Annotated in this window: 45 protein-coding genes and 1 pseudogene (2 of these 46 cut by a window edge); 17 read left to right on the top strand and 29 right to left on the bottom strand. The window is 75.3% G+C overall.

Translation table 11 applies throughout. The features are described from left to right. A protein-coding gene (locus KBZ10_RS18615; RefSeq protein WP_210988778.1) for a DNA-binding transcriptional regulator crosses the window boundary here: on the bottom strand, window positions 1-782 show its beginning. Its footprint begins 1339 nt before the window's first position; the window shows 782 of its 2121 coding nt (coding positions 1-782); its start codon is at window positions 780-782; its stop codon lies off the left edge, out of view. A gap of 632 nt (window positions 783-1414) precedes the next feature. Between KBZ10_RS18615 and KBZ10_RS18610 the strand changes: the two genes are divergently transcribed. After that, complete coding sequence (locus tag KBZ10_RS18610; RefSeq protein ID WP_210988777.1) at window positions 1415-2029, top strand: TetR/AcrR family transcriptional regulator; 615 nt, start codon at window positions 1415-1417, stop codon at window positions 2027-2029. Here KBZ10_RS18610 and KBZ10_RS30340 read toward each other — a convergent pair. Then, entirely contained in the window at window positions 1996-4665 is a 2670-nt protein-coding gene (locus tag KBZ10_RS30340; protein ID WP_210988776.1) for a GH1 family beta-glucosidase, read from the bottom strand. The two genes, KBZ10_RS18610 and KBZ10_RS30340, sit on opposite strands and share 34 nt — an antisense overlap. Window positions 4666-5116: 451 nt before the next feature. Here KBZ10_RS30340 and KBZ10_RS18600 point away from each other — a divergent pair, with 451 nt between their 5' ends. Then, window positions 5117-5737, top strand: coding sequence for an L-threonylcarbamoyladenylate synthase (locus KBZ10_RS18600; protein ID WP_210988775.1), 621 nt, complete (start codon window positions 5117-5119; stop codon window positions 5735-5737). Between the two features lie 162 nt (window positions 5738-5899). Beyond that, complete coding sequence (locus KBZ10_RS18595) at window positions 5900-7246, top strand: jacalin-like lectin (RefSeq protein ID WP_210988774.1); 1347 nt, start codon at window positions 5900-5902, stop codon at window positions 7244-7246. Between the two features lie 484 nt (window positions 7247-7730). Here KBZ10_RS18595 and KBZ10_RS30335 read toward each other — a convergent pair whose 3' ends face one another. The 7 genes and pseudogenes from KBZ10_RS30335 to KBZ10_RS18565 all read right to left on the bottom strand — a co-directional run bounded on the left by KBZ10_RS30335 (window position 7731) and on the right by KBZ10_RS18565 (window position 15228). Further along, window positions 7731-8045, bottom strand: a complete 315-nt coding sequence (locus KBZ10_RS30335) for a M23 family metallopeptidase (protein WP_307847503.1) — start codon at window positions 8043-8045, stop codon at window positions 7731-7733. Between the two features lie 336 nt (window positions 8046-8381). Next, window positions 8382-9122, bottom strand: a pseudogene (locus tag KBZ10_RS30330) (transglycosylase family protein); the annotation flags it as partial. Window positions 9123-10524: 1402 nt separating this feature from the next. Next, window positions 10525-10893, bottom strand: coding sequence for a hypothetical protein (locus KBZ10_RS18585; RefSeq protein WP_210988772.1), 369 nt, complete (start codon window positions 10891-10893; stop codon window positions 10525-10527). A gap of 343 nt (window positions 10894-11236) precedes the next feature. Then, the gene (locus KBZ10_RS18580) at window positions 11237-13135 is read right to left on the bottom strand and encodes a GMC family oxidoreductase (RefSeq protein ID WP_307847502.1); all 1899 of its coding nucleotides are present in this window, start codon (window positions 13133-13135) and stop codon (window positions 11237-11239) included. Beyond that, complete coding sequence (locus KBZ10_RS29560) at window positions 13132-13533, bottom strand: hypothetical protein (protein WP_247702579.1); 402 nt, start codon at window positions 13531-13533, stop codon at window positions 13132-13134. The genes KBZ10_RS18580 and KBZ10_RS29560 overlap by 4 nt, the downstream gene beginning before the upstream one ends. Before the next feature lie 687 nt (window positions 13534-14220). Beyond that, a complete protein-coding gene (locus KBZ10_RS18570) occupies window positions 14221-14787 on the bottom strand; it encodes a snapalysin family zinc-dependent metalloprotease (RefSeq protein ID WP_210988771.1) in 567 nt (188 codons plus the stop codon). Window positions 14788-15021: 234 nt separating this feature from the next. Next, window positions 15022-15228, bottom strand: coding sequence for a hypothetical protein (locus tag KBZ10_RS18565; RefSeq protein WP_210988770.1), 207 nt, complete (start codon window positions 15226-15228; stop codon window positions 15022-15024). A 406-nt stretch (window positions 15229-15634) separates the two neighbouring features. Between KBZ10_RS18565 and KBZ10_RS18560 the strand changes: the two genes are divergently transcribed. Next, window positions 15635-17548 (top strand): propionyl-CoA synthetase, encoded by a 1914-nt coding sequence (locus KBZ10_RS18560; RefSeq protein WP_210988769.1) that lies wholly within the window; start codon window positions 15635-15637, stop codon window positions 17546-17548. Between the two features lie 104 nt (window positions 17549-17652). Here KBZ10_RS18560 and KBZ10_RS18555 read toward each other — a convergent pair whose 3' ends face one another. From KBZ10_RS18555 to KBZ10_RS18540, 4 genes are all read right to left on the bottom strand, one after another. Beyond that, window positions 17653-17871, bottom strand: a complete 219-nt coding sequence (locus KBZ10_RS18555) for a hypothetical protein (RefSeq protein WP_210988768.1) — start codon at window positions 17869-17871, stop codon at window positions 17653-17655. Between the two features lie 277 nt (window positions 17872-18148). Beyond that, entirely contained in the window at window positions 18149-19438 is a 1290-nt protein-coding gene (locus tag KBZ10_RS18550) for an MFS transporter (protein ID WP_210988767.1), read from the bottom strand. A gap of 77 nt (window positions 19439-19515) precedes the next feature. After that, complete coding sequence (locus KBZ10_RS18545) at window positions 19516-20439, bottom strand: SDR family oxidoreductase (protein ID WP_210988766.1); 924 nt, start codon at window positions 20437-20439, stop codon at window positions 19516-19518. Next, window positions 20436-21812, bottom strand: coding sequence for an NAD(P)/FAD-dependent oxidoreductase (locus tag KBZ10_RS18540; protein ID WP_210988765.1), 1377 nt, complete (start codon window positions 21810-21812; stop codon window positions 20436-20438). Before KBZ10_RS18540 ends, KBZ10_RS18545 begins: the two co-directional genes overlap by 4 nt. Before the next feature lie 225 nt (window positions 21813-22037). Between KBZ10_RS18540 and KBZ10_RS18535 the strand changes: the two genes are divergently transcribed. Continuing rightward, window positions 22038-23186: a helix-turn-helix domain-containing protein gene (locus KBZ10_RS18535; RefSeq protein ID WP_210988764.1), complete on the top strand. Its 1149-nt coding sequence runs from the start codon at window positions 22038-22040 to the stop codon at window positions 23184-23186. Window positions 23187-23620: 434 nt separating this feature from the next. Here KBZ10_RS18535 and KBZ10_RS18530 read toward each other — a convergent pair whose 3' ends face one another. Together KBZ10_RS18530 and KBZ10_RS18525 are read right to left on the bottom strand one after the other, a co-directional pair. Next, window positions 23621-25036: a hypothetical protein gene (locus tag KBZ10_RS18530; RefSeq protein WP_210988763.1), complete on the bottom strand. Its 1416-nt coding sequence runs from the start codon at window positions 25034-25036 to the stop codon at window positions 23621-23623. Between the two features lie 99 nt (window positions 25037-25135). Beyond that, complete coding sequence (locus KBZ10_RS18525; RefSeq protein ID WP_307847501.1) at window positions 25136-25612, bottom strand: GtrA family protein; 477 nt, start codon at window positions 25610-25612, stop codon at window positions 25136-25138. Window positions 25613-25707: 95 nt separating this feature from the next. Here KBZ10_RS18525 and KBZ10_RS18520 point away from each other — a divergent pair, with 95 nt between their 5' ends. The 3 genes from KBZ10_RS18520 (at window position 25708) to KBZ10_RS18510 (ending at window position 30706) form a co-directional block, all read left to right on the top strand. Beyond that, complete coding sequence (locus KBZ10_RS18520) at window positions 25708-26790, top strand: glycosyltransferase family 2 protein (protein ID WP_210988762.1); 1083 nt, start codon at window positions 25708-25710, stop codon at window positions 26788-26790. 247 nt (window positions 26791-27037) lie between these two features. Next, on the top strand, window positions 27038-28498 hold the full coding sequence (locus KBZ10_RS18515) for an aldehyde dehydrogenase family protein (RefSeq protein ID WP_210988761.1): 1461 nt from the start codon (window positions 27038-27040) through the stop codon (window positions 28496-28498). A gap of 501 nt (window positions 28499-28999) precedes the next feature. Next, complete coding sequence (locus KBZ10_RS18510) at window positions 29000-30706, top strand: adenosine deaminase (RefSeq protein ID WP_210988760.1); 1707 nt, start codon at window positions 29000-29002, stop codon at window positions 30704-30706. Window positions 30707-30750: 44 nt separating this feature from the next. Here the strand turns inward: KBZ10_RS18510 and KBZ10_RS18505 are convergent, their stop codons facing one another. The 4 genes from KBZ10_RS18505 to KBZ10_RS18490 all read right to left on the bottom strand — a co-directional run bounded on the left by KBZ10_RS18505 (window position 30751) and on the right by KBZ10_RS18490 (window position 34289). Beyond that, the gene (locus KBZ10_RS18505; RefSeq protein ID WP_210988759.1) at window positions 30751-32211 is read right to left on the bottom strand and encodes an FAD-binding oxidoreductase; all 1461 of its coding nucleotides are present in this window, start codon (window positions 32209-32211) and stop codon (window positions 30751-30753) included. Window positions 32212-32292: 81 nt separating this feature from the next. Further along, the gene (locus tag KBZ10_RS18500; RefSeq protein ID WP_247702577.1) at window positions 32293-33123 is read right to left on the bottom strand and encodes an SAM-dependent methyltransferase; all 831 of its coding nucleotides are present in this window, start codon (window positions 33121-33123) and stop codon (window positions 32293-32295) included. A 66-nt stretch (window positions 33124-33189) separates the two neighbouring features. Further along, window positions 33190-33420 (bottom strand): DUF397 domain-containing protein, encoded by a 231-nt coding sequence (locus KBZ10_RS18495; protein WP_210988758.1) that lies wholly within the window; start codon window positions 33418-33420, stop codon window positions 33190-33192. Between the two features lie 2 nt (window positions 33421-33422). Next, entirely contained in the window at window positions 33423-34289 is an 867-nt protein-coding gene (locus tag KBZ10_RS18490; protein ID WP_210988757.1) for a helix-turn-helix transcriptional regulator, read from the bottom strand. A gap of 218 nt (window positions 34290-34507) precedes the next feature. Between KBZ10_RS18490 and KBZ10_RS18485 the strand changes: the two genes are divergently transcribed. Beyond that, complete coding sequence (locus tag KBZ10_RS18485; protein ID WP_210988756.1) at window positions 34508-35500, top strand: pyridoxal-phosphate dependent enzyme; 993 nt, start codon at window positions 34508-34510, stop codon at window positions 35498-35500. 9 nt (window positions 35501-35509) lie between these two features. Here the strand turns inward: KBZ10_RS18485 and KBZ10_RS18480 are convergent, their stop codons facing one another. Beyond that, a complete protein-coding gene (locus KBZ10_RS18480) occupies window positions 35510-37765 on the bottom strand; it encodes an endonuclease (RefSeq protein WP_210988755.1) in 2256 nt (751 codons plus the stop codon). A gap of 406 nt (window positions 37766-38171) precedes the next feature. Here KBZ10_RS18480 and KBZ10_RS18475 point away from each other — a divergent pair, with 406 nt between their 5' ends. From KBZ10_RS18475 to KBZ10_RS18465, 3 genes are all read left to right on the top strand, one after another. Next, window positions 38172-39521, top strand: a complete 1350-nt coding sequence (locus KBZ10_RS18475; RefSeq protein ID WP_210988754.1) for a S8 family serine peptidase — start codon at window positions 38172-38174, stop codon at window positions 39519-39521. Then, the gene (locus KBZ10_RS18470) at window positions 39518-39757 is read left to right on the top strand and encodes a hypothetical protein (protein WP_210988753.1); all 240 of its coding nucleotides are present in this window, start codon (window positions 39518-39520) and stop codon (window positions 39755-39757) included. Before KBZ10_RS18475 ends, KBZ10_RS18470 begins: the two co-directional genes overlap by 4 nt. Before the next feature lie 188 nt (window positions 39758-39945). Further along, window positions 39946-41574 carry an FAD-dependent oxidoreductase gene (locus KBZ10_RS18465; protein ID WP_210988752.1) on the top strand — a complete coding sequence of 543 codons (1629 nt, stop codon included), beginning with the start codon at window positions 39946-39948 and terminating at the stop codon, window positions 41572-41574. A 301-nt stretch (window positions 41575-41875) separates the two neighbouring features. Here the strand turns inward: KBZ10_RS18465 and KBZ10_RS18460 are convergent, their stop codons facing one another. Further along, window positions 41876-42430: an XRE family transcriptional regulator gene (locus KBZ10_RS18460; RefSeq protein ID WP_210988751.1), complete on the bottom strand. Its 555-nt coding sequence runs from the start codon at window positions 42428-42430 to the stop codon at window positions 41876-41878. Window positions 42431-42678: 248 nt separating this feature from the next. Here KBZ10_RS18460 and KBZ10_RS18455 point away from each other — a divergent pair, with 248 nt between their 5' ends. Further along, window positions 42679-43122 carry a VOC family protein gene (locus KBZ10_RS18455; RefSeq protein ID WP_210988750.1) on the top strand — a complete coding sequence of 148 codons (444 nt, stop codon included), beginning with the start codon at window positions 42679-42681 and terminating at the stop codon, window positions 43120-43122. A 34-nt stretch (window positions 43123-43156) separates the two neighbouring features. Here the strand turns inward: KBZ10_RS18455 and KBZ10_RS18450 are convergent, their stop codons facing one another. Continuing rightward, window positions 43157-43570, bottom strand: a complete 414-nt coding sequence (locus KBZ10_RS18450) for a nuclear transport factor 2 family protein (protein ID WP_210988749.1) — start codon at window positions 43568-43570, stop codon at window positions 43157-43159. Between the two features lie 94 nt (window positions 43571-43664). Here KBZ10_RS18450 and KBZ10_RS18445 point away from each other — a divergent pair, with 94 nt between their 5' ends. Beyond that, on the top strand, window positions 43665-44555 hold the full coding sequence (locus KBZ10_RS18445) for a LysR family transcriptional regulator (RefSeq protein ID WP_210988748.1): 891 nt from the start codon (window positions 43665-43667) through the stop codon (window positions 44553-44555). 134 nt (window positions 44556-44689) lie between these two features. On the opposite strand, the gene KBZ10_RS18440 is transcribed toward KBZ10_RS18445, so the two are convergent. Beyond that, window positions 44690-45025 carry a MerR family transcriptional regulator gene (locus KBZ10_RS18440; RefSeq protein ID WP_210988747.1) on the bottom strand — a complete coding sequence of 112 codons (336 nt, stop codon included), beginning with the start codon at window positions 45023-45025 and terminating at the stop codon, window positions 44690-44692. 483 nt (window positions 45026-45508) lie between these two features. Next, window positions 45509-46282 carry an NAD(P)-dependent oxidoreductase gene (locus KBZ10_RS18435; RefSeq protein ID WP_210988746.1) on the bottom strand — a complete coding sequence of 258 codons (774 nt, stop codon included), beginning with the start codon at window positions 46280-46282 and terminating at the stop codon, window positions 45509-45511. Window positions 46283-46372: 90 nt separating this feature from the next. On the opposite strand from KBZ10_RS18435, the gene KBZ10_RS18430 reads away from it, so the two are divergent. Both KBZ10_RS18430 and KBZ10_RS18425 read left to right on the top strand, forming a co-directional pair. Next, window positions 46373-47047 (top strand): TetR/AcrR family transcriptional regulator, encoded by a 675-nt coding sequence (locus KBZ10_RS18430; RefSeq protein ID WP_374223370.1) that lies wholly within the window; start codon window positions 46373-46375, stop codon window positions 47045-47047. A gap of 635 nt (window positions 47048-47682) precedes the next feature. Continuing rightward, complete coding sequence (locus tag KBZ10_RS18425; RefSeq protein ID WP_247702575.1) at window positions 47683-48891, top strand: PP2C family protein-serine/threonine phosphatase; 1209 nt, start codon at window positions 47683-47685, stop codon at window positions 48889-48891. Between the two features lie 14 nt (window positions 48892-48905). Here KBZ10_RS18425 and KBZ10_RS18420 read toward each other — a convergent pair whose 3' ends face one another. From KBZ10_RS18420 to KBZ10_RS18405, 4 genes are all read right to left on the bottom strand, one after another. Beyond that, on the bottom strand, window positions 48906-49415 hold the full coding sequence (locus tag KBZ10_RS18420; protein WP_210988745.1) for a restriction endonuclease: 510 nt from the start codon (window positions 49413-49415) through the stop codon (window positions 48906-48908). Between the two features lie 430 nt (window positions 49416-49845). Further along, complete coding sequence (locus KBZ10_RS18415; RefSeq protein WP_210988744.1) at window positions 49846-50901, bottom strand: ABC transporter ATP-binding protein; 1056 nt, start codon at window positions 50899-50901, stop codon at window positions 49846-49848. Further along, entirely contained in the window at window positions 50898-52379 is a 1482-nt protein-coding gene (locus KBZ10_RS18410; protein WP_247702574.1) for an iron ABC transporter permease, read from the bottom strand. The genes KBZ10_RS18415 and KBZ10_RS18410 overlap by 4 nt, the downstream gene beginning before the upstream one ends. A 120-nt stretch (window positions 52380-52499) precedes the next feature. Then, a complete protein-coding gene (locus KBZ10_RS18405) occupies window positions 52500-53534 on the bottom strand; it encodes an iron ABC transporter substrate-binding protein (protein ID WP_210988742.1) in 1035 nt (344 codons plus the stop codon). 284 nt (window positions 53535-53818) lie between these two features. Between KBZ10_RS18405 and KBZ10_RS18400 the strand changes: the two genes are divergently transcribed. Then, entirely contained in the window at window positions 53819-56530 is a 2712-nt protein-coding gene (locus KBZ10_RS18400) for an AMP-binding protein (RefSeq protein WP_307847500.1), read from the top strand. 111 nt (window positions 56531-56641) lie between these two features. Here the strand turns inward: KBZ10_RS18400 and KBZ10_RS18395 are convergent, their stop codons facing one another. Continuing rightward, a protein-coding gene (locus KBZ10_RS18395) for a site-2 protease family protein (RefSeq protein ID WP_210988740.1) crosses the window boundary here: on the bottom strand, window positions 56642-57171 show its 3' end. The gene runs 613 nt beyond the window's last position; the window shows 530 of its 1143 coding nt (coding positions 614-1143); its start codon lies beyond the right edge, outside the window; its stop codon occupies window positions 56642-56644.

Below are 57171 nucleotides of genomic sequence, written 5' to 3'. Positions count from 1 at the left end.
CGCTGGGTGAGCTTCCATTTGGCCTTCGTCAGCTGCTGGACGACCGGGTGGTCTTCTGGGAGGCGCAGGGAGCGGCGCTGCTCGTGGCCGTCCAGGTGTTCGGGCAGTCCGAGCTTCACGGCGGCGGCGGCGGTGAGGACGATCAGCGGGTCGGAGTCCTTGCCGTGGCGGTGCAGTTTCGGCGTGCCGAGACGGGATGCGTGCAGCGTCCACTCCACCAGGTCCGCCATCGTGGTGGCGGGGCAGTCCAGCACGGTGCCGTCCGTGGCGTAGGCGGATCCGTCGCCGTCCAGGACTGCGAGGGGGCCGTGCTGGTACGGGGCGGTGGTGGTGTTCGGCTCGAGGTGTTTGCGGGCCGGTCGGCGCGGTGCCGTGGCCGGGCGGGCCGTGGCGCGCTCGGGGGCCGGTGTGGCCGGGGCCGGGGGGGTGGTGGGTGTTTCCGGTGGGGCGGGGGCTGTTGGGGGGTCGGCAGGGCGGGTGGTGCCGGGCCGGGCCGGCTCCTGTGCGGCTGCCGGGGCGGGGGTGGTGCCGTGGGGTGGGTATTTCGCCGCCCAGCCTTTCAGCAGCCGCTGGTAGGCCTCCAGGCGTGGTGGTTTGGGTTCGGTGCGGCCGTTCTCCCAGTTCTTGACCGTCTGCGTCGTCGACTTCAGGGCTTGGGCCAGGCGGGCCTGGGTGATGCCGGCGGCTTCCCGCAGCCGGGCCCGCTCTGCTGGAGGCGGCAGTTGCGGTTCCTCCTCCAGCAGGGCGTCGACGGACGCGAACAGCTCTTCCTCGGATGCCATGTGTTTCTCCCTCCGCCCCGGACCCTAGCAGGATTTAACTCCGGAATTAGCTTTGTTTTTATCCTTGTCGGGGGGTGGGTCGTGGGCGTGTGGGGCCGTGGGGCGGCGGGCCCCTTGCGCGGCGCGAGTCCTCCCGAGCATCTGTGGGGCGGGGGTGAGGGCTCCGGCAGGCGGCGTACCAGCCGCGGAGGGGCCGCACGGCCGGAGAAGGTGAGTGCGCCGGCCTGCTCGGCGACCGCGCCTGCCGGCGGGCGCGGGTGCGGGTGCGGGTGCGGGTGCGGGTGCGGGCAGCGGAACCGCCGGAGCCGGTGACTCGGTCACCCGGGGCGCCCGGCGTCTGCCGTGCCGGCGAGGCGGCGGACGCACCGGCCGTGCACGCGGCCCGGCGGCGCGCGGGCGGGGCAGGCGGGACGCTCCGCCGCTGCGCGAGCCCGTACGGCCGCCGGCTCCTGGCCGGGCCGCTGCGTGGCCGGTGGCTTCCGCCGTCGTCCCGGCGGGAGTCACCGGCGGAGGCGCACACCGCCGGGGCCGTGCGTGGCCGCGGCTGCGGTGGCTTCCCGCGGCCATCGGCGCGGAAGAGCGGTCCGGAAGCCGTTTCCCGGGACGCCGTGGGCACTCGGTAGGCTGGGCGGGTGCCGAAGCTGGTGGACCGCGAGCGGCGGCGGGCGGAACTGCTCGCGGCCACCTGGCGGGTGGTCCGCGCCCGCGGCGTGGAGGGCACCACCACCCGGGCCATCGCCGAGGAGGCCGGATGCTCGCTGAGCGTCCTGGCCCATTTCCTCGGCGGCAAGGACGACATCCTCGTCGCGGCCCAGACGGCCGTCTACCAGCGCATCATCACCCGCGCGTTCGGGCTCGGCGGCGACCTGTGCGGCCTCGCCGCGCTGCGCGCCGCCCTGGAGGCCGTGCTTCCCCTGGACGAGGAGCGGACCGCCGACGCGCACGTCAACGTGGCCTTCGCCGGGGCGGCGCTGTCCAGCCCCCGGCTGGCCGCGGCGCGGCGGGACTCCCACCGCGTGATCCGGGAGCTGCTGCGCGTCTGCCTGCGGGAGGCGCGTGAGGGCGGTGAGCTGCGCCCCGGGGTGGGGGAGGAGGACGTGATCGACGACTTCATCATCTTCGTCGAGGGCAGCACGCTGCTGAGCCTCGTCGACGGCTGGGCCGAGGAGGGCCGCGGTGCGCGTCTGTCGCGCCTGGCCACGGCTTTCGTCGGTCAGCTCGGGGCGGTGGGGCCGCCGGCGGTCTGAGGCCGGTCCGGGGCCGGCGCCGGCGGCTGTGCGGCGATCACGTCCCGGTACCAGTACCAGGAGTCCTTGCGCGTCCGCCGCAGGGTCGCGCGGTCGACGTGGACGAGGCCGAACCGCTCGTCGTAGCCGGCGGCCCACTCGAAGTTGTCGAACGCCGACCACACGTAGTAGCCGCGCACGTCGACCCCGGCGGCGACCGCGTCGGCCACGGCCCGCAGGTGCCCGTCCAGATACGCGATCCGGCGGGGGTCGGCCACCCGTCCGCGGGCGCCGGGGGCGGCGTCGTGGAAGGAGGCGCCGTTCTCGGTGACGACGACGGGGGGCAGGCCCGGGTAGCGGTCGCGCAGTTCCCGCAGGACGGCGGTGAGCGCGGACGGCACGATGGCCCAGCCGAAGTCGGTGCGCTGGGCGCCGGCGGCCGGCACGGGCGCGAACGGCAGGCCTGCGGGGATGTCGACCTCCAGCACCCCGCGGTAGTCCCTGCCCTCGCGCGGCGCCTCGATCACGGTGGGCTCGTAGTAGTTGACACCGTAGAAGTCGAGCGGTGCGCTGATCAGCTGCAGGTCCTGCGCGAGCTGCGGTTCCGCGGTGCCGGTGGCGGCCCGGATCAGCTCGCCGGGGTAGTCACCGCGCAGGATCGGGTCGGAGAAGGCCCAGTTCACCAGGTCCGCGAAGCGTGCGGCCGCTTCGGTGTCGGCCGGGCCGCCGCCGGCCGGGGAGACGGGGACGTGCTGGTTCGCCACACCGGTGCGGGCCGCCCCGTGGGCGCGCAGCGCCTGCACGGCGAGGCCGTGGGCGAGGAGCTGGTGGTGGGCGGCGGGCAGGGCGGCCAGGCCGAGTCCCCGGGCGGGCGCGTGGGCGGTCAGCGCGTAGCCGTAGAGGGTGTGGACGTTCATCTCGTTCATCGTGATCCAGTCGTGCACCCGGTCGCCGAGCCGCTCGGCCACGGCGGTCGCGTAGCGGGCGAGCGCGTGGGCGGTGTCGCGGTTCATCCAGCCGCCCGCGTCCTCCAGTTCCTGGGGCAGGTCCCAGTGGTAGAGGGTGGGCACCGGGCGGACACCGGCTTCCAGCAGGCGGTCCACCAGGCGGTCGTAGAAGTCCAGTCCCCGGGGGTTGACGGTGCCGCCGCCGGGCATCACCCGGGGCCAGGACAGGGAGAAGCGGTAGTCGTGGACGCCGGCCTCCGCGATGTGCGCCACGTCCTCCTCGTAGCGGTGGTAGTGGTCGATGGCGGTACGGGCGTCCTCACCGTGGCGGACGGTGCCGGGGCGTGCGGTGAAGGTGTCCCAGATGCCGGGTCCTTTGCCGTCGAGGTCGGCGGCGCCCTCGATCTGGTACGCCGAGGTCGCCATCCCGAAGCGGAAACCCGGCGGGAGCCGGGGCGGTGATGGGGGCACGGGGAGTCCTTCCGGAAGGGGTGGGGGGCGGGTTCCGGGCACGGCCGGCGGCCGGACATCGCGCAGCCGCGGCAGGCAGGCAAGCGCCGGCAGAGCGAGGGCCGCCGTCACGAGGTAGAGCGTCCGGTAGCCGCCGGGCCCGGTCACCAGGGGGGCCGCCAGGACGGGAGCGAGCAACTGCGGCAGGGTGCCGGCGATGTTGGCGATGCCCAGCAGCGTCGCGCGGTTCTCCGCGTCGGGCAGCACCTGCGTGATGACGGCCAGGTCGACCGCGACGAAGAAGCCCCAGCCGGCGCCGGCCAGGACCGCGGCGGCCAGGGCAGCGGGCACCGCCGGCAGCAGCGCCATCAGCACCGCACCGCAGGCCAGGAGTGCCGCGCCGGCGGCGATGAAGGGGCGGCGCCGGCGCAGCCGGTCCGACAGCACACCTCCGGCGGCGGCGCACACCCCCGCGACGGTGACGTTGAGGAGGGTCACGGTCAGCACGAGCGTGCCGGGGTCGCCGGCGCCGACGGCGTCGTCGAGGTAGTAGTACAGGTAGAGCAGCATCAGCGCGTTGACCAGGTTCAGCAGGAAGCGGATCAGCCAGGCCCAGCCGAACTGCCCGCCCGGGCGCAGCAGAACCGCCCGCCGGGGTCCGCGGGCCCGGGCCCGCGGCGGCGGGCCGGACGCGGCCGGTTCGCGGTGGAGGAGGAGCAGGCTCACCGCGAGGGCGGGCACGGCGAGGGCCAGCGCCGCATACCCCAGGGCTCCCTCGCCCAGGGCCACCGCGACGGCGGTGCCGAGGACGACGCCCGCGATCTGCGCGACGCCGAAGAGGGCGCCGACCGTGCCGCGCTGCCCGCCGGGCACCCGGTCGCCGAGCAGTGCGGCCAGCGCGGCCAGGGGGCCGTTCAGGCCCACCTGCACCAGGACCCAGCCGGTCGTCATGCCGGTGGCCGAGGCGGCGTGCGCGAGCACCAGCAGCCCGAGCATGCCGATGCCGGTCCCGGCCACGAGCACCGGCCTGCGCCGGCCCCAGCGGGAGCGCAGCCGGTCGGAGACCGCGCCCCAGAGGGGCGTGGCGGCCAGGGACGCCGCGGCCCCGTATCCGGTGACCAGGGCCAGCAGTGCTTCCTTGCCGTCCGGGCCCGCCAGGCGCCCGGCCTGGGCCGGCAGCAGGATCTGGATCGGGCCGAACCAGCCCGCCGCCACCCCGGCCATCGCCAGCACATAGGCGGCCACCCACCGGGGTCCCACCCGGGGCGGGACGCTCTCCCCGGCCGCGGACACCACGGGCGTCCCCCACGCGGCCTCTCCCGCGGGTCCTTCCCCGGAGGGAGCCCCTCGCCTGAGCATGCCCCCCCCTCACCCGGCCCGCCCCTTGGTCGATCATATGATCCATCAAAAGGCCAGCGTAGGGCCGCAGACCGGGCCCGGCCAGAGAGCGGTACCGGTCTGTTCCGGAAGGGCTGCCGCTTTCCCGCGCGCCGGCGTCGACCGGGCCGCGGTGCACCGGCCGGCGCGGGACGGGACCGCGCACCCGCCCGGGCCCCGGCCGCGCACCGGGACGGAAGCCGGCCTTCGCACTCCCCCCGCGCACCGGCCGGCCCCGCCGCCGCAAGCCCCCCGGGGCAGCCGGCCGGGGCAGCAGCCGGCCGGGGCAGCAGCCGGCCGGAACACACGCGTTCCGGTCACGTAGGGTCGGCGCATGGCGAAGTACTTCGATGTACACCCCGACAACCCCCAGCAGCGCACCCTCACCACGGTGGCCGGCAGCATCCGCTCCGGCGCGCTCATCGCCTACCCGACGGACTCCTGTTTCGCCCTGGGATGCCAGCTGGGCAACCGCGACGGCATCAGCCGGATGCGGTCGATCCGCCACCTCGACGACCGCCACCACTTCACCCTGGTCTGCCGGGACTTCGCGCAGCTGAGCCAGTTCGTCCGCGTCGACAACACCGTCTTCCGCACGATCAAGGCGGCCACACCGGGGAGCTACACCTTCATCCTCCCCGCCACGAAGGAAGTGCCGCGCCTGCTGCTGCACCCGAAGAAGAAAACGGTCGGGGTCCGCATCCCCGACCACGTCGTCACCCAGGCCCTCGTCGCCGAACTCGGAGAACCCCTGCTGTCGACCACTCTCCTCCTGCCCGGCGAGGACGAGCCGCTGACCCAGGGCTGGGAGATCAAGGAACGGCTCGACCACGTGGTGGACGCCGTGGTCGACTCCGGCGACTGCGGCACCGAACCGACCACGGTCATCGACTTCTCCGACGGCGCGGCCCAGATCGTACGCCGCGGAGCCGGCGACCCCGCGCGCTTCGCGTAGCCGCACGGGCGGCCGGCGGCGAGCGGCCGGCGGGAGCGGAAGACCGCCCGTGGTGCCGAGCAGTTGGCCGGTCACCCCCTCTTGTGCCGGGGCGGGACGGGCGTGGAGGGTGATCCCCCGGTCCCCGCCCGGCCCCACCACCCCACGGGAGGGTCTCCCCTCATGCGCCCACTGCTCGGCACCCTCGCCGCCGGTGTGACCGCCCTGGCCTGCCTCGCCGCCCCCGGGCCCGCGCCCGCCGCCGCGACCGGCCCGTCCACGGCCGGCCACACCGCGCCCGCCGGCGGCTCCTTCACCGTCCTCACCTACAACATCGCCGGGCTGCCGCTCGGCCTGGGCGACAGCGACCCGGCGGCCAACACCCCCCTGATCGGGCAGCGGCTGGCCCCCTACGACCTCGTCAACGTCCAGGAGGACTTCAACCACCACGCCGCCCTCTACGCCCACGACACCCATCCCCACCGCAGCTCCACCAGCGGTGGCGCGGGGATCGGCGACGGCCTCAACACCCTTTCCGGGTACCCCTTCCAGGACTTGAAGCGGGTCCGCTGGAAGGACTGCACCGGTACCGACTGCCTCACCCCCAAGGGCTTCTCCCTCGCCCGGGTCCGGCTCGCCGAAGGCGTCCACGTGGACCTCTACAACGTCCACACCAACGCCGACGTGACCGAGGCCGCCCTCGCCGCGCGCCGGGCCAACATCCGGCAGTTGTCGGAATTCATCCGCACGCACTCCGCCGGCAACGCCGTCATCGTCATGGGCGACACCAACACCCGCTACACCCGCACCGGCGACACCATCCGCACCCTGACCCGGGCCAACGGCCTCACCGACACCTGGGTGGAACTCGTGCGCGACGGTGCCGCGCCCGCCCCCGGCAGCCCGGCCCTGGTCTGCGACAAGGCCGCGCCCGCCGACACCTGTGAAGTCGTCGACAAGATCCTCTACCGTTCCGGTCCGCTGGTGAACCTGACGGCCACCCGGTACGGCAACGCGTGGCGGCAGTTCCTCGACGCCGGTGGCGGGCACCTCTCCGACCACTACCCGCACAGCACCGCCTTCGGCTGGTCGCTTCCCCCCGACCGCCGCGCCGGCGACCTCTTCGGCGGCCCGCACGGCACGGCCTTCAACGACGCCGGCGACCTCCCCGCCACGCCGGCGGTCCGCACCCTCACCCTGCGCGGCGGCGCCCGCCTGGACGCCGTCGCCCTGACCTTGGACAACGGCACGGTCCTCGGCCACGGGGGCACCGGCGGCACCGCCGGCTCCCTCACCCTCGCCGAGGGCGAGCACCTCACCTCGGTGACACTGTCCCGCGGCCGCAAGGACGGCCGGACCCGGATCTTCTCCGCCGCCTTCACCACCGACACCGGCCGCACCCTCTCCGCCGGCACCGCCACACCGGACACCGCCACCTTCACCGCCCCCGCCGGCTGGCAGATCAGCGGCTTCACCGGAAGGGCGGGCGAGGAGATCGACAAGCTCGGCATGATCTACACACCACGGTGACCACGGCGCGCGGGCACCGGACACGGACCGGAGCAGCCACCCGCCGCCTGCCCGGACACCCGCGCCCGCGCCCGGCGTCAGCGTCTGCGGCCGCCCCGGCCCAGGCGCTTCCGACGCCCGCCACGTGCAGGGCCGGCAGGCCCAGTCCGAGCAGCATGAGGTTCACGGACGAGACGACGCCGTTCGCCGAGAGATCCGCGGCGTTGACGACCAACGCGATGAAGAACACCACCACCGCTGCGACACCCACCATGGCGCCTCCCCCGGGACGGGGTGAACACCGTGTGCCCCGCGTCACCACCCGGACACCCCCGCACCCGCGCGCGACCACCCCGCGTGCCCGGACAGCAAACGGTCCGGGACCGGACACCGAAGGCCCACCCGGGTCCGCCCCGCCGATGCCGACGGGGCGGAGCGGCCCCGGGAGACGGCCGCAGCGCGCGGAACGGCCGCCTCCCGGGAGATCCCGTGCCCCCTTGTGCCCTCAGCGCGTTCCGCGGGACCGCAGCCGGCCCAGCGGATCGGTGTCCGAGCCGTAGGAGGGACCGGTCCGCACCTCGAAGTGCAGGTGCGCACCGGTGGTGTTGCCGCTGGCACCGGAGAAGGCGATCAGCTCACCCACCCGGACGTGCCGCCCGCGGCGCACGGTGGTGGCGGCAAGGTGCGCGTACTGGGTGTGGAGGCCGCCCGCGTGCCGGATGACGACCTCGCGGCCGTACGCGCCGCTCCACCCCGCCGACACCACGACCCCCGCGGCCGCCGCACGCACCGCAGTGCCGGCCGGGACCGCGAAATCCACACCGGTGTGCCGGCCGCCGGCCCACCACCGGCCCCGGGCCCCGTAGGACGTACCGACCGGAGCACTGACCGGGGGCCTCCACGGTCCGCCGCCCGGCTGCCGGGCAGCAGACCGGGACCGGGAAGAAGAAGAGGAAGAGGAAGAGGAAGAGGAAGAGGAAGAGGGAGAGGGAGAGGGAGAGGGAGAGGGAGAGGGGGAGGGAGAGGGGGAGGGGGAGTCCGCGCCGGAACCGGAGCGGGCGGCCGCGCGCCGGGCGGCCGACCGCGACGCCTTCGACGGCTTCTCCCGCCGCGGCGCCTGCCCGGACCGGTCCGCCCGGCCCCCGGGAACGACCAGCCGCTGACCGGGCAGGATCAGATCCGGATCGGCGCCGATGGTACGGCGGTTGACCGCGTAGAGGCGCTTCCAGCCGCCGGCGCCGAGCCGCTGGGCGATGGCCGACAGCGTGTCACCGGCGGCCACGGTGTAGACGGCCGTCCCACGACCGCCGGACCCGGACCTCCCGGACCCGGACCTCCCGGGCGCGGACCTCCCGGGCGCGGCGGGTCCGGTGGGGCGTGAACGGGGAGCCGCGGCGGACCCGGCCGCCCTGCCGCCCCCGCCTGCCCCGCCCTCCCGGCCCGGCGTGCCGGCTGCGGCCCCTCCGCCACGGCTGCTCCCATCCGCACCGGCCACCCCGCCGGCCCCGGAACCGCCACCGGCGCGGGTCAGCCCGGCACGGCGCGAGCACACCGGCCAGGCCCCCGGGCCCTGCCCGGCCAGGACCGCCTCCGCCACCCCGATCTGCTGCGCCCGGGTGGCCAGATCGGCCCGCGGGGCATACGCGGCACCCCCGTAGGCCTCCCAGGTGCTCTGGGAGAACTGCAGTCCGCCGTAGTAACCGTTACCGGTGTTGATGTCCCAGACACCCCCGCTCTCGCACCGGGCGACCTTCTCCCACACCCCCGCCCCGTCGGCGGCGGCGACCCCGCGTGCGGGGAACGGCAGGACGGCGGCAGCGCCTGACACCGTCAGGGCAAGACACACCGGCACGATCCGGCTGGGCAGACGACGGCGGTGAACTCCTCCAGCAGCCATGGGCCTTGGTCCTCTCCGCTCCGCGTTTCAGGGCTCCGCCCCGGGCCGGTTCCCGGGGCGGACTGGTCCGAGTAGCGCAGCCCTGCCCGGCCGGCCACAAGGCGCACCATGCCGCGCCGACGGCCGTGCGCCGCCGTGCGCCGCCCACCACACCGCTGACGCCCCGTCAGCCGTGCGGGGGGCGGGCGCACGGCCGTCGGCGCGGACGCACACGGGGCACACGCCACCCGCCGTACCGGCACCCGTGCCGTCACCCCCCCGGCCCCCGGCCCCCGGCCCCCGGCGGGACATGACGCACATGTCCCGGGAACACCCACGCCCAGCGGGTGCCATCCGCCCCCCCGGGGGGCAGACGGTGGATACGGCGGAACTGCCGGGGACAGACCCCCGGGGGACCGGGAATTCACGGAAATGCCCGCGCCGTGACGGGGCGCCGGTTCAAGGGCCTTTTCCCCCGGGGTGACGGTTTTCGGGAGACGGCCGGGCCACGGCCGCCGTATCCGAAAGACGGTGAACGGTGAACTTTCCCACGGCTCTCCGGGCGGCCCCGGAACGCCGCCACGACCGGCCCGCACCGGCCCGGCGAGGACTCCCTCCCTCCCGTGTCGTCGCCGGCGCGCGAGCCGTTCCCGCCGTTCACCGCCCGGTGCTCCTCCACGGTCGTCCGCGGCGCTCCTCCCCCTGGCCGCCGGCCCCGGCCGTCGCCGCTCATTCCCGGTGAAAAGGCGGGACCGGGACGGACCGCACCACCGGGACCGGTCACACATTCGAAGCTCCGGCACATGGCGGACCCGAGGCGGCCCGGACTACCCTGGAAAGACCGCCGGCCCTTTCGCACGGCCGGAGCCCGCCCCGCGGCAGCGGTAATGCCCGCGTTCTCCTCCCCTCTCCCCGCTCCCCTCCCCCGCGCCCGTGCGGGATACCGGCGAACGCCGCCGGGCCCCCGCGCGCCGCGCCGCCCCGGCCGTCAAGTGGCCGAACGGGGTCGTGGGTTCGCCGGATCCAGCCGTCCCGCGCCCGTCGCGGCGCACCTACGCCGAACGCCCCCGGCCGCGCCCGCGGAACGCGGGACACCGCACCGGCCGACGGCATGCCACCACCCTGGACGGCCGCTCACGGGGGGCGTACACCACGACGCCGTACGCGAGAGAACGCCCTCCGGGCCACCACCACCCGCCGGTCCCCGGCCGCTCCGGCCCTCCGCGGACGAAAGACGCGGCGCGGGGGGCGATGGGAGGGACCGCCACCACCGCGTGCCTTCCCACCCGGCCGCCTCCCGGCCCGGCCGCCTCCCGGACGAGCGACCTCCCGGACGAGCGACCTCCGGAGAGGAACGAGCCCGTGGGCCCGGCTCCGGGTCGCCGCCGGCCCGTCACGCCCCGGACTTCCGTCAACCCCCCTCTCAGGCAGTCGCGTCGAGTCCGCAGGCGTCCATGGCTTCCAGTCCCTGGGGCCGCTCGCCGCCCTCGCGGTCGATCGCCTGCCCGATGCGGTCGAGCACCGCGCCGCGCTTGTCCAGCAGCGGGCCGAGGACGGCGTTCCGCACCACGTCGGGGCCGCCCTCGCCCTGCGAACGGGCCAGCCGCTCGTTCGCCTCCGCGAGCTGCCGCTCCGGGCCCGCCAGTTCGCGGTCGACCTCGGCGCGCGCCCGGGCGCGGACCTCCGGCAGCCGGCCGTCCGCCGACGGGCAGCTGACGACCTGGGCGGCGGTCTGCTGACCGCCGGGCTCGCCGGCGCCCTCCTGCCCGGCGAACGCCCCGGTCGCGGCCACTCCCCCGGCCACCACCGCGGCCCCCGGCCGGCCCGAGGACCATCACCCGGTACATCCGGTTCCCGCCCCCGGCTCGCGACATGCTCACCTCCCGGTCCATCACTGACGGGAGGCGGGGAGCCGTCCGTGGCCGGCGGTGCGTCCGCGGTCCGGGCCTCCCGGTGAGACGCCCGCAGCCGGAGCGGCGCGCGGTCCCGGTCCCGGTCCCGGCCGGTACCGGACCACACCCTCCGGCCGCGGCGTCACCCCCGTCCATACGGACCCGGAGACGGCGAACACCCCTCCCACCGCGCCCGGCCGCCCGGAAGCGGCGGGCGGGGCCCGCCCGCCGGGAGCCGGCCGCTCAGCCGGCGGGCCGCGCGCCGTCCGCGCCCCCGCGCTCCACCCAGGCCTCCGTGACAGCGAGCGCGGCCGCCATGATGCTCAGCTGCGGGTTCACCTCCGGACAGCTCGGCAGCACCGACGCATCCGCGACCAGCACACCCCGCACCCCGCGCAGCCGGCCCTCCGGGTCCGCCGGGGACCGCTGCGGGTCGCTCCCGGCGGCGGCCGTACCACTCGGATGGAACGCCGACAGATGCAGCGCCCGCGGACCACCGCGGGCCAGCGCATCGTCCAGCTCGGTCAGGGAACGGACCCGGGGCTCGGCCGGAAGGCCCGTCAGCACCTCCTCGGCCCCCGCGGCGAACAACACCGCACCCATCGCCCGTACCGCCCTCATCAGCCGCGTCCCGTCACCGCGGTCCAGGCCGTAGCGCACCAGAGCCCGTTCACGCCCCAGGACCCGCCCCGAGGGACGGTCACCGATCATCGCCCCCAGGGTCGCCAGGTGCCCGCTCTCCTCCAACTCCCGCCGCAACTCCCGCCCCACACCCGGCAGAACGAAACTCCCCATGCCCGGCGGCGCGGCAGTCGCCTCGATGAGAATGCCGTCCCCGTGCAACTCCTCCACCCCCACACTCTGCAGGACCCCCGGCCCGGCAGTGACATCCTCCGCAAACCGCCCCGCCACACTCGTCGCCGGGTGCACACTGAGGTTCCGGCCCAGCCGCGGATGCCCGCCCAGGCCCGAGCGCCGCAGCAGCAGCGGCGTCTGCACCGCCCCCGCCGCGACCACCACCAACGGCGCCAGAACCTCCGCCTCCCCGCCGCCGCGCCGCCGCAGGCGCACCCCCGCCGCGCGCGCACCACCGGGGGTGTCCGGGTCCACCAGGATCCGCGACACCCGCGCGCCGGTGACGATCCGCGCCCCCGCCGCACACGCCTGCGGCAGCACGGACAGCTGCACACTCTGCTTGGCGCCGTTCGGACAGCCCGCCACGCACGCGCGGGCGCCCCGGCAGCCGGGCGCGTTACGCCGCAACGGCGCCGCCCGCCAGCCCAGCCGCTCCGCCCCCGCCAGGGCCAGCCGGCCGTTGCCCCCCAGCACATCCACGGGCTGACGGGCAACCCGCAGACTGCGCTCGGCCTCGTCGAGGAAGGGGCCGAGGTCCCCGGCGAGACGGAACCCCAGGTCCTCGCTCCAGCGCCGCAGCACCGGCTCCGGGGTGCGGTAGCAGGTACCCGCATTCACCACCGTGGTCCCGCCCACCGCCCGGCCCTGCGGCAGCAGGACCGGCGGATACCCCACGGCGAAAGAAGAACCGCCGTCGCGGTACAGCCGCGTGAACCGCTCCAGCGGCGGGCGGGCGGCGAACCAGCCGGTGGTGTGGTACTCGCCCTCCTCCAGCACCACAACGGACAACCCCGCCCGCGCCAGGGTCCGCGCGGCCACGGCCCCACCCGCCCCGGAACCGACCACGACGGCGTCGGCCGTGGAACGGGCCGGCCAGTGATCGGAAGGCGTGCAGTCCAGCGGCGGGTCCTCCAGCGGCGGGTCCTCCGGCGGCGGGGCCGGCCTGTCGCCGGTAGTGCCCGGTCCATGCCCGTGGTGGAGCATCCGTTCCGTCCCACCGGCCAGCAGGACCGGCATCTTCACCACGTCGAACAGGGCCCCGAGCACGGGGCGGGCCGTCAGCAGGGCGAGGACGCTCTCGCGTTCCGCCGCGGTGAGCGCGGCGAGCGGCCGCCCGGTGCGGGCCAGCGCATAACCGTCCGCGGCCGCGGCCGCGGCACGCAGTCCGAACCGGGCGTGGGCGGGCATGGCCGCGACCACGGCTTCCAGCCGGTCCCCCACCCCCGCCGTCCAGGGCTCGGTACCGTCGTCGGCGAGGAGGGCGGCGGCGAAGCTGCGCAGACTCACCAACTGCCCACCTCCGCGTGCGCGGTACCCTCCAAAGCCCACACCGCTTCCCAGCGCCAGCGGCCCCACCAGCGTTCCAACAGAATGCGGGCGTCAGCGGTCCCACTGTTACGGCAGACGGACAGGCAGCCGTCCGGGTCCCGGTACTCCAGGGCGAGGATACGCCCCGGCGGCTGAACAACCTCCACGCGGATACGGCACAGCCCCGCACGGCCCATCACCATCCACACCGGCAGACCGATACGAGCCCCGAACCGGCCCGGGCCCGCCCAGCCCACGGCGGAGCGCTCCGCCCGCCGGGGCCAGGTACGCCCGCCATACCGCAGACGCAGAAAGACCAGCGGCGGCAGGCGACGCAACCCGGGCCGGGCCGACACCGCGGCGACGACCTCCAACACACCATCCTTCCCGAGTCCGCATGGAGCCAGGCCCAGCGGCGGGCACTACCGCGGCCGTAGATACGGGCGGACGCCCCGGGAGCGGCACGCAGCGTCAACTCACGGCCCCCGTAGGAGAACACGCCCTCGTAAGAGGCCCGTGCAGCGGGCAGCATCCATGCCGCCGGAAGAAGGGGACGGCGCCAGGACCAGCGGGGGAAAGTGAACAGGGGCGGTTCCTGGGGTTGTCCGGCCAGGTCCCAGGAGAAACCGTCCACCCGGCCCGCCAGCCGCCCAGCGACAGCAAGCACCCCGCCGGCGGAGAAACCCCCGCCCCCGCCCGGGACGGGCCCCGCACCGTGGCCGGCCGGCGGAAAGCCGGCCCGGGGCCCGCGGCGGCCGGGCGGTCCGCCACCGGCCCCGCTACCCGTCCCCGCCCCGGGTCCGCCGTCGTCCCCCGGCCACGGCACGGGCCCGAAGCGGGCGTGCCGTACAGGACCATCCAGAGGGAAAGCCACCACCCAACCACGCGCATGAGCGGAAAAGCCCTCAGCGGGGACGGTCTTCCCGTCGTCGCGGGGGCTGTACCGGCCGGCCGGGCGGATGCGCGTCGGCGGGGAAGCCGATCCGGGCCGCACCGTCCGCCTGGGGGACATGTCGGTGCACCCACCGGGCACGCCGGCCGCGTCCCGGGCCTCCCGGCGGGGATCAGTCCATGACCAGCACCGGGGCCGGCGCCTCCGCCGGCCTCAGAAGCACTCCGCCGAAGTTGCCTTCGACCTCCGCCTTCTCCGCCGTGTTCGGGTAGGGGTTCGTGCAGGCGGTGCCGGCACTGGAGCCGGACATCAGGCTCGAACAGGGGCCCGGCTTGCGGTCCGGCAGGCCCAGGATGTGGCCGAGTTCGTGCGAGGAGATCCGTACCGTGTCGTAGCCCTGGTCGACGGCCTGCCGGCCCATGTAGACAGTGCCGTTGCCCAGGGACGTGGTCTGGGCACGGGGCCAGCCGTCGTCGGCCAGGACCCGGATGTTGGCGCGCTGTCCGGCGGCGACCGGACGCAGTTCGACGCCGTTGACGCTCTCGTTCCAGATGGCTGCACCCCGGTCGACCGCGCTCTTGAACTCCGCCGACGCACTGGCGTCGTAGGTCACCACGCGGGCGGCGGCAGCGCTCTCTCCGGAGGCGGTGGAGGGGGCGGCGGAAGCCTGGCCGCCCACCAGGGCGAAGGCCAGGGCGAAGGCGGCGGCGAAGCCGCGTGTGCAGGTGCGGACGTGCATGGGCGTCCTCCTTGTGGGGGGATATAGCGAAGACGTGTGCATGACACGTTCGCATGACACATCTCCGCCTGCCTGCCCATCCGGGGCAGTCCCCAATCCGTCAATCGGCCCCGACGGCCTGCTGCCACCGGCCCGCTGATACCGCTCGCCGGTCCCGAGACGCCGCGCCCGCTACGGCGCCGGTGTGACTGGGGACCACCGGCCACCGCGCGGGCACCCGCGAAGGGGCCGGCGTCAACGCGTATGGCGGCCCGGGGTGATGATCACGTCCAGGACCTCGCGGACCGCCGAGAAGGCGGCGTAGTTGATGCTCGCGGCCAGGGAGTCCGTGTCATCACCTCCGCCGGCCTGCTCCCTGGCTCCGGTTTCCTGCTCCACCGCCCAGTCGCGGGCGACCCTGATCCGGCGGAGGAGTTCGTCTGCGTCCACGGCTTCGCTCATGCCCGGAACCTACCCAACCCTCCGCCATCGCAGCCGGACGATCCGCTTCCGGGAGCGGCCGGGGGCGCTCGCGGTGCCGTACGGGGCGTCCCGCGGTCCCGCGCCGAGTGTGTCCCGAGCTCTCCGGAGGATCTCCCCTGCGCCCGTCCGGCACACCCGGCGCCTCGGCGGTTCCGCCGGCGCAGGGGGGTGCTACCTTGTCCGATCAGCCGGACCGGGACGCACCACGCCGCAGGCCGGCGGGCCCGGATCGCGCGTCGCGCGACACGGTGACGGCCCTCCCCGCGTCTCCCTGCGTCTCTCCCCCCACACACATCCCGGGCCCGTCTCCGGCACGGCGGCCGCTGCCGCGCCGGACGCGAGGGGAACCGCCGCTCACGCGGTCCCCGTGAGAAAGGACAGTGGTATGGCAGTGACCTCCCCGGACACGTCCCGGCCGGGCGCCTACGCGGCCGCCCATCGCCGGAGCATCGAGGACCCCGAGGGTTTCTGGCTGGACGCCGCCCGGGACATCGACTGGACGGTTCCTCCCTCCACGGCGCTCGACGGCTCCCGCGCACCGCTGTACCGCTGGTTCCCGGACGGGGAGCTCAACACCTGCCACAACGCCGTGGACCGCCATGTGGAGGCCGGTCACGGGGACCGGCTCGCGATCATCCACGACAGCCCCGTCACCGGCACCGTCACCAGGCTCACGTACCGGGAGCTGCGCGAGGAGGTGGCCCGGCTGGCCGGCCTGCTGTCGTCCTGGGGAGTGGCCAAGGGGGACCGCGTCGTCGTCTACATGCCGATGATCCCGCAGGCGGCGGTCGCGATGCTGGCCTGCGCCCGGATCGGCGCGGTCCACTCGGTGGTCTTCGGCGGTTTCGCCGCGCACGAACTGGCGGTCCGGATCGACGACGCCCGGCCGAAGGTGGTCCTGACCGCCTCCTGCGGGATCGAGCCGTCCCGCACGGTCCCCTACAAGCCGCTGCTCGACTCCGCCCTCGACCAGGCCGCGCACCGGCCGGAGCGCTGCCTCGTCTTCCAGCGGCCGCAGTACACCGCCGGACTCACCGAGGGGCGGGACGCGGACTGGGCGGAGGCCGTGGCCAGCGCCGAGCCCGTGGGGTGCACGCCGGTCGCCGCCACCGACCCGCTCTACATCCTCTACACCTCCGGGACGACGGGCCGCCCCAAGGGCGTGGTGCGGGACAACGGCGGGCACGCGGTGGCCCTGCGCTGGTCCATGCGGTACATCTTCGACACCCACCCGGGCGAGGTCTACTGGGCCGCCTCCGACGTCGGCTGGGTCGTCGGCCACTCGTACATCGTCTACGGCCCGCTGCTCGCCGGCTGCACCACCGTCCTCTACGAGGGCAAGCCCGTCGGCACCCCGGACGCCGGCGCCTTCTGGCGCGTCGTCGCCGACCACGGCGTGAAGACCCTGTTCACGGCGCCCACGGCCATCCGCGTGGTCAAGAAGGAGGACCCGCAGGGCAAGCTGTTCGACCGGTACGACACCGGCTCACTGCGCGTCCTCTTCCTGGCCGGCGAGCGGCTCGACCCGCAGACGTACCACTGGGCGGGCGACCTGCTCGGTGTTCCGGTCGTCGACAACTGGTGGCAGACGGAGACCGGCTGGCCGATCGTCGCCGACCCCATGGGCCTGGAACCGCACCCGACCAAGCCCGGCTCCCCCACCCTGCCGGTCCCCGGCTACGACGTCCGCATCCTCGGCGAGGACGGCCGGGAGGTGCCCGACGGCACCGACGGCGCCGTGGCCCTGAAGCTGCCGCTCCCGCCCGGCACCCTGCCCACACTCTGGGGGGACGACCAGCGCTACATCGACGCGTACCTCTCCGCCTACGAGGGCTACTACCTCTCCGGCGACGGCGGCCGCAAGGACGAGGACGGCTACGTCTACATCATGGGGCGGGTCGATGACGTGCTGAACGTCGCCGGGCACCGTCTCTCCAGCGGCGCGATGGAAGAGGTGCTCGCCGGGCACCCGGATGTCGCCGAGTGCGCCGTGATCGGGGTGCGGGACGAGCTCAAGGGCCAGGTGCCGCGCGGACTGGTGGTCCTCAAGGCGGGCGTGGACCGCCCCGCCGGCGAGATCACGGCAGAGCTGGTGGCGGCCGTCCGCGAGCAGATCGGCCCGGTCGCCGCGCTGCGGCGGATCGACGTCGTCACGGCACTGCCGAAGACCCGCTCGGGGAAGATCCTGCGCCGCACCATGCGGGACATCGCCGACGGCGGCGACCCCGCGCTGCCGTCCACCATCGAGGACCCGGCGGTGATCCAGGCCCTGCGTCCGGTGCTGCGTGACGTTTCCTGACGGCAGGGCCACGGTTCGCCGTTCCCCTCGGCCGCCGGACGCCGGCGGGCGCTCCCGCCCGGGTGGCCGCGTCGCTCGCGCGGCGGGCGTCGTTCCGGCGGCCGTCAGGTGCCGTCCGCCGGGTGGTCGTCCGCCCGCGGGCTCCGCGGGTTCTCCGGCTCCGTTCCCCCGGCTTCCGGCGGCGGCTCCCCTTCCGGCGGTCCGGAGGGGGAGCCGCCCGGGGCCACGGCCCCGGGCTCGCTGCTGACGTATGCGGTGAGCCGGTGGACCTGCCGCTCCAGGTCCCGGATCCGCTCCATGACGTGCTCGGGCAGATGCGGCATCGGCCTGCTTCCTCCGCTTACGGGTCGGGATGGTCCGGGCGGTCCCCGTTGTCCCGTCCGTCCCGGGGTCCGGGAGGACAGCGGGTGCCCCCACCATCGTGGAATCCGGCCCGCCCGGTACGCAGCCGAACGCCGGTTCCGGTCGGGATCCACCGCGGCGCCCGTCCCCCCGGCGGTCCGCGTGCGGGTCGGCCGGGACCGCCCGGACGGCGCGGGCGACGCGGACCGCCGGGACGGCGCGGGTGGCGAAGGGCGGTGCCCGGTCAGCGTCCCCCGCTCACCGCTCCGCGGCCCCGTCCAGGCCGCAGCGGCGCTGGAAGGCGGCGGCGACCGCCATCAGGGCGGCCGGCAGGACGGTGAAGCCCAGGAGCAGCGCCGTGACCGCGGAATCCGGCTGCACGACGGCGTGGCCCTCCGTGGTGGCGAGGAAGCCGCCGGCGGCGAGGGCCGCGGAGTACACGTACGGTCCGACGGCCGTGCCCGTCGCCTCGGTGGCCGTCCACACCCCGGTGTACGCGCCCGCGCGGGCCGTGCCCCGCCTCTCCGCGGCGGCCACCGCGTCCGGCACCATCGAGAAGGCCAGCAGCTGCAGCCCGGCGAAGGCGGTGCCGAGGGTCACCACGACCGCGACCGTGAAGGCCGTGCCGGCCGTCCCGCCCAGCAGCAGCGCCAGCGAGCCGGCGATGAACACCCCCTGCGCCAGCAGCAGTCCGCGCTGCTTGCCCGTCCGCCGCGACAGCCACAGCCAGCCGGGTCCGGCGATCACGGCCGGGGCGAGGAAGCCGCCCATGAAGACGGTGGTGAGGCCGCTGTCCCCGAAGACGTACCGGGTGTAGAAGGGCAGTGCCGCGAGGAAGAGGTGCGTGGTGGTGCCGGTGAAAAAGTACGACAGCACGAGCGCCCGGAAGTCGCGGTCCCGCCCGGCGAGGCGCAGGTCCCCGAGGACGGAGTGCCCGTGGGCGCCGGGCGGGCGGAAGCCGCAGCGGCCGGTGAGGCGCCGGACGCCGGCCAGGCCCACCATTCCGGAAACGGCCGTCACCGCCGCCAGCAGCACCGCCATCCGGGAGTAGTCCGCGCGGCCGCCCGCGGCGGTCAGGGCCGGTGCCGCGACTCCGGAGGCGAGCAGCCCCAGGGTCAGGAAGAGCATCCGGTACATGAAGACGCGGGTGCGCTCGTGGTAGCCGATGCGCAGATCGGAGGGCGTCGTCAGGTACGGCACCTGGAAGCAGGCGAAGAGCAGGTTGCCGGCGATGTACCAGCCGCCGACCCACAGCGCGGCGCCCGGCCCCGTGAGACCGGCGGGCACGGTGAACAGGGCGGCCAGGGCGAGCGCCAGCAGCAGCCCCCGGCGGAGCATGCCCCGCCGGTGCCCGGCACGGCGCGCCTGCCGGTCGGAGAGCGTGCCCAGCAGCGGGTGGACCAGCGCGTCGACGATCTTCGGTACGAGGAGTGTCAGCCCGGCCAGGAACGGCGGGACGCCCAGCGTGTGGGTGAGGAAGTACAGCAGGAGCAGCCCCGGGACGGTCACCCACACGCCCATGCCGACCGAGCCGGCGGCGTACGTCATGAGGTCACCGGCCCGTGGCCGCCCCGGGGGTCCGGCCCGCTCGGCCGCGTCCCGCGTCAACGGGTCCGGTGCGGCGGTCACGGCCGGTCCCCGTGCCGCCGGACCACTCCGGCGGCCGGAGCCGCGCCGTCGAAGGCGCCGGACCGGACGCGGCGGGCCAGGGTGCGGGCGACGATCCGGTCGGTCAGCGACGGCAGATGGCGGGCCAGGAAGATCTCCGCGGCCCCCCGCCGGGTGGTGGCCAGGTCGCGGCGGGCCCGGCGGCCGAGCCCGGCGCGGAGCACGGTGTCCACCACGCCCTCCAGCGGCTCGTAGCTGCTCATGCCCTCCAGGGACAGCCCGGCCGCGGCGGTCGAGTCGTGGATGGGGCTGCGCACCGCGGAGGGGTAGACGCAGCTGACGCCGACGTGGGTGCCGATCTCCAGGCGGAGCGCGTCGGCGTACGCGACCAGCGCGCGCTTGGAGGCGCCGTACGCGGCCGCCAGGGGAAGCTGCAGCACGGCCATCCGCGAGGAGACCATGACGACCCGGCCCCGGGAGGCCACGAGGGCGTCCACGCAGGCGGCCGTGGTGCGCCAGGTGCCGAGCAGGTTGATGTCGAGCTGGCGGCGGACCTCCGGCCCGGGCGGCAGCTCGGCGGGGGCGGGCCCGCCGGTCCCGGCGTTGTTGATCAGCAGGTCCAGGCCGCCGAGCTGGGCGAGGGCGTCGGCCACCGCGCCGGGCACGGCCGCGTCGTCGGTGAGATCGCAGGCCAGGACCTCGACGGGATCGTCCGGGCCGGGGGCGAGATCCAGGCCGACGACGTGCGCGCCGAGTTCCGTGAGCCGGGCGGAGAGCGCCCGGCCGAAGGTGCCGGAGGCGCCGGTGACGATGACCCGCAGGCCGTGTGCGTCGCGGCGGCCGCTGCGGAGCAGGGCGGCGAGGGCGGTCCCGGGAGTGGTGCGGGCGGCGGCGGGGCGGGCGGCGCCGGCGGGGCTGCCGGTACGGGGATCGGTGCTCATGCGGTGCTCTCCTCACGGTCGGCCGGTGTGGCCGGGCGGCCCGCGCCGCGCCGCGCACGGGCGCGGCCGGCTCTCATCTCCCGGGACAGGCCGGCGAGGTAGCGGTCGAAGTCGATCCGCATCCGGGGCCGCCGGTCGCTCCCCCAGCGCGCGGTGGCGTCCCGCAGATCGCGGTCGGTGGAGCGCCGCTGCTCCGCCGCCGTGGGGAGCGCGTACGCGCCGGAGAGGCGGGCGGCCACCAGCTTGGCCTGTGCCTCGACGACGGGGAGGGCGGCGCCGGTGGACTGCATCAGCCCGACGAAGGCCAGGCCGGGGTCGTCCAGGTGGAACACCCTTTTGTAAAGAGGCAGTTGCTCAGGGTCCGCGCCCGTCCAGCGGGGGGAGAGGAAGGGGATGGTGACGCGGTAGCCGGTGGCCCAGACGATGACGTCGACCGGGTCGGAGCGGCCGTCGGTGAAGACGACCCGGTCCCCCTCGAAGCGGTCGATGCCGGGGCGCGGGGCCACTTCGCCGTGGGTGAGGCGGTGCAGGATGGTGTCGCTGATGGTGGGGTGGTTCTGGAAGAGGCCGCCGGCGGGGGCGGGGAGTCCGTAGCGCTGCGGAGGGCCCACCGCCAGCTTGAGCAGGGCTTCGGCGATCCGCTGGCGGATCCGCCAGGGCAGGACGGACAGGGCGCCGCCGGTCGCGTCGGCGGGGCGGCCGAACAGGTATTTGGGCACGATGTGCGTCCCGCGGCGGGCCGAGAGCAGGACCGGGCCGCGGGCGGTGTACGAGGCGTCGACGGCGATGTCCATGGCGGAGTTGCCCATGCCGACGATGAGCACCCTGCGGTCCCGGAAGGCCTCGGCGGTGCGGTAGTCGTGCGCGTGGGTCTGGGTGCCGGCGAAGGTGCCGGGGTAGGCGGGTTCGGGCAGCCGGGGGTCCCAGTTGTGGCCGTTGGCGACCACCACGGCGTCGTACCGGGCGGTGTCGCCGGAGTCGGTGGTGACGCGCCAGGCGTGCCCGGTGCCGCTCTCCGTGCCGTCCTCGCGTTCGACGGAGACGACCGTGGTGCCGTAGCGGATGTGCGGGGTGAGGCCGAAGGTCTCCGCGTAGTCGGCGAGGTATCCGGCCATGAGGTCGGCCGACGGGTAGTCCGGCCACTCCGCCGGCATCGGGAAGTCCGCGAACTGGGTGCGTCCCTTGCTGGTGTTGAGGTGGAGCGAGGCGTAGGCGGGCGAGAGACCGCTGCTGTTGCCGCGGGCCCACAGCCCTCCGGGCCGGTCGCCCTTCTCATGGGTGACGGTGTCGAGGCCGGCGTCGAGGAGGGCCTTGGTGGCGGCGAGGCCTGCCGCTCCGGCGCCGATCACGGCGGCACGGCGGGGAGGGGGCATGGTGGCGGCTCCTGAGGGCGGTGCGGGGCGGCGGGGCGGCGCCGGTCACCTCGTGCGGGCAGCGGAGGGCGCCGGCGGAACCGGAGGGGATGCGGGGCGGCGGGCCGCGGTTCGGCTTGTGGTGGGACCCAACCGTAGGCGTGGCCCGCGGGCCGGGACATGGCGTGCGTCACCCGATTCGGCTCCTGGATTGTTCCCGGCCACAAGGGTGGGCAGGATGACGGGATGCACGCGCGCGACGACTGGCCCCCGGTGGTCGATCTCATCGAGCGGGTCGTCGGCGAGGACGACCTGCTGCCCTCCGTGGTGGCAGCCGTCCGCACGACGGTGCGGGAGATCGCGGTCCTGCCCGCCGCCGACATCGCCGGGCACACCCGCGCGCTGCTGGCCGCGGCCACCCGGGCGCTGGCGGCCCGCCGGGGGCCGACGGAGGCGGAGCTGTCGTTCGTGGAGGAGCTGGGTGTCACACGTGCCCGCCAGGGCGTGTCCATCGAGGCCGTCCTCGCGGCCGTGCACGTGGCCGAGCGCGCCATCTGGTCACGGGCCCGGGAGCTGGCCGGCGGGGCCGGAGTGGCACCCGAACGGCTGCTGGACGCGAGGGAGTTGTACGACGACTGGGCTGAGGCCGTACGGGGCCGGCTGATCACCGCGCACCGCGCCACCGGGGCCGACCGGGAGCCGTCGAACGGCGAGCGGGACGCGGCGCTGCTGCGCCGGCTGTTCGCGGGCGGTTCCGCGGCGGCGCTGGCGGCCGCCGAGGCGGGCCTGCCGGCCGCCGGCGGACTGTGGGTGCTGGCCGCCCGGCCGGAGGACGCCGCGGCCGCGGCCGGATCCGACCGCGCGGCCCGCGACCCGGGCGCTCCGGCGCTGTCCGCGCTGGTGGACGGTCTGCTGGTCGCCGTGCACGCCCGGCGGCCCCCGGCCCGCACCGCCCGTGCCGTGGTCCGGGCCGGGGCGGTCGCCGGGCTCGCCGGTCCGGGAGACCCGGAGGGGCTGGCCCTGGTGCGGCGCCTCGCGGTGGGCGCTCTCACGGCCGCCGAGTCGGCGGGACGGTCGGGTGTGGTGCACGTCGCGGAGGTGGCGGCCCTCGCCGCGGTGGTGGACCGGGCCGATCTGGCGGCGGTGCTGCTCGACCGCCACGGGGCGGCGCTGACCGGGCTGGGCGCGAACGCCGGGCCGGTGGCCCTCGCCGTCCGCGCCTGGTTGGAGGCCGACCGGGACGTGCCGGCGGCGGCCGAGCGGCTGTTCGTCCACCCCAATACGGTCCGCAACCGGATCCAGCGCTTCTCGGCCGTCACGGGAATCGATCCGGCCGGGACCTTCGGGGCCGTGGACGCCTGGTGGCTGTGCCGGGCCTGGCTCGACCGGTCGTGACCGCCGCCGGGCGCGGGGGTCACGACCGGCCGGCCGCACGGTGCCGAAGCGCAGGGCGCCGGCTGGAGCAGCCGGATGTGCGCCCTCCCGGGGCTTCCGCCCCCTCGGGTCCCGTCCTGCCGGAGCGGCTCCCCGGTCACGCCGGCCGACAGCCGGGTCGGTGGCGACTGGTACGAGGTGGCCGTGCCTCCCTTCCGGCCGGTCCTGCTCTGCGCCGGGGGGCGGCGCGGGGCACGGCGGCCGGCCGGCGTGGCCGTCCCGCGCAACGCGCTGCGCGGTCCTGCCGTCACCGGCGCTTGTCCGGGCAGCCGCTGAGCCGGCTCGGCAGCGGGACGTATCGCCTCGCCGGCCGGGTCGAGGCCACCGCGGTGTGCGCCCCGGGCGACCCGTGGGACCGGTCGCCGCGCCGGGGCGGTGGCGCGCCGCCGTTCCTGTCAGGCCGGGTCGGGGACGGCGTCGCCGGGCTCGCTGCGCGCGGCCCGGGCGGGGCCGCGGCCCGGGGCCGCCGGGGGCGCGGCGCGTTCCAGCCACCGCAGGAGGAGGGCGAGGGTGCCGGCGATGGCGGGCCAGTAGACGTAGCGGTAGTCCGACACCGGCACGATGGGGAAGTAACCGAGGATGTAGGCGGCGGAGCTGATGCCCAGCGCCCGGACGGGCAGGGCGAACAGCCCCCGGCCCGGCCGGACGGCCAGGACCAGTGCGGCGGCGAGCCAGAACCAGCCCGCGAAGAGCCACGGCAGGTCCCGCACCGCGCCGCCCACATAGGTCTCGAGGGTGGCCGCCAGCCGGGTGTTGGCGGGTTTCAGCCCGAGGTCGTTGTCGCTGATCCCGGCGTGGTACTGGTAGGTCGGCTCGAACAGCAGCTTGGCGAAGACCTGGGTGCGGTAGGCGAGATAGCCCGGGAGGTGACGGGGCATCTCCTCCGCCCACAGCGTCCGGATCCCGTCGGCGTCCGGGGCGAGCCCACGCGGGGAGCGCCGGTAGCAGGCCCAGTAGGCGTCCGACAGGGCGCCCGCCCGGCGGCAGTCCTCCGCCGAGGTCACCAGGCGTTGGCGGAGATCGGGGGGTACGGGCGCGGCGCGGAGTTCGTCCGTGCTCAGCACGTGCAGCAGGTCGTCGAGGAAGACCTGGGAGACCTGGCTGGTCTCCACGGGCCGGGCCGCCAGCGAGATGGCGGCGGTGGGCACGGCGAGGCCGGCGGCGAGCGCGGCGGCGGAGACCAGCCAGACCCGGCGTCCGGGGCGCGGCCACAGGGCGAGGACGAGCAGCACGAAGACGGGGACGGCGGCCAGGACCGCGTTCTTGCGGACCAGCACGGCGTAGCTCAGGAAGAGCACGCCGGTCCCGAGCAGTACCCACCGGGCGCCGGGGAGCCACGGTGTGCCGGGGCGGACTTTCCGCAGGCAGAGGCCGGTGAGGGCGGCGGCGCAGGCGGCGAGCAGCGCGTACGCCATGTGGACGTCCTTCCACACGACTCCGGCGAAGGTCAGGACGTGCGGGGCGGCGCCGGTGGCGAGGACGGCCAGGGATCCCGGCCGGCTCCCGGTGAGTTCACGGACGCAGCAGGCGATCACCCAGAGGGATCCCCAGAGGACGGCCGCCTGGAGGACGGCCAGGGAGGCGAAGGTGCCGGTGACGGCGATGAGCGCGCGCCAGAGCAGGCTCAGGACCGGAGGGTGCCAGTCCGTCAGCGGGGTCCGGCCGGTGGCCTGCTGGTATTGGGACAGGCTGTCGGGACTCATGAACCCGGGGGTGAAGACGAGTGCGGTCGCCGCGCAGCCGGTGGCGGCGAGGAGGCCGAGGCTCCAGATCCAGCGGCGTTCACGGAGGATCAGCCGGATTTGTCCCATACGCCGGGATGCTAGCAGCGGACGGGGGGCGGTCCGCGTACGGCCGGATGTCTCTGGTCCACGGTCCCCGACCGCGGGCCCGCCGGCGGGAGCCGGCCGTCAGGAGGCGGTGAAGACGTAGCTGCGGTAGGCGAAGAAGCGGAACAGGGTGGCGACGCCCCATCCGCAGATCCGGGCGGTGTTGTCGCTGAGGACCGAGTCGAGGCCGAGCAGCTGCCGGGACAGGAGGACGGTCCCGGCGGTGATCACGATGCCGATGATGTTGACGACGGTGAAGAGCAGCAACTCATGGGCCATGTTGTCGCGGCGCCGGCTCCGGTAGGTCCAGTAGCGGTTCCCGGCCCAGCTGAAGAGCGTCGCGGCGCCGGTCGCGAGCACGGACGCCTGGACGGGGAGGTCCCGCATCGGGCCGCCGCCCCCGCGGGGGAGCCCGAAGACCAGGAGGGTGTAGCCGCCGTGGTCGAGCAGGAAGGCCAGCGCGCCGACGGTCCCGAACTTGGCGGCCTCGCGCCAGACGCCCCGGACGATGTCGCGCAGGCGCAGCGTCAGCGAGGTGAGGACCGAGGCAACCGACACAGAACAGAAGATATCGGGCGCGGTGTGCCTTCCCGGGCGGGACTCTCCCGTGTCGCACCATGGTCCGGGGTCCGTCCAGCCGCCGAGGAGGAGCCGTGAGCCCGAGCCCGACCATCGCCTGTGTCGTGCCGTGTCACAACGAGGAGGCAGCCGTCGGCAAGGTGGTCCGCGATCTGCGGGCGGCTCTCCCCGAGGCCGATGTCTACGTCTACGACAACAACTCCACGGACCGCACGGCCGAGGTCGCCCGCGCGGCCGGGGCGATCATCCGGGAGGAGCCCCGCAAGGGGAAGGGCAATGTGATCCGCCGGGCCTTCGCCGACATCGACGCCGACGCACTGCTCATCATCGACGGCGACGACACCTATGACGCCTCGCGCGCCCGCGAGATGGTCGACCTCCTCTTCCGGGGCCCCTACGACCAGGTTCTCGGCGCCCGCCGGGAGACCGGCGACAGCGCCTACCGCGCGGGGCACTCCTTCGGCAACCGGCTGCTCACCGGCGCGGTGCGGGTCCTCTTCGGCAATGACGTCACCGACATGCTGAGCGGTTACCGGGTCCTCTCCCGGCGCTTCGTCAAGTCCTTCCCGGCTCTCTCCCGGGAGTTCGAGATCGAGACGGAGATGACGGTCCACGCGCTCAACCTGCGGCTCCCCACCACCGAGGTCTCCGTCGACTACCGGGGCCGACCCGCGGGGAGCGAGAGCAAGCTGCGGACCTACCGGGACGGCCGGCGCATCCTCGGCGTCATCCTCAATCTCGCGCGCCGGGAGCGGCCCTCCCTCGTGCACGCCCTGGTGGCCGGCCTGCTGGCGATGGCCGCGATCGTCCTGGGGGTGCCGGTGATCGTGGAGTTCCTCCGGACGGGGACGGTGCCGCGCTTCCCCACGGCGATCCTCGCGGCCGCGCTCATGATCATCGCGACGCTCGTCCTGCTGGTGGGGTACATCCTCGCGTCGGTGATGCACCTGCGGCAGGAACACTCCCGGCTCGTCCACCTCGCCTATCCGGCCCCGGCGCCGCCCCCGGGCACCGCCCCGGCCGCCACGGGCACCGCCGCCTCCGCCGGTTCCGGCGCCGGCGCCCCCGGTGCCGGGGGTTCGCCGGACCGCCCGGCCGGTCGCCCCGGCGAGCCCTCACCTGAGGGCGGGGGCCCCGCCGCGTCCGGCGCCGTCTGACGGAGGTCCGGGAGACGGAGAGACCGGGCGGCGGGGCGGCGGGGCAGTGGCGGTCCGCCGGTGAGCATTGACATCACCGGTGGGTCCGGACAGACTTCCGAGCAGGAATGAACCTTTGTTCGCATGGCGAACAGACCGGTGTCCGCTTCGCTCGCGGCTGCCCGCGCCCGGGACCGGGCCCGGCTCCGTCCGGACCGGTCTCCGCGCCCCACCGCCCCTCTCCCCCGGCTCCGAAGGACGTCCCGCGATGACCCTCCACCGTGACCTGCTGATCGGCGGCAAGGACGTACCGGCCGCCTCCGGCCGGACCACCCAGGACGTCAACCCGTACACCGGCGAGGTGTACGCCACCGTCGCCGCCGCCGGGGCCGCGGACGTCACCCGGGCCGTGGACGCGGCGGACGCGGCGTTCGAGGAGTGGGCGGCCGTCAGTCCCTTCGCCCGGCGCAAGATCCTGCTGGACGCCGCCGATCTGCTGGAGTCCCGGAGCGATCAGGCCGCCGCGCACATGGCCGGGGAGGCCGGCGGCACCCGGCCGTGGGCCGGCTTCAACGTGGCACTGGCCGCGCAGATGTTCCGGGAGGCCGCCTCGGCCGTCACCGCTCCCCGCGGCGAGGTGCTGACCGCCCAGGAGCCGGGCGCGCTGGGCCTGGCCGTGCGCGAACCGGTCGGCGTGGTCGCTGCGTTCTCCCCCTGGAACGCCCCGGTCATCCTGGGCGTGCGCGCCGTCGCCGCGCCGCTGGCCGCGGGCAACACCGTGGTGCTCAAGCCCAGCGAGGACGCCCCGCTCTCCTGCGGCCTGTTCGTCGCCGACGTCCTGCGGGAGGCCGGACTGCCCGACGGTGTCCTCAACGTCGTCACCAACGACCCCGCCGACGCGGCCGGGGTGGCGGAGACCCTCATCGCCGATCCGCGGGTCCGCTCGGTCAACTTCACCGGCTCCACCGGGGTCGGCCGGATCATCGGCGTCCACGCCGCCACCCACCTCAAGCCCGCCGTGCTGGAACTGGGCGGCAAGAACGCCGTCATCGTCCTGGAGGACGCCGACCTCGACTACGCGGTGGACGCGGCCGCGTTCGGCGTCTTCATGAACTCCGGCCAGATCTGCATGTCCGGTGACCGGATCCTCGTCCACGCCTCGCTGGCCGAGGAGTTCACCGCCCGGTTCACCGCCAAGGTCGCCGCGCTGCCCAGCGGCAGCCCCGAGGACCCGCACACCGTCATCGGCCCGCTGGTCACCCCCGCCGCGGCGCGGCGCGTGGCGGCCCTGGTGGAGGACGCCGTGGCGAAGGGCGCCACCGTCCTCACGGGCGGGGGCGAGCCCGACGGCTCGGTGTACCCGGCGACCGTCCTCACCGGCGTGCCGAAGGATGCGGAGCTGTACTACGGCGAAGCCTTCGGGCCGGTCTGCGTGATCGAGACCTTCGCCGACGACGACGAGGCCGTGGCCCTCGCCAACGACACGGACAACGGCCTCACCTGCGGCATCATCACCGAGAACGGCACCCACGGGCTGACGGTCGCCCGCCGCGTCCGCACCGGCATCGTCCACGTCGGCGACCAGTCCGTCGCCGACGAGCCGCAGGCCCCCTTCGGCGGCTTCAAGGCCTCCGGTTACGGGCGCTTCGGCGGCCGCTGGGGCATCGAGGCGTTCACCAACACCCGCTGGGTCACGCTCGCCACCCAGCACGCGCGCTTCCCGTTCTGAGGACGGCCCCGTCATCCCCGGCGGGCGCACGGCGTCGGCCGCGACACTCCCCCGGCCTGCGGCGCCGGGGCGGCACCCCACGCCGTATTGCCGAAACATCCGCATACGACCGGTATGCGGACGCCTTCGCCGTGCGATGCGCCGCATCCGACGCCGCGTGCTGGTCCACCGCGGATGACGGGACAGCCCTCAGCGCCGCGGCGGGCAACGTCCGCCCGTCAAGGAGCGGCGTCCGGTACGTGCTACCGGCATGCCGGCTGCCGGAAGTCCCCGTACCGGTCGTACGGGGAGGCGTCCGCGCCGCGTTGTCCCGGCGCCCGCGCGCAGGACGCCCCGGGCCGCCCGGCCTCCGCACCGGCAGGCCCGGTCCGCCGGCCCCGCGCGCCCCGGCGGTGCCGCGGCGGAAGGGGCCGAGGACGGGTCCGGCCGCGCAGGACGTCCCATGCCGCCGGACGGGGGAGATTCCGCGCGGCGGGGCGCCGTTCCGGTTATGTCTGCCTCATGAACGCTTCCGGCGCGCGCCGGCACGGGACGGCCGCCCCCTCCGCCCCCGTCACCGGTCCGCACATCCCCCGTCCCGTCCGCCGCCTGCGCACCGTGCTCCTCACGGGGGCGGCGGTCCTGGCCCTGGCGGCGACGACCGCACCCGCACCCGCCGCCGCGCCGTCCACAGGCGGCCCGACCGGCTCCCACCGGGGCGCCCACGATCCCGGGGGACCCTGGGGTGGCCGGGCCGAGGGCGCCGAGCGCCGGCTCGACCGCCTCCGCGACGACCCGGCCCGGCTCCATGCCTTCCTGCGGTCCATGCCGAAGGGCGGTGATCTGCACACGCACCTGGTCGGCGCGGTCCCGACCGAGTCGCTGATCCGCTACGCCGCACGCGACGGCTTCTGCATCCGCACGGACAACCACCGGGCCGTGCCCGGCCCCTGTCCGGAGGGCACCCGTCCGGCCCGGGACGCCGAGACCGACCCCGCGTTCCGCCGGGCCGTCATCCGCGCCTGGTCGATGGAGGACTTCAAGCCCACGGACGAGGAGTCGGGGCACGACCACTTCTTCGCCACCTTCGCGAAGTTCGAGGCCGTCGCCGCGGTGCGCCAGGGGCGGCTGATGGCGGACGTGAAGCGGATCGCCGCCGTCAACCGCCAGTACTACGTGGAACCGCTGATCACTCCGCAGTTCCCGGCCCTGTCCCGGCTCGCCGCCGACACGGGGTGGCACCCGGACTTCGGCCGCATGCGGGCCGCGCTGCTCGCCGGCGGCCGGATGGACCGGATCGTCCGGGCGGCCCGCGCGGAGATCCGGCGCGAACTCGCCCGGATGCGGCGGATCCTGGCGTGCGGCACGGCGCGTCCGCGGCCCGGCTGCGCGGTGCGGATGCGGTTCGACTACCAGGTCCTGCGGGCCCTGCCCCCGGAGTACGTCTTCACCCAGCTGCTGGCCGGCTTCCTGCTCGCCGAGGCCGACCCCCGCTTCGTCGGCGTCAACCTCGTCCAGCCCGAGGACGACCCGGTGGCCCTGCGCGACTACCGGCTCCACATGCGCATGATCCGCTACCTGCGCGGCCACTACTCCACCGCCCGTGTCGCCCTCCACGCGGGCGAGCTGACCCCCGCCTTCGCCCCACCGCCCGACCTGCGCTTCCACATCCGGGACGCGGTCGAGACCGCCGGGGCGGAGCGGATCGGCCACGGGGTCGACATCCTGTACGAGGACCGCCCATGGCAGCTGATGGCCACCATGGCCCGCCGCCGTGTCCCGGTGGAGATCCTGCTGACCAGCAACTGCGAGATCCTGGTGGTCTGCGGCCGCGAACACCCGCTGCACGACTACCTCGCGGCCGGCGTGCCCATCGCCCTGGCCACGGACGACCAGGGCGTGCTCCGCACGGACATCACCCGCGAGTACCAGCGCGCCGCGGCCGTCCAGCACCTGGACTACCGGGAGTTGCGGGACAGCGCCCGCGCCTCGCTGGAGTTCGCCTTCGTCCAGGGTCGCAGCCTGTGGCGGCAGCCCGGCGAGTACTCCCCCGTGCCCGCGTGCGCCACCAGCAGTCCGCGCACCGGCCGTCTCGCGCCGGCTTGCCGGGCGCTGCTCCGCTCCAGCCCCAAGGCCGCTCTGCAGTGGCGCCAGGAGCGGGCGCTGGCCGCCTTCGAGAGCCGCTTCGCGGGCGGGCCGCACGGGGCCGCGGCGGGGGGCCGGGGCTGACGCGGCGCGGGGTCGCGGCCCGCGTGCCGGGCGGCTGCCCGCCCTCACCCGCGCGGACGGATGTTCGCGTTGAGGCGGAAGAGGTTGCCGGGGTCGTACCGCGTCTTGATCCGCGTGAGGCGTTCGTAGTTCCGGCCGTAGCCCTCGCGCAGCTGCTGCTCGCCCTCCTCCAGGAAACCCGGGAAGTTGAGGTAGGTGCCGCCGCCGGAGTACGCGCGCAGGTCCGCGACCGTGTCCCGCACCCAGGCCACGTTGGCGGCGGAGTCGGCCGCGGCCGTCCAGTTCCCCTCGATGCCGAACAGGTAGGGCGAGCTCCGGTTCGCGAAGGCGGTCTCCCCCTCCCCCACCCGGGCCATCGCACCGCCCTGATACCAGATGTCGATGGTGGAGTCCGGCGACGGCGCGGCCGCGGCGTGAGCGGTCAGGCGGTCGATCAGCTCGTCGCCGAGCCCGTCCGCGTTCACGGATTTCCAGTAGTAGCGCCGGCCGTCCGGGTAGTCCTCGTCCAGGACGGCCTGCGCCGCGGTGTAGGGCAGCACCCCGCTGAGGTCGGCGATCGGCTCGGCGATGTCCCGGAACGGCAGCAGGGCCCGCTCCCCCTCGGCCGGGTCGCCGGGGAAGAGGGCCAGCAGCGCCACGAAGGGCCGCCCGTGCGCCCCGGGCGGGAACTCCGGGGCCTCCGGGATCCGGCCGAGGACTCCGATCGGGCCGGCCGGGACGGGGCTCTCCCGCAGGCACCGCTCGCAGTCCCGCAGCACCTCGCGGGCCCGCTCCGCGGGGAAGTAGACGTTGCAGAAATAGACCTCCGGTCCCACCGGGTGCAGCCGGTACTCGAAGGACGTGACGACGCCGAAGTTGCCCCCGCCGCCCCGGATCGCCCAGAAGAGGTCCGGGTTCTCCTCCGCCCGCGCGGTCAGGACCCGCCCGTCGGCGGTGACGACCCGCGCCGACAGCAGGTTGTCGCAGCTCAGCCCGTGGGAGCGGCGCAGCCAGCCCATGCCCCCGGACAGGGTCAGTCCGGCGATGCCGGTGGCGGACACCACCCCCAGGGGGGCGGCCAGCCCGTGCCGCTGCGTGGCGCCGTCGACATCGGCCAGGGTGCAGCCGCCCCGGGCCCGCGCCGTGCGCGCGTCCGGATCGACGGTGACCTCCCGCATCTCCGACAGGTCGATCACCAGCCCGCCGTCGCAGAGGGCCTGTCCGGCCACGCCGTGACCGCCGCCGCGGACCGCGAGCGGAAGGCCGCGGTCCCGGGCGTGGCGCACCGCGGCCACGACGTCCTCCTCGCCCCGGCAGCGGGCCACGAGAGCCGGACGTCTGTCGATCATGCCGTTCCACAGCCTCCGCGCCGGCTCGTAGCCGGGGTCACCGGGCCGCAGCAGCCGGCCCCGCAGCCGGGCGGCGAGCTCCTCGCCGCGGACCTCCGGAACGGCGCCGTCCGCCGCGGGCCGGTGCGCGGCCGTCGCCGGTCCGCGCCCGCCCCGGTCGTGCTGCCTCCCGCTCATGCCGGAACCTCCTCGGTCTCCAGCATCGGGTGCCCGGGGCCCGGCCGCATCCGGGCTCCGTCGCGGCGGCGCGCCGCCGGCTCAGCCGTCCGGTTTGCGCCCCACCCCGCCGCAGGTCAGCAGTCCGGCGATGTCGAGCGGTGCGTTCACCGGCTGGTCGGGCCGCCAGTAGGGGAGGTAGACGATCCCGGGCTCGGCCAGGTCCAGTCCGTCGAAGAAACCGGCGATCTCCGTCACGCTGCGGAGCCGGCCGGTGCCGAGGGCCTTCATCAGGACCGACTGCAGGCCCCGGGCGGCGGCGGTGGAGGAGGTGAAGTGCGTCAGCGACAGGTAACTGCCGGGCGCGATCGCCTTCTTGTAGGTCTCCACGATGCCCCGCGGGTCATGGGCGTCCACGACGTGGTGGATCACCGCGTGGAGGATCAGCCCGACGGGGCGGTCCAGGTCGAGGGCGGCGGTGACCTCGGGGTGAGTGAGCACTTTGTCCGGCTCCCGGACGTCGGCGTCGACCACGACGGTCCGGTGGTCGTCGGCGAGCAGGGCCCGGCCGTGGGCGTGCACGATCGGGTCGTTGTCGACGTAGACCACCTTCGCGTCCGGGATCACCGACTGCGCCACCTCGTGGGTGTTCGGCGCCGTGGGCAGGCCCGATCCCAGGTCGAGGAACTGGTCGACGCCCAGCTCCGCCAGGTGGCGCACGACGCGTCCGTGCATCGCCCGGTTGAGCCGCGCTCCCGCGCCGCCGTCGGGGAACGCCCGGTTCAGTTCCTCCGCCACGGCGCGGTCCACCGGGTAGTTGTCCTTGCCGCCCAGGATCGCGTCGTACACCCGGGCGATGCTGGGCCGGGTGGTGTCGATCTCCGGCGGCACGTGCTCCGGGTGCCGTTGCGTCCAGCTCATGTCGTCCGACATGCGGTGCCCTTTCCGTCACGGCGCCGGTCGCCGGCGCGTCGGTGTGCCCGGGGAACGGGGTTTCGGTCAGGAGGACAGCAGTCGCGCCCTGCCGGCTGCCCAGCCCCGGGCGAAGGCCTCTATCTCGGGGAGGGTGAAGAGCAGCGCGGGTCCGTCGGGGTCCTCGGACTGGCGGACGGCGATGCGGCCGTCGGGCAGCTCCCGTGCCTCGACGCAGCTCCCGCCGTTGTCTCCGCTCCAGGGCTTGAGCCAGCCGTCCGGCCCGAGTTCCCGGGCTGCGCTGTAGACGCGGTCCATGGTCAGATCTCCTTGCGAATGGCGTCGAGTGCCGCCGCGGTGCGCCGTACCGGCAGGGCCTGGGCGCCCATCCGGTCCATGACCTCCCCGAAGGCGGAGACGTCGTCGTACTCGTCGAGGTACACGGCGCCGATGAGGTTCTCGAGGTAGACGATGTCCTGCAGCTCGGGCTGCGGGAAGCGGAAGATGTGGAAGGGGCCGTACATCGCCGGGTGCAGGCCCAGGGCGAACGGCATGAGCTGGAGTGCGACGGCCGGCGCCGCGGAGACCTCGACGAGGTGCTCGATCTGGGCCCGCATCACCTCGGGCGGGGCGATGGGACGCCGCAGCACCGTCTCGTCCATGATCACCCAGAGCCGGGGCGCGTCCGGACGGTGCAGCAGCTTCTGCCGCTCCATGCGGAAGGCGACGCGGCGTTCGGCCTCTTCCCCGGCGCCCCTGCCGAGACCCGCGCGGAGGACCGTCCGCGCGTACTCCTCGGTCTGCAGCAGGCCCGGGACGAAGTTCGGCTCGTAGGCGCGGATGACGCAGGCCTCCTCCTCCAGCGCCACATAGGTCTTGAACCACGGGGGCAGCACGTCCCGGTAACGGTGCCACCAGCCGGGCCGGTTGGCGGCCTTGACCAGGGCCAGGAAGTCGTCGATCTCCTGCTGCCGGCTCACTCCGTACTCGGGGAGCAGGTTCCGGACGTACGGGATCTTGAGCCCGACCTCGCCCTTCTCCATGCGGCGGATCGTCAGCTCGCTGACTCCGAGCACCCTCGCGGCGTCCGCGTAGGACTTGCCGGCCGCCGTCCGCAGGTCCTTCAGCCGCTTGCCGAGGATGACCAGCCGGACGGTCGGCGTGCTCATCGACCGGACTCTGGCCATCCCTCATCCCCCCGCCGTCTGCGTGAGTACGGGCCGCCGCCCCGAACGGCCGCGGCCGGCGCGGCACGCCGCCGGATACATCAATCCGAAATTATCAGAACGAGCCTTGCGGAACGAGGGTCTCGGACAGAATGAGGTTCCCTCGACGCGTGAACGAGGCCGGGCGCAGGGCCCGTTCACGGTCCCTTCCTGCCGGTGGCGACCGATCGGAGCATCCGGTGACACCCACGGTCCACGACATCGAGGCGACCCTCCCCGTGCTCCGCCTGTTCGCGGGAGGCACCCCGGTCCACCACTGCCCGGAGGTCGACCAGCGCCTGGGGCGGCGGCTGTTCGTCAAACTGGAGAGCCGCCAGCCCGGCGGCTCCTTCAAGGTGCGCGGTCTGATCCGGCTGCTGACCGGCCTGCCGCAGGACCGGCTGGACCGCGGGGTGATCGGCCGCGGTCGCGCCAACTTCGTCCGCGCCCTGGGCTGGGCCGGCCGGCGCTACGGCGTCCCGGTCACGGCCGTGGTGCCGGACGACGCCCCCGCCTCACTCGTCCGCGACCTGCTGGCGTGCGGCGCCCGACCGGTCTTCCATCCCGCACGCTCCCCGCGGACGGCCGAGGCGCTGCTGGCCGAGCGGGCCGCGTGCCACGGTCTCACGGTGGTCCGGCCCGGCGGCCGGCACGCCATCATCGGGGCCGGCACGGTCGCCTGGGAGATGCTGCGCCAGGTCCCCGATCTGGCCACGCTGATCCTGCCGCTCGGCAGCGGCTCCCTCGCCGCCGGCTCGGCGCTGGTCGCCCGCGGCCGCCGACGCGGCGTGCGGGTCGTCGGGGTGGCACCGGCCCGGTCCCTCACCGCGAGCAGCGCGCCGCAGCACCGGATCGCCGCGGGCACCGCGGGATCCCGGCAGGCCCGGGCGCTGGACAGCGCCGACCCCGACCCGATGGCCGGCGAGTTGGCGGCCCGGCTCCTCGACGAGCGCGTCACCGTGGCCGACGAGGACATCGCGCGGGCCGTCGGCGTCTACGCCCGGGAGTACCGGCAGACCGCCGAACCCAGTGGTGCGCTGGCCCTGGCCGCCGTGCTGTCGGGCCGGTTCCGGCCCGCGCCCGGACCGGTGGGGGTGGTGCTGTCCGGCGGCAACGTCATGACGGACCCCGGCGCTCGGCCGGCGCTCACGGCGGGCGGGGAGGCCGTGCGGGCGCCCGGGGCGGTGAGCTGAGGAAGCCGGTCAGGCCCAGGCCGCGGCGTAGTCGACGGCGCGGGCCCAGCCCGGGTGGTCGATCAGCGGGTTCCGGTTGCCCTGGATCTCGGCGACGGCGGCGTTGCGGTGCAGCTCGTACTCGCCCGGCGGATCCGCCTCGTGCCAGGCGAGGAGCAGTTCCAGTCGCGCCGGGCCGAGTTCGCGGGCCGCGTCACCGATGTGGCCGGGATAGCGGAGCAGGAAGTACAGGGTGGCCCGGGCGGCCGGTCCCTTGCCCGCCGACGGCTCGAAGCCCTCGGCCTGCTCGCGCCGGCCGCAGTCGTGGCGCAGGGCCTCGCCGAAGTCCGCGAAGTCGGTGTACGGAAAGTTGCTCCGGAAGCTGTTGCACCCGGTCTCGCAGGCGAACAGATGGTGCAGATCGCCGCGCATGGGCTCGCGCCGCTCGAACCAGGACTGCGGGACGACGTGTTCGCAGTTGTACGGGAGCGCGGCCTCCAGCGCGGCGGACTCGGCCGCCAGGGCGTCCGGGCCGGGGGCGCTCTCGCGCAGCAGGAACTCCCGCCAGCGCGCGGCCCGTACGGCCCCGGTGGCCGCGTCGGCGCGGATGAACTCCGCGGGGTCGAAGCTCTTCCCCGAGTAGAGGCTGCGCAGCCGCCGGTCGGGGTGCAGGTCCACCCAGGGGTAGACCAGCCGCATCGGCTGGTAGGCAGGGCGCCGCAGATGGCTGCTCTCCAGCAACTCGGCCAGCAGGGAGCGCAGTTCTGCGGGCGACGCGCCGGCCATGGACTCCCGCACGGCGGCGTAGTACGTCTCCCGTGCGGTCTCGTCGGCGGCGCGGTCGTAGTACGGGCGGGAGGCGCCGGCCTCCAGATCGACCAGTGCCGCGTCCAGCCCGGTGGCGGCCGGCGCGGCACTGGCCGGCGGCGGGGCGGGGTGCCCCGGGCCGGCCGCGGGGGGAACGGGCACCGCGGGGGTGACGGCGGCGGGGGGTACGGCCGCCGGGTGCGCGGCCGGGGCCGTTCCCGGGGCCGTTCCCGTTGCCGTTCCCGGGCCGACCGTGAGGTCGATCCGCAGGGGAAGGGTCCAGCCGGTGAGGGGGCCCGGGGCGGCGGGTGCCGCCACCGCACGCGGGCTGCCGGTGTCCGCCGTCCCCGCCTCCCCCTCCGGCCGCACCGGCCGCGCGCCGGAGGGGGACGGGAGCGGGGACGCGGCCGGGGCGGTGCCCGGAGACCGCGCGGTGGCGGTTTCCAGGAGTTCCGTCCGCAGCGCGTCGGGGACGCCGGTCAGCGGGAGATCCCGCAGCGCCTGCACCACGCGGCTGACGCGGACGCCCTCGTTGGCCTTCCACGCCAGGTTCTGCTCCCCCGTCTCCGGGGTCCAGCGGGTGCCGTCCAGGGCGAGGTAGTGGCCGTCGCCGTCGGTGAGCGGAACGGCGGAGTGGTGCAGCGCCACCACCTCCCACTGGTCGTTGAAGACCGGGGAACCGGAGGATCCGGGCGCCGTGTCGGTCTCGTAGTGGACGAACGTCTCCAGCAGGTCCATGACCTTGTTCTCCCGCAGCGCGAGCTGCTTCGGCTCGCCGTTCGGGTGCTGGACGATGTTGACCATCTCGCCGAGGATCGCCTTGCCCTGCGCCTCGTCCAGCGGCAGCATGCCGAACGCCGCCAGGGGTTCGCCCCCCGCGGACCGCCCGGCGACGGCCACCACGGTGAAGTCCAGGTCCCGGTCCGTCGCGAAGAACCGGGACGGCTCCAGGCAGAAGGCCACGGGGTCGGGCGCGGTCCCGTCCGCGCCCGTCTGGAAGTTGAACTCGACGAGGCCGCGGCCGGCCTCCTCCTGGTCGCGCAGCACGTGGTTGTTGGTCAGCAGCAGGGACGGCGACACCAGGAAGCCGGTGCCGTAGTGGGCGTCGCGCCCCCGGACGACCACCCTGCCGACCGACCGGGACGCCAGCCAGCCCGCCTCCAGGAAGCCGACGTCGATGAGGTCGTTGCGTCCCATCAGCCGTTCCAGGCCGAGCACTCCGGCGCCGAAGTGCTCGGGGGGCACCGCACCGTCGAGGGTGCCGCCGGTCGAGGCCGACGGCGGGGTCCGCTCCACGGCGGCCGCCAGCGACCAGTCGGCCCCCAGCCGCGCCAGGCGCCGGGTGACCCGCGCCGGCTCGTCGGTGTGGAGCACGCCGCGGCTGTCGAGTCTCCGGGCCGTCTCGGTCCGTACTCCGGCGCGTCCGGCGTAGCGGGACCCGGCGGCGTGCAGCTGGGACACGTACTCGGCGGTGACCACGGCCGCCTCCTCACCGCCCCTGCGGGGCGTACGGCGGATGATGTCGCTCCCCCCTCACCCGATGGTCCGGCCGCGGGGGCGTCCCCGCCTCCCCGCACCGGGTTCCGCCGGCCGCGTCGGGGCCCCGTTCCCCCGCCGGCCGCGGATACGGGGCATGCCGCACCCCTCACCCGTATGGAGTAGTCGCAGGGCCACGGCGCCCGCGGCGGTGCGGCATCGGACTGGGGCGCGTCGCCCGTTTGCGCGGGGCTCCCGGCGGCGCGACGGTGGGAGGAGCACCGGCCGGACCGGTGGGGGCACCCGTGCCGCGCGACGGCGCGCCGGTGGTACGGGCACGACGACGGCGTTGGGCCGACGGGCCGGTGCACACGGACCATCCCGCCGGGGGGCCTGAACCGGAGCAGCCATGAACCACCATGAGACAGCGGGCGGCCGCGGCCGCCCTGAACCGGCCGACGCGGGCATCGCCAAGACCGCCGGGGAGTACACCGACCGCTTCCTCGTCCTCCTGGCCCCCGGGGCCGAGGAGGAGGGCATGGCGGCCCTGCGGTCCCGGGCCGGCACCGAACCGGCGGAACGGATACGCCCCGGCGTGACGGAGAGCACCGCGGAGGTGCTGGAGCAAGCCGGGGCGGTCGTGTTCGAGGACCTCGGGGTCGGCGTCGTCCAGGCGGCGCCCGACCAGCGGCAGGCGGTGACGGCCGCCTCCGCGGAGGACCCGTCCGTCCTCGCCGTCGAGCGGGAACGGGTGCTCTGGGCCTCCCAGTTGACGGAGTCCCGGACGGCGGCCGAGACGGCCGGCTATCTGCGCGGCTACCACGACGGGGTCGAGGAGCTCGTCCAGCACGCGCTGGCGCGCCTCGGCACCACCGCGGCACCGGAGACGGAGCCCGCCGGCTTCGACGAGTCGCAGCTGACCTGGGGCCTGCAGGCGGCCGGTGTGGCGCGCTCCGCCTTCACGGGCCGGGGGGTGCGGGTGGCCGTCCTGGACACCGGTGTGGACACCGGCCATCCCGATCTGGCCGCACGGCTGGAGGAGGCTGTCTCCTTCGTCCCCGGCCAGGCCGCACAGGACGGCCACGGACACGGCACCCACTGCGTGGGCACGTCCTGCGGACCGCGGACGCCGGGCGCGGCGCCCCGCTACGGCGTGGCCTGCGAGGCGGAGATCTACGCGGGGAAGGTGCTCGGCGACGGGGGCGGCGGCACCGACACCCAGATCCTGGCGGGCATGAACTGGGCCTTCGGCCAGGGGTGCCGGGTCATCTCCATGTCGCTCGGCTCCCCGGTCGGTCCGGGCGAGCGGCCCTCACGGGTGTACGAGCAGATCGCCCGGCGCCTGATGCGGGCGGGGACCCTGGTCGTCGCCGCGGCGGGCAACGAGAGCGGGCGCCCGGAGTTCACCGAGCCCGTCGGGCATCCCGCGAACTGCCCCTCGGTTCTCGCCGTCGGCGCGCTCGACAGCGGATTCGCGGTCGCGTCCTTCTCCAATGCCGGGCTCCATCCCGACGGCGGGCAGATCGACATCGCCGCCCCCGGGGTGGACGTGCTCTCGTCCTGGCCGCGGCCCCCGGGCCACCGCAGGCTGATGGGCACCAGCATGGCCACGCCCCATGTGGCCGGTGCCGTCGCCCTGTTCGCCGAGGCGGTTCCGGGCGCGTCGGCCGCCGAACTCAAGTCGTTCCTGCTCGCCGGGGCCCGTCGGCTGCCGCTGCCGGCCGTCGACGTGGGAGCGGGACTGCTGCAGGTGCCGTGAGCGCGCCCCGGCCCGTACCCGTCGTCGTGGCGGTCGACCCGGGACGGTTTCCCGAGGTGGTCCGGGCCCTCCGGGAGGCGGGCCTGGAGGTGGCCTCCGAACTGCCGGAGCTCGGTTCGCTCACGGGGACGGTCCGTGACGACCGGCTGCCGGGGCTGGAGTCGGTCGACGGCGTCGAGGCGGTCGAACGCGAACGCGGGTACCGGGTCCCGCCCCCGGACTCACCGGTCCAGTAGCGCGTCCCGGCGTCCGGCCGGCCTCCCCGGCGCGGGATCCGGCGCCGGGCGGGCGGCCGGTCGGCCCTGGGGCACGGCCTTTTCACTGGACCGTTCCGCTCCCCGCTCCCGGGACCTTCGGCCCCCGTTGCACCCCCTCCGGATACATACCCTCAGGGGTATCAATACGGAGTGGAACGGAGCATCAGGTGAAGGTCGTCATCGTCGGAGGGGTCGCGGGCGGGATGTCCGCCGCCACCAGACTGCGCCGTCTCGACGAAAGAGCGGAGATCGTCGTCCTGGAACGCGGCGCGCATGTGTCCTACGCCAACTGCGGTCTCCCGTACCACATCGGCGGGGTGATCCCGGACCGCGCCGACCTGCTGCTCCGGACGCCCGAGGACCTGGGGGCGCGGTTCGCCCTGGACGTCCGCACCGGGCACGAGGTCCTCTCGGTCGACCGGGCGGCCCGGACCGTGCGGGTGCGCGATCTCCGCGACGGCCGCGAGTACACCGAGCCCTACGACCGGCTCGTCCTCAGCCCCGGCGCCACCCCCGTCGTACCGCCGGTCCCCGGCGCCGAACGGGGCCTGACGCTGCGTGATGTGCAGGACTCCGACCGGGTGCTGCGCCGGGTGGAGGACGGCGCCCGGAGCGCGGTGGTGGTCGGCGGCGGCTTCATCGGCGTGGAGGTGGCCGAGAACCTGCGGCACCGGGGCCTCACGGTCGCGCTGGTGGAGGCGGCGGACCAGGTGCTCGCCCCGCTGGATCCCGAGATGGCCCGGCCGCTCGCCGCCGAACTCACCACCCGGGGCATCGAGTTGCGGCTGAGCACCCGGGTCGCCAAGATCCTCCCGGACGCGGTGGAGCTCAGCACCGGGGAGACGCACCCGGGAGACCTGGTGGTCTTCGCCGCCGGAGTCCGCCCGGAGACCGCGCTGGCGCGGGCCGCGGGCCTGGAGCTGGGCCCCTTCGGCGGCATCGCCGTGGACGGGACGCAGCGCACCAGTGATCCGGACGTCTTCGCGGTCGGGGACGCGGCGGAGAAGCGGGACGCGTTCAGCGGCGAGCCGGCCCTGGTCCCGCTGGCCAACCTGGCCAACCGGCACGGCCGCCTGGTGGCCGACGCCATCGCCGGCCGCCCGGTCCGCGCCCGGCCGTCCGTCGGCACGGCCGTCGTCAAGGTCTTCGGCCTGACCGCCGCCGCGACGGGCTGGAACGAGAAGCGGCTGCGGAACGCCGACCGCCCCTACCGCGCCCTGCACCTGCACACCGCCTCGCACGCCGGTTATTACCCGGGCGCCCGGCCCCTGGCGCTGAAGCTGCTGGTCGAGCCGGGCAGCGAACGGATCCTGGGAGCACAGGCGGTGGGGACGGACGGCGTCGACAAGCGCATCGACGTCCTGGCCACGGCCATCGCGGGCGGTCTGGCCGCGCCGGAGCTGGCCGATCTGGAACTCGCCTACGCACCGCCTTTCGGATCGGCCAAGGACCCCGTCAACATGCTGGGTTACGTGGCCGGGAACCTCGCCGACGGGGTCAGCCCCACCGTGCAGTGGCACGAGGTGGAGAGCCGGCTGGCGGCGGGCGCGCTGCTCCTGGATGTCCGGACCCCCGCGGAGCACGCGGCGGGCACCATCCCCGGTGCCCGCAACATCCCGCTGGACGACCTGCGGTCCCGCCTCGGCGAACTCCCCCGCGGCCGGGAGATCCTCCTCTTCTGCGAGGGCGGACTGCGCGGCCACGCGGCGCTCCGGATCCTCGTCCAGGAGGGATTCCGCACCGTCAACCTGGACGGGGGCCGGCGCACCTGGGAGGCCGCCCGCCCCGTCCGCTGACGACAGGGGCGCCGGGCGGGCGGAAGCCCGTCCGGCGCCGCCGTACACACCCGGGCCCGTCCCACCGCGCCCGCCGCCCGGGGCCCCCGGCCCCGCCGCAGCGTCTTCCGCTGTGCAGCCCCTCACCGCTCCCTCCGCCGCACCGCCCGGCGCCGGCCGCGCCGGAGCCCCGGGTCCCCGGCCCCTCGGCGGCCCTCGACGAGACCCGCCGGGCCCCCGACGCGTCTTCCCCCCGGTGCCCGGCACCGCGGGCGGCGTGCGGCGCGGGCGGCGTGCGGCGCGAGCCCGGGCCGGGGCACCGTCAGCCGTAGCCGATGTCGATGTAGTCGATGTCCGTGAACTCCACCCGCAGGTCCCCGGCGCGGCGGCCGCCGTCCTTGAAGTAGATCTCCTGGAGGCCCTCGGCGACGATGCCGCGCAGTTCGTCTTCGCCGGCACCGGCCGCCCGTGCCTCCAGCAGCCGGGCCGCGTACGCGGGCGGCAGGTGCTGGGTGACGCGGCGGACGCGGCCGTCGTCGGTGGATCCGGGGGCGGCGGTGAAACCGAAGCGGGCCCGGGTCTCCACCGTGATGCCGGTGTCGGTGGCGCGGCGGCGGGCGCGCTCCCGGACCCGGGGCTGCCAGCGGCGGCGGACCTCGGCCTCCAGCCGCTCGGCGATGGGGCGGGGCGGATGTCTCCGGGTGCCCTGCAGATAGCGCTCGACCGAGCGCACGCTGACGCCGAGCAGCCCGGCCACCGCCCGGGTGGTTCCGACCCGCCCCAGCAGATAACGGACCCGCGCCTGCGTGGACTTGGGCGGCTGCCGGGTGAAGGACTCCTCATCGGCCCGGAGCAGGCTGTCGCCGATCTCTCCCACGCGGGTCACTCCTCTCCGTCACCGGCGCCGCCGGTCCTGATGCGGCGGGCCGGACGGCACCCGGCACCGAGCGGGTCCGCCGCCCTCGGCAGGGGCCGCCTGCCCCCGCGGTCGACCGGTGCACCGACCGCCGCGAAGGACTCGGACACCGGAAACCACCCCAGCCGCAGACTCTATACACCGGAACGCGACACCCCGTCCCCGCCCGCCGCCACGGGAACCGCGGGGCCCGGGGTAGGTTTTGCAGGATGGAACAGCGCATCAGCCTGATCACCCTGGGCGTCGCCGACGTGGCCCGCTCCCGGGCGTTCTACGAGCGCCTCGGCTGGCGGGGCCAGGAGGTCGAGGGGACGGTCTTCTTCCAGGCGGGCTGCCTCGGCCTGGTCCTGTGGAACCGTGGGAAACTCGCGCGGGACTCCGGTGTCGAGGACACCCGGGCGGACGGATTCGGCGGGATCGCGCTCGCCCACAACCTCCGCTCCCCCGAGGAGGTCGACGGACTCCTCACGGCGGCCGGGGACGCGGGCGCCACCATCACCCGGCCCGGGGCCGCCACCTTCTACGGCGGGTACGCGGGTACCTTCACCGACCCCGACGGGCATGTCTGGGAGGTCGCCCACAATCCCGGCTTCCCTCTGGCCGAGGACGGCTCGCTCACCCTTCCCGACTTCGGCCCGGCCGGACCGTCCTGACCGGACGCCCTCCCGGGCCGGCGCGCCGGCCCCGTCAGGACGGTGTGCCCGGGGTCTCCGGCCGGTCGATGATCCGCACCCAGCCGCCGTCCGGTTCGCGGCGCACGACCTGCACCCTGCCGCCCGTACCGTCCGCGGAGCGGGTCGAGGTGAGGGCGAGGTCGCCGTGGCGGACCGTGGGCAGCGGCTCCTCCCGGGGGAAGGGCAGCGGGACGTGCTCCAGCATCCGTTCGCACACCGCGCGGATCGCCTCCCGGCCGACCGTCGTGGCCCCCGGCGGGTAGGCGAGCACGGCGTCGGGGGCGTAGAGCTCGGCCAGCCCCTCGGCGTCCCGGGCGTTGGCGCGCTCCACGAACAGCCGGGTCACGTCCTCCGGGGTGGCGGCGCGTTCCCGCGCGCCGGTGCCGCTTCCGTTACCCGCCCGGTTCCCGGTCCCCGTCTCGGTCATGGGTTCCTCCCTGATCTCTCGCTCGCCACCACCCTGCTGGAGCCCGTACGAGAAGTCCAAGAGCTGACAGGTCTGGGAACTAGAATCAGCGGTTATGGAACTGCGCCAGCTCGCCTACTTCGTGGCCGTGGCCGAGGAACGGAACTTCACCCGGGCCGCCGAGCGGCTCCACGTGGCGCAGCCCGGGGTGAGTGCGCAGATCCGCCGTCTGGAACGGGAGCTCGGGCAGGAACTGTTCGACCGCTCCGGGCGGTCGGTGCGGCTCACCGAGGCCGGCGCCGCCGCCCTTCCCCATGCGCGGGCCGCGCTCGCGGCGGTGGACGGCACCCGGCTCGCCGTCGAGGAGCTGACGGGTCTGCTCCGGGGCGCGGTGGCGGTCGGCAGCGTCACCTCCCACAAGGTGGATCTCCCCGGCCTCCTCGCGGACTTCCACCGGGACCATCCGGCCGTGGAGATCACGCTCACCGAGGAGACCACGGACCGCCTGGTCGACGGTCTGCGCACGGGGCGTCTCGACGCGGCGGTCATCAGCGTGGGGGACACGGTGCCGGACGGCCTCGCGTCCCTGGTGGTGGACGACCAGCCGATCGTCGCCGCGGTCGCCCGCGGCCACGAACTCGCCGCCCGCGCGCGCGTCCCGCTCGACACGCTCCGGGAGCGTGCGCTGATCAGCCTGCCCGCCGGCACGGGTCTGCGCGCCCGGCTGGAGGAGGCCTGTGCGGTGGCCGGTTTCACCCCCCGGATCGCGCTCGAGGCCGGCGACCCGGGCCTCATCGCCGAACTCGCGGCCCGCGGGCTGGGGGTGGCGATCCTGCCCGCCGTGGTCGCCGCGTCGCGGCCGGAGCGGCTGGCCGCCGTCGCCATCACCCGGCCGGACCTGCGCGGGCGGCTGGTCTTCGCGTGGCGCGCCGGCGGCCCGAGCGGTCCGGCGGGCCGGGAGCTGGTGGCCAGGGCCCGCGGCACCCTGCGGGCCGGCGGCCGGTGACCCGTGCCCGCGGGTACGGATCCGGGGGCGGCGGCCCGTGCGGATGCGGGCGCCGGGGAGGCGGCGGTACCGGCTCTTCCTGCGCGGACGTTCAGCCGCCGGTACCCGGTGCCGCTTCCGCGGGGAACGCAACGTCAGCGGCCGGACGGGGACTCCGCGCCGCGCAGCCGCTCGTTGATGCGCCGGGCCTCTTCCAGCTGGTCTTCCAGGATGATGATCCGGCAGGCCGCCTCGACCGGGGTTCCCTGGTCGACGAGTTCGCGGGCCCGGGCGGCGATCCGCAGCTGGTAGCGGGAGTAGCGCCGGTGGCCGCCCGCGGAGCGGAGCGGGGTGATGAGCCGGGCGTCCCCCACGGCACGGAGGAAGGCGGGGGTGGTGCCGATGAGTTCCGCCGCGCGGCCCATGGTGTAGGCCGGGTAGTCGTCGTCTTCGAGGGGATCGGTCGTGGGGGGAGGGTTTTCCGCTGCCACCTGCACCTCTGTCTCTGAGTCCGTCGTGTGAACGCGCGTCGAGGGGCTCCGGTGCCGTGTGGCACCGGAGCCCCGAGGGATACAACACCATCTACCGGCTCACTGCGCCGGTCTCACTCGTTCCGTACGCCGGCCGGGAAGCCGGGATACGGGGATCTTCGAATGCCTGACCGAGGACCACCTTGCCTTTCCTGGCCTTGCCGTACCCGGGTGGCGAGGGGGGTGCCGCCCGGGCGATCCCGATGGTGATGCGCTCCTCTCTTCCGGTGATCAACGTGGTGATACCGCTCCGACGGCTCCTGGAGCCGTACGGCCCGGCCGGCGGCGCCGGGGCCCCTTTCCCACTGCCGGCCCCATCGCCGCACCACCGTGCCGCCCTGCTCACGCGGTCGTCGCTGCCGCGTCCCGTCGGCTCCGCCTTCGGTTACACGAGAAACGTTAGCTCCGGTATCCCCGAATGTCTACAACGGCCACAGGAGGTTTTCAGGACCGGCGGCGGCTCCACCGGCCCGGCGCCGGCTCCGGCGCCGGCTCCGGCTCCGGGGCGCGCCCGCCGGGAGCCCCGGCGTGGGCGAGCGCGCCGGGCGTGAGGCGGCCGACGATGGCCGGGGCCTCCCGGACGAGCGTGTCGTCGGTGAGCGCCTCCACCATGAACAGCGCGAAGTCCACGCGGCGCGTCAGGTTGCCGGAGAGCACCGGGTCGCCCACGTGCCGGCTCCACACGGGCAGGCCCTGGCTCTCGCCCTCCTCCAGAGAGCTGCCGCGCACCACGGTCCACCGGGTGTCGCTCGCGAACACCCGGCGGCAGGCCTCCACCTGGTCGTCGATCTCGACGTAGCGGAGGAGCCTGCCCAGGCGGGCGGCGATCCGGACGGCCGTCGTGAAGCCCCGCCTGTACCGGTCCTTGCCGTCACGCGTGATGTGCCAGCCGCAGGAGAAAACCAGGCGCGCGCCCGGCCGGGCGTGGTCGAGCACCGCCTGCGCCGTGCCCGACGCGTACTGCCGCACGCCCCAGGGCACCAGCACCGTCAGCACGCCGTCACACCCGGCGACCGCCCGCCGGATCACCTCCGGATCATCGGTGGGCCCGGGGACGACGGTCATCCGGCCTTCGAACGCGGCCAGCTTCGGCACGCTGCGCTCCCTGCACACGCCGACCACCTCGTAGCCGCGCTCCAGCGCGTGCCGCACCATGTACTGCCCGAGCTTCCCCGAGGCTCCGACGATGCAGACCCTCTTCACACGATCCGTGCCCATGACGCAGCCCCTCACCGGATGTCAACCTTACGATGTAAGGCACGCTAGCCTTATGCCGTAAGGCAGTCAAGGGGAGCGAAGGGAGGGCGGATGCGCGAGGGAGCCGGGGGCCGGCGTGGGACGCTCAGCCGCGAGCGGGTGATCCGCACGGCGATGGCGGTGGCGGACGAGAAGGGCTCGGCAGCGCTCACCATGCGGGCCGTCGCCCGGCCCCTGGGCGTCGAGGCCATGTCGCTCTACCACCACGTCACCGGCCGGGAGGACCTCCTCGACGGCATGGTGGACGCGGTGTTCGGGGAGATCGACCTGCCACCGCGCGACATGCCCTGGAAGAGCGCCATGCGCCGGCGCGCGGTCTCCGCCCGCGCCGCGCTCCGGCGCCATCCGTGGGCCGTCGCCCTGATGGACTCCCGCACCCGGCCCGGGCCGGCGACCCTGCGCCACCACGACACCGTCATCGGGCTGCTGCGCGCCGGGGGGTTCTCGGTCCCCATGGCCGCGCACGCCTTCTCACTGATCGACAGCTATCTGTACGGCTTCGTGCTCCAGGAGCTGAGCCTGCCGTTCAGCGACGCGGCGGAGCTGGACGAGGTGGCGGGCGCCATCCTGCGCGAGATGCCCGCCGACGCCTACCCCCACCTCACCGAGCTCGCCACGGAGCACGCCCTCAAACCCGGTTACGACTACGCCGAGGAGTTCACCTTCGGCCTCACCCTCATTCTCGACGCCCTGCACCCGGACGAGGGGGCCGGCGCCCGGAGTTGAGCCCTGTCCGGCCGCGACCCCGGGCCGCGGCCCGGTCCGGCGCGGCCCCGCGCAGGAAGAGAGCGACGACCTGCCGCACGGCCTCCCCGCCGGAGCCCCTCAAGGCGCGGCTCCGGCGGCATGGCGACGTCGCCGGGCATCGGCTCGGCGGCACCGGCCGGTCCGCGGAAGGCCGTGGCGGGGAATCCGGGATCGGCCTTCCGCGGCTCGCCCGCGGCCGCGGCGTCCGCCATGGGCGCGGCCGGGGGCGATGAGCCGCTCCACGCAGCGCCGGGAGATCTCCGGGCGGGTGGCGTCGTCCGGGCGGCGGGCGGCGTCGTGGACCCGCGGGCCCGGCGTGGAGCTGCCGGCGTGGAGCTGTACGTGCCCGGAGCGTGGACGGCCACCACCGGGTCCAGCCGCTCACGCGGGGCCTCCCCCGCCGCCATCGTGTCCGCAGCACCTCGCCCGCCTCGCCGGTGTACCGGCGGGACCGGCGACCGCGCGGGCCGCCGGCCGGTCGGCGGCGCATAGGCTGGAGGGCCGCCCGCAAGTCGATCTCTCGTTCCGGCGGACCCGGACACCGTCCCGCGGCGTGCCGCGGGGTGCGGCAAGGAGACGGGCGCGAGGGCTCCCGCCCGGATGGGTTCGGCCACATGATGCCTTTGTGCGACACCGCCCGGATGCTGACCTCACTGCTCGATGCCAGCCACACGGCGAGTCTCGCGCAGCTGCCGTCCCTGGCGGCCGAGCACGCCGGCCGGGTGGGCCTGCACCGTCTGCGGATGTACGTGGCCGATCTGCAGGAGGACGTCCTGCGGGAGGTGACCGGCCGCGGCCCCGACGCCGGTGAGGGCGGCCGGCAGCTGCGGATCGACGCCACCCTGCCGGGCCGCGCCTTCCGGAGCGTCCGGATCCTGCAGGCCGTCACCGGCGGCCGGCAGCAGTCCTGGGTTCCGATCCTGGACGGCACCGAGCGGATCGGCGTGCTGAGCTGCGAGCCCGCCGAACCCGGCCCGGAGGCCGAGGAGGTGATGGCGGGGCTGGCCTCGCTGCTGGGGCTGCTGCTGGTCAGCAAGCGGGCCGTCAGCGACTCGCTCGCCCGCCTGTGCCGCACCCGGCCGATGACGGTGTCCGCGGAGATGCAGTGGACCCTGATGCCGCCGAAGACCTTCGCCAACCACCGCATGATGGTCAGCGCGGCCATGGAGCCGGCCTACGAGACCGCCGGGGACGCCTTCGACTACGCCGAGGCCAACGGCACGGCCCACCTCGCCGTGTTCGACGCCATGGGGCACGACACCGCCGCCGGGCTGACCGCCAATCTGGCCGTGGCCGCCTGCCGCAGCGGCCGCCGGCAGGGCGCGGACCTGATCCGGGTCCGCGAGATGATCGAGGACACCCTCGTCGAGCAGTTCGGCCGCAGCCGCTACGCCACCGGCATCCTCGCCGACCTCGACCTCGGGACCGGGATGCTGAGCTGGATCAACTGCGGCCATCTCCCACCGGTGGTGATACGCGGCGGCCGCACGGCGACCACCCTGCGCTGCCGGCCCACGCATCCGCTGGGCACCGGGCTCGGCCTGCCCGTCACCCTCTGCCGCGACCAGCTGGAGCCCGGTGACCGGCTGCTGCTCTACACCGACGGCATCACCGAGGCACGTGCCGAGGGCGGCGAGCAGTTCGGCGTCCAGCGCTTCACGGACTTCATCATCCGCCACGAGGCCGGCAAGCTGCCCGTTCCGGAGACGCTGCGCCGCCTGGTCCACGCCGTTCTCGACTACCACGGCGGCGCGATGCGGGACGACGCCACCGTCCTGGTCTGCGAGTGGCCCGGCGCCGCGCCCGACCGCCTCCGGGACTGATCGGGCGGCGCCCGTCACTCCCACGGCGCCGGGCCGGCGCGGTCCGCCCACGCGACCAGGTCGGCTCCGTCGAAGCAGCGGATGCCGGTCCGCTCGGCGTAGTCGGCCGCCGGTTCGGTGAACGAGCTGGTGGTGACGAGGGCGGCGACATCGGCCCCGTGGACGGTGAAGCACGTTCCGCCGAACCGCTGCAGGTCCTGGGAGCCGACCTTGTTGGTCTCGCCGTAGCGCTTGCACTGGATGACGATCCGCCGCCCGTCCGGGCCGGTGGCCAGGACGTCCGCGCCCAGATCGTTGGCTCCGCCCACCACGCTGACGTCCGCGCAGCCGTCGCGTTCGCACAGCGCCGCGACCGCCTGCTCGAACGCGTCGGCGTCCATCGAGTCGCAGGCGCCGCGCGGCTCCCGCTCCGGACGCGGCTCCCCGGCCGCCTCCGCGGCCTGCTCCGGGCGGGGGTCCGCGGGCGGCTCCGGGGCCGCTGCCCGGTCCGTCTCCGGGCGCAGGCCGGGCAGCAGCTCCGGCATGGTCGCGCTCGGCGGCGGCCAGCTCCTCCTCCACCGGGACGGCGCCGGAGTGCCGGGCGGCCGCGGCCCGCGCCCGCCGCCGGCCGCGTACCACGGACGCCGCCAGGAAGGCCACCGGCGTCACGAGCGCCGCGATCACCAGGTGCCCCGGGGAGCCCGGGCCCGCCTGCCGCAGTGTCAGCCCGATGCCGCAGACGAGGGCGGCCAGCAGCCCGATGGTGGACGCCAACTGGCGTATGCCGAGCGGCCGTCCGCGCTCGGGCTCGGGCCGGCCGGGTGTGCGGCGCCGGGTCGGTGCGGCCATGGGCGGGATCCCCCCTGAGGTCCGAACGAAGATCGTTCCTGCCTCCTGCCCCGGGTCCGCGGATGTACGGCTCGTCGGGGCGGGACCGCAGGAACCGCCCCCGGCGTCCGAGGCCCGCCGGCCCCCTCAGCCGTGAAGCGCCGCCTCCCCCGTGACGCCGATGCCCGTCCGCTCGCCCGGCCGGACGGTCACCGGTCCGGCGACACGCACCTCCACGGGGCTGTCCAGCCCCTCCACCAGGACACGGACCATGGCGTCGTGCCCGAAGTAGCTCACGTCGAGCACCGTGCCGAGGGCCTCCGCCGCCGCCGTCCCGGTGAGCCGCAACTGCTCGGGCCTCAGCAGCACGGTGCCCTCCCGGGGGCCGCTCACCGCGCCGCCCTCCCCCGCGGACCCGGTGACCGGTATCCGCCCCAGGGCGGTGACGGCGGCGCCGTCCCGGGCCGTGGCGGGGAGCGTCACGGCCTCGCCGACGAAGCCCGCGACCCACAGGTCGGCCGGGTGCCGGTAGACGTCCTGCGGAGTGCCGCACTGGGCGACCGTCCCGTTCCGGACGACGGCCACCAGGTCCGCGGTGGACAGCGCCTCCTGCTGGTCGTGGGTGACCAGGACGGCGGTGGCGCCGGTGGCGCGCAGCGCGGCCCGGACGTCGGCCCGCACCTCCGTGCGCAGGGCGCTGTCGAGGGCGTTGAACGGCTCGTCCAGCAGCACCAGTTCCGGCCGCGGGGCGAGAGCCCGGGCCAGCGCCACCCGCTGCTGCTGGCCGCCGGAGAGCTCGTGCGGCATCCGGTCCCCGTAGCCGGCCAGCCCGACCAGGTCGAGCATCTCCCCGGTGCGGCGCCGCCGTTCCCCGCGGTCCTTGCCCGGGAGTCCGAAGGCCACGTTGCGGGCCACGCTCAGATGCGGGAACAGCGCGCCCTCCTGCGGGACGATGCCGATCCGGCGCCGCTCGGGCGGCACATGCGTGCCCGGGCCCTCCACCGTGCGGCCGGCCACCTCGACGGTGCCCGCGTCCGCCCGAAGGAAGCCGGCGATGATCCGCAGCAGGGTCGTCTTGCCGCAGCCGGAGGGGCCGAGCACGGCGGCCAGGGCCCCGGCGGGCACGGTGAGGCCGAGGCCGTCGAGCACGGGCGTGCCGCCGCCGTAGGACTTCGACAGGGCGGAGATGCGCAGTTCGGTCATGTGCGGTGCCTCCCGAGCAGATACGAGGGGACGGCCGCGAGGAGGATCAGCGCGGCGGCGTACGGGGCGGCGGCGGCGAAGGCCCCGGCGCCGGTCTCGGTCCACAGGCGGGTGGCCAGGGTGTCCATGCCGGTGGGGCGGAGCAGCAGGGTCGCGGGGAGTTCCTTCATGCACACCACGAAGACCAGCGCCGCCCCGGCGGCCACTCCGGGCGCCGCCAGCGGGACGGTGACCTCCCGCAGGGCCCGCAGCGGTGAGCGGCCGAGGGAGCGGGCCACGTCCTCCAGCACGGGCGGGGCCTGGAGGACGGCGGAGCGCGTGGCGGCCACCGCGACGGGCAGGAACAGCACCGCGTAGGCGGCGACCAGCAACGGCAGTTCCTGGTAGAGCGGGTGGGCGTAGCGCACGGCGAGGAAGACCAGGGCCAGGGCCACGGTGATGCCGGGCAGCGCGTGCCCGGCGTAGGCCGTCTGCTCCAGGAGCCGGGCGGCGCGCCCCCGGTGGCGGGCGGCGATCACGCCGACGGGCAGGGCCAGCACGGTGGTGAGCGCGGCCCCGGCGGCGGCGACGCCGAGCGTGGCCCAGGCGGTCTGGGCGAGGCGGGCGGGGTCCCAGGTCGCGGAGGAGCCGACGGCCAGCCAGTAGCCGAGGGTGCCGAGCGGCAGGGCGACGGCCACGGCCGTCACCGCGCCGCACCAGGCCAGGGCGGGGACCCGCCAGCGGCCGAGGGCGGCGGGACGGGCGGGACGGGCGCTGCCCGTGCCCGTCCGGGCGTGCCCGGCGCGCCCCCGGGTGCGGGCCTCGGCGGCGACGAGGAGCACGGTCATCACCACGAGGACGACGCTGAGGGCGGCCGCGGGGGTGCGGTCGAAGCTGGCGCGGTAGGAGGTGTGGATGGCGCGGGTGAAGGTGTCGTAGCGCATCAGGGAGACGGCGCCGAAGTCGGAGAGCACGTAGAGGGCGACCAGCAGCCCTCCGCCCGCGGCGGCGGGCCGCAGCTGCGGGAGGGTGACCCGCAGAAAGGTGCGGACCGGCCCGAGGCCCAGGGAGCGGGACGCCTCCTCCTGCGCGGGATCGGTGCCCCGCAGGGCGGCGGTCACCGGCAGGTAGACGTAGGGGAAGCTCACCAGGGTCAGCGCGAGGGCGGCTCCGGTGAACCCGGCCAGGCCGGGGGCGGCGGACAGCCAGGTGAACGCGGCGACGTAGCTGGGCACCGCCAGCGGCAGGGTCACCAGGACCGACCAGAACCGGGCGCCGGGCAGGTCGGTGCGCACGGTGAGCCAGGCCAGGGAGACCCCGAGCACGAGGCAGGCGGCGACGACGACGGCGGTGAGTCCCAGGCTCCGGCCGAGCAGCGAGGCGGTGCGCTCGGTCATGACGAGGTCCCAGGCGTGGCCGGGGCCGCGTTCCAGGGCGCGGACGGCGAGGTAGCCGAGCGGCAGCAGCGCGAACACCGAGGCGACGCTCGCGAGGATCATCAGGGGCCAGGGCGGCCGGCTCCCGGCACGCCGGTACCCGGCGGGCGCCGGGGCGCCGGCCGGGCCGGGTGCGGGGGCCGCCGGGGCCGCCGGGGCCGCGGGCGGGGAGGAGCGCATGGATCAGACCATGCCGACGTCTTGGAGCATGGCCAGCGTCTCCTGGAGGGAGTCCAGTTCGCCGAGGTCGATCTCGGGGCTGTCGAGGGAGTCCAGCGGCGGCAGGCCCTCGGTCTTCGGGTCGACCCCGGCGGCCAGCGGGTACTCCTTGGTCTCCTCGGCGAAGTAGGTCTGCGCCTTCTCGGAGAGCAGGAAGTCGACGGCCTTGCGCGCCTGCCCGCTCTGCCCGCTGCCCTCCAGGACGCCGACGCCGGCCACGTTGACCAGGGCACCCGGGTCCCCGCCGGGCAGGAAGCGGAGCTTCGCGGTGACCTTGTCCTCGCCCTTCTCGGCGACCCGCTCGTACCAGTAGTAGTGGTTGATCAGGCCGAGGGAGACCTCTCCGGAGTCGACCGCGTCGAGCACGGCGAGGTTGTTGGTGAACTCCTTCGCCCCGTTGGCCTTGAGGTCCCTCAGCCACTCGCGGGTGGCGTCGTCGCCCTCCAGGACCCGCATGCCGGTGACGAAGGCCTGGAAGGAGGCGTTGGTCGGGGCGTAGCCGACCTTCCCCTTCCACTTGGGCGCGGTGAGGTCGTGGACGCTGTCCGGGGCCTTCGCGGTCTTCTCCGGGTTGTAGGCGATGACGCGGGCGCGTCCGGAGACCCCGGTCCAGTCGCCCTCGCCGGAGCGGTAGGCCGGGGCGACCTTGCCGAGGGTCTTCTCCGGCAGTTTCTCCAGCCGGCCCTCCTTGGACAGGGCGCCGAGGGCACCGGCGTCCTGGGAGAAGAACAGCGCGGCCTCGCTCTTGTCGCCCTCCTCCAGGATCTGGGCCGCCAGCTCGGCGCTGTCGCCGTAGCGGACCTCGACCTCGCTGCCGACCGCCTTCTCGACCTCGTCGAGGATCGGCCCCACCAGCTTCTCGTTGCGGCCGGAGTAGATGACGAGCGCGGAGTCCTCCCCCGAGCCGCCCTGGTCGTCACCGCCGCAGGCCGCGGCCGCGGGCAGGAGGAGGGCCGCGGCGACGAGCGCGGCGAGACGGCGGGCCGGGGGGCGACGCATGGTGGTGCCTTCCTTGCAGGGCGCCCCCGGGACCGCGCGGGGCGCGGGCGGGAGGCGGCGGCTGGTCGATCGCCGCGGGGGGACGGGATATGCACCCCCATGGTTAAGGTAAACCTAACCTCACCGTCAAGTGTGATGTTCACCGCCCCCCCTCCGCCCCGCTCGCCAACGCCCTCGCCGGCGCCCCGGATCCCCCGGCCCCGGAGAGCCGCGCGGGCCGCGCGGGGCAGATCACACGTCCTGCGGGTTTTGGTTTTAGGTAAGCCTTACCTACGATGCGGCACGTGACGCACCACTCCGACCCGCCCTCCGACCGTTCCCCCGGCACCACCGCCCCTCCCTTCGCCGCGGACCTGACGGCCCACGGCGACCGCATCGCCCTCATCACGGCGGACGGCGAGCTGTCCTACCGGGACCTCGCCGCGCGGGTGGCGGCGACGGCCCGGCGTCTCGGATCCCGGCGGCGGCTGGTGCTGCTGGCCGGCACCAACACGGCCGGCGCCGTGGTCGCCTACCTCGCGGCCCTCGCCGGGGGCCACCCCGTGCTGCTCGTCCCGGGCGGCAGCCCCGGAACGCTGGACGCGATGATCAGCGCCTACGACCCGGACGTGGTGATCCGGCCCGTGGACGGCCGGTGGGAGCTGGAGGAACGGCACCCGGTCCCCGTCCACGAGCTGCACCCGGACCTCGCCCTGCTGCTGAGCACGTCCGGGTCCACCGGTTCGCCGAAGCTGGTCCGCCTCTCCCACGAGAACCTGCGGAGCAATGCCGAGGCCATCGCCCGCTACCTGGACATCCGCCCCACCGACCGCGCCGCCACGACACTGCCCCTGCACTACTGCTACGGCCTCTCCGTCGTCAACAGCCATCTGCTGCGCGGCGCCGGGCTCGTCCTCACCGACCTGTCGGTGGCGGACGCCTGCTTCTGGGATCTCTTCCGCGCCGCCCGCGCCACGACCTTCGCCGCGGTGCCGTACACCTTCGACCTGCTCGACCGGGTCGGCTTCGAGCGGATGCACCTGCCCCGCCTCCGCTACGTCACCCAGGCGGGCGGGCGGCTCGCGCCCGACCGCGTGGCGCGTTACGCCGCCCTGGGCCGGCGGGACGGCTGGGATCTGTTCGTCATGTACGGCCAGACCGAGGCGACCGCGCGCATGGCCTATCTGCCCCCGGAGCTCGCGGAGTCCCGGCCCGAGGCCATCGGCGTCCCGATACCCGGCGGCTCCTTCCGGCTGCGGCCGCTGCCCGGCACGCCCGGCCCGGGCACCGGCGACGGCACCGGTGACGGCACCGGCGAACTGGTCTACACGGGACCGAACGTGATGCTGGGCTACGCGCGGACCCCCGCCGACCTGGCGCTGGGCCGGACCGTCCGGGAACTCCGCACCGGGGACATCGCGCGCCGCGCGCCGGACGGCCTCTACGAGGTGGTGGGGCGGCACAGCCGGTTCGTCAAGATCCTCGGGCTCCGGATCGACCCGCAACAGGTCGAGGCGGTCCTCGGCCGCCACGGCGTCGACGCGTACTGCGCGGGATCGGACGAGGCCCTGGCCGTGGCCGTCACCGGGGAGGCGGACCCGGTCCGCGTCCGGCGCCTGGCGGCGGACGCCTGCGGTCTGCCACCCCGCGCGGTCCACGTCCGCCTCCTCCCCGAACTCCCCCGGCTCGCCACGGGCAAACCGGACTACCGGGCCGTACGGGAGCTGATCCCCGGCCGCCCGGGGCCCGGCGGCGGGAGCGCGGCGGAACCGGGCGGCGGCCCGGTGCGGGGGCGGCCCGCCGGCGCGGCCGGCCTGTGCGCGCTGTACGCGGAGGTCCTCGACCGGGACGACGTCACCGAGGACAGCAGCTTCACCGGTCTCGGCGGCGACTCCCTCTCCTACGTGGAGATGTCCGTACGGCTGGAGGAGGCCCTGGGCCGGCTGCCCGGGGACTGGCACGTCCGCCCCATCCGCGAGCTGGCGGCCCCCGCACCGCGGCGGGCCGGCCGGCGGCGCGCCCTGGAGACCGGTGTCGCCCTGCGCGCCGTCGCCATCGTCCTGATCGTCGGTTCCCACATACCGCTCTTCCTCGTCCAGGGCGGTGCGCACATCCTGCTGGGCGTGGCCGGCTACAACTTCGCGCGCTTCCACCTCACCGCGGCGGCCCGCCCGGAACGCGTCCGGCGCCTCGGGCGCAGCATGGCGCACATCGCCGTGCCGAGCGCGGTGTGGATCACCGGGGTGGTGCTCTTCGCCGACGGCTACGACCCGGAGAACGTCCTGCTGCTCAACAGCGTCATCGGGACGCACGAGGGCCGGCAGGAGTGGCACTACTGGTTCGTCGAGAACCTGCTGTACATCCTCGTCCTCCTGGCCGCCGTCCTGGCCGTCCCGGCGCTGGACCGGGCCGAACGCCGGTTCCGGTTCGGCTTTCCGCTGACGCTGGCGGCCCTGGCCCTGGTCACCCGCTACAACCTGCCCGGGTTCGACCTCCGGGCGCCGCATCTGACGGCCGTCGTCGTCTTCTGGCTGTTCGCCCTCGGCTGGGCCGCGGCCCGGGCCGGCACGGCCCGGCGGCGGCTGCTGCTGACCGCGGCGGTGCTCGCCACCGTCCCCGGGCTCTTCCCGGACGGCGAGGGACAGACGCTGCGGACCGTGGTGACGATGGCCGGGCTCACCCTGCTCATCTGGGTGCGGAGCCTGCCGAGCCTGGGTCCGCTCAACCGGATGGCGGGGGTGCTGGCCCACAGTTCGCTGTACATCTACCTCACCCATTTCCAGGTGTATCCGCTGCTGGAGGACCACTCCCCGCTGCTCGCGCTGATCGCCTCGCTCGCCGTCGGCGTGGCGTACGCCACCACGGTCACGCGCCTGACGCGGCGGCTGCCGGTCCTGACACGGCAGCGCGGGCGGGCCGCGCCGCGGCCCGGCGGGGAGACCGGGGACAACGGGGAGCCGCGATCGCACGGCACCGCCGCCGGACGCCAGGAGGCTTCCGCGCCGGTGGCCGCGTAGACCCCCGGGGCACGCGCCGGGAGCCTCTCCGCCGCTCGATCCGGCCGGGCGGCCGACGCGGCCCCGGCCCAGGGGCCGGTCACCTCGCCCCTCCGCCGGACCCGTGGGTCGTCACGGCCGGGGGCTCCACGGCGTGCCCGAGGTCAGCCAGGCCGTGATCCTGCTGATGTCCGAGGACGAGACGATGCCGGCCAGCCTGCCGTTCTCCATCACGAGGGCGCGGCGGGCGGGGCCGGCCTCCAGGAGCGGCAGGAGGGGGGCGAGCGGGTCGCCCGGGCCCGCGGTGGGGAGTTCCTCCACCGGCAGCATCACCTCCGCGAGCCGGGTGGTGCCCCGCTTCCCGGCGGGGACCGCACGGGCGTCGTGCAGCGTCACCAGGCCCACCGGGCGCCCGTCGTCCCCGACCACCGGGAAGGCCGAGTGCCGGTAACGGAACGCCGGGCTCTCCAGGAGATCCTCGACGGTCGCGGAACCGGGGGCCGTGACCGGGTCGGGGCTCATCGCCTCCCGGACCGACACCCCGGACAGCAGTTCCCGCAGCCGCGCCTGGCCGCCCTCCACCGTGGCCGCCGCGACCAGGAACCAGCCGATGAGCACAAGCCAGACCCCGCCGAAACCGGCGCCCAGCAGCACCAGGTAGA

This window comes from Streptomyces sp. F63 (assembly GCF_018070345.1).
Classification (GTDB): domain Bacteria; phylum Actinomycetota; class Actinomycetes; order Streptomycetales; family Streptomycetaceae; genus Streptomyces.
The sequence above is the reverse complement of the archived record's forward strand: the minus strand, read 5'-3'. Positions and strand labels throughout refer to the sequence as shown.

What these genes read in the sequence shown, in the direction of transcription:
- KBZ10_RS18420 (WP_210988745.1), bottom strand. Translation starts at nt 49,415, where the DNA reads ATGCCGGAGCTGCTGCCCGGCCTGCGCCCGGAGACGGACCGGGCAGCG.
- KBZ10_RS18565 (WP_210988770.1), bottom strand. Translation starts at nt 15,228, where the DNA reads ATGAGCGAAGCCGTGGACGCAGACGAACTCCTCCGCCGGATCAGGGTC.
- KBZ10_RS18540 (WP_210988765.1), bottom strand. Translation starts at nt 21,812, where the DNA reads ATGCCCCCTCCCCGCCGTGCCGCCGTGATCGGCGCCGGAGCGGCAGGC.
- KBZ10_RS18495 (WP_210988758.1), bottom strand. Translation starts at nt 33,420, where the DNA reads ATGGACCGCGTCTACAGCGCAGCCCGGGAACTCGGGCCGGACGGCTGG.
- KBZ10_RS18550 (WP_210988767.1), bottom strand. Translation starts at nt 19,438, where the DNA reads ATGACGTACGCCGCCGGCTCGGTCGGCATGGGCGTGTGGGTGACCGTC.
- KBZ10_RS18415 (WP_210988744.1), bottom strand. Translation starts at nt 50,901, where the DNA reads ATGACCGAACTGCGCATCTCCGCCCTGTCGAAGTCCTACGGCGGCGGC.
- KBZ10_RS18410 (WP_247702574.1), bottom strand. Translation starts at nt 52,379, where the DNA reads ATGATCCTCGCGAGCGTCGCCTCGGTGTTCGCGCTGCTGCCGCTCGGC.
- KBZ10_RS18570 (WP_210988771.1), bottom strand. Translation starts at nt 14,787, where the DNA reads ATGCACGTCCGCACCTGCACACGCGGCTTCGCCGCCGCCTTCGCCCTG.
- KBZ10_RS18405 (WP_210988742.1), bottom strand. Translation starts at nt 53,534, where the DNA reads ATGCGTCGCCCCCCGGCCCGCCGTCTCGCCGCGCTCGTCGCCGCGGCC.
- KBZ10_RS18555 (WP_210988768.1), bottom strand. Translation starts at nt 17,871, where the DNA reads ATGCCGCATCTGCCCGAGCACGTCATGGAGCGGATCCGGGACCTGGAG.
- KBZ10_RS18515 (WP_210988761.1), top strand. Translation starts at nt 27,038, where the DNA reads ATGACCCTCCACCGTGACCTGCTGATCGGCGGCAAGGACGTACCGGCC.
- KBZ10_RS18430 (WP_374223370.1), top strand. Translation starts at nt 46,373, where the DNA reads ATGCGCGAGGGAGCCGGGGGCCGGCGTGGGACGCTCAGCCGCGAGCGG.
- KBZ10_RS18545 (WP_210988766.1), bottom strand. Translation starts at nt 20,439, where the DNA reads ATGAGCACCGATCCCCGTACCGGCAGCCCCGCCGGCGCCGCCCGCCCC.
- KBZ10_RS18455 (WP_210988750.1), top strand. Translation starts at nt 42,679, where the DNA reads ATGGAACAGCGCATCAGCCTGATCACCCTGGGCGTCGCCGACGTGGCC.
- KBZ10_RS18450 (WP_210988749.1), bottom strand. Translation starts at nt 43,570, where the DNA reads ATGACCGAGACGGGGACCGGGAACCGGGCGGGTAACGGAAGCGGCACC.
- KBZ10_RS18535 (WP_210988764.1), top strand. Translation starts at nt 22,038, where the DNA reads ATGCACGCGCGCGACGACTGGCCCCCGGTGGTCGATCTCATCGAGCGG.
- KBZ10_RS18490 (WP_210988757.1), bottom strand. Translation starts at nt 34,289, where the DNA reads ATGGCCAGAGTCCGGTCGATGAGCACGCCGACCGTCCGGCTGGTCATC.
- KBZ10_RS18510 (WP_210988760.1), top strand. Translation starts at nt 29,000, where the DNA reads ATGAACGCTTCCGGCGCGCGCCGGCACGGGACGGCCGCCCCCTCCGCC.
- KBZ10_RS18505 (WP_210988759.1), bottom strand. Translation starts at nt 32,211, where the DNA reads ATGAGCGGGAGGCAGCACGACCGGGGCGGGCGCGGACCGGCGACGGCC.
- KBZ10_RS18445 (WP_210988748.1), top strand. Translation starts at nt 43,665, where the DNA reads ATGGAACTGCGCCAGCTCGCCTACTTCGTGGCCGTGGCCGAGGAACGG.
- KBZ10_RS18600 (WP_210988775.1), top strand. Translation starts at nt 5,117, where the DNA reads ATGGCGAAGTACTTCGATGTACACCCCGACAACCCCCAGCAGCGCACC.
- KBZ10_RS18595 (WP_210988774.1), top strand. Translation starts at nt 5,900, where the DNA reads ATGCGCCCACTGCTCGGCACCCTCGCCGCCGGTGTGACCGCCCTGGCC.
- KBZ10_RS18500 (WP_247702577.1), bottom strand. Translation starts at nt 33,123, where the DNA reads ATGTCGGACGACATGAGCTGGACGCAACGGCACCCGGAGCACGTGCCG.
- KBZ10_RS18425 (WP_247702575.1), top strand. Translation starts at nt 47,683, where the DNA reads ATGATGCCTTTGTGCGACACCGCCCGGATGCTGACCTCACTGCTCGAT.
- KBZ10_RS18475 (WP_210988754.1), top strand. Translation starts at nt 38,172, where the DNA reads ATGAACCACCATGAGACAGCGGGCGGCCGCGGCCGCCCTGAACCGGCC.
- KBZ10_RS18530 (WP_210988763.1), bottom strand. Translation starts at nt 25,036, where the DNA reads ATGGGACAAATCCGGCTGATCCTCCGTGAACGCCGCTGGATCTGGAGC.
- KBZ10_RS18560 (WP_210988769.1), top strand. Translation starts at nt 15,635, where the DNA reads ATGGCAGTGACCTCCCCGGACACGTCCCGGCCGGGCGCCTACGCGGCC.
- KBZ10_RS18435 (WP_210988746.1), bottom strand. Translation starts at nt 46,282, where the DNA reads ATGGGCACGGATCGTGTGAAGAGGGTCTGCATCGTCGGAGCCTCGGGG.